We start from the raw sequence: 57,671 nt of genomic DNA, 5'->3' as shown, positions 1-57,671 counted from the left end.
CGGATGCAGACGCAGATACCGATGCAGATGCGGACGCAGATGCGGACGCGGATGCTGATACGGATGCGGACGCCGATGCCGATGCGGATACGGATGCCGACGCCGATACAGACGCAGATACAGACGCAGATGCCGATGCGGATACCGACGCGGACGCGGACGCCGATGCGGATGCAGATGCCGATGCGGATGCGGACGCAGATTCGGATGCCGACGCGGATACGGATACGGACGCTGATGCTGATTCTGACGCCGATGCCGATACGGATACCGACGCAGATGCAGACGCGGACACCGACGCTGATACGGATGCGGACGCGGATGCAGACGCGGATACAGATGCCGACACAGATTCGGATGCAGATACCGATACGGATGCGGACGCCGATGCAGATGCGGACACAGATTCGGATGCAGATACCGATGCGGATGCAGATGCAGATACTGATGCGGACGCCGATACCGATGCGGATGCCGATTCAGATACGGACGTCGATACTCATGATTCAGACGCAGATGCCGACTCTGACGCCGACGCCAACAAAAGTTCTGATGTGCATTTGACGGTGACCTTAACGCCGGGGGCTAATACGCCAGAGACGTCTGACGACAATATCCTTCACATCAATGGCGGCAGTGGGGATCCTAACGGTTACGACATCCAGAACGGCGTCATCGTTGCTATTGGCGATAACGTGCAGATCTGGCTTACGCCAGACAGCCCGGACGGTGCGATCCAGGGCGATCATGTCCCCGAATGCAGTAACCCCAATCAGATTCACTATTACGACAGTAACGGCAATGCCAATGCCAGCGGCAGTTCCGCGGGCAGTACGGATATTTTTGTCGTCGGCGATCATACCGGTGGGTACTATCAGCAAGGGGATTGGTCCAACGATCACTATGATTTCAGACCAGTGAATGGCATCACCGGCAATCAGGGCGTGCCAGAAGGTGAGACTGGCAAAGATTACATTTTTGTCACCGGCGACAGCGCGAACTATTCCGTTTCGGGCGTCGATCATCCGGCGAATCACCAGAACAATTCCATCGATAACTTGCAGGTCACCAACACGGAAAACGGCTCACACCCCTTCGGTAATGCCAACGGAATTGAAGGTGTTGTCTTTGGCGATGGCCCGTCGTCAACTCTGGGTGGCGATACCCATGTGACCACATCGGTCACGCTGAACCTGGACGTTAACCTCGAAAGCTCCGACAGCAACGATCATCTGACCTCATTGACGCTGAGCGGCCTGCCCGAAGGGGCCCAGTTCAGCGGCGATCACATGAGTGTGAGTTATGACGGTGAACACGGCACGTACACACTCACATTTGATGACAACACATCCCATTATGACGGGCAGATTTCGGTGATGTTGCCGGAGGGGCAAACGACAATTGGCGATGTCTCTATCGAGGTGAACTCCACCGCCGACGAACTCCACGATACGGACTTTACCTTGAATGGCGAAGAGGGGGGCCAGGTGGTAAGCGGTACGGAGACCACCAGCGCCGGGGAACATACGGCCGACAGCCCAGCCGATACCACACATATCGAAGCGACCAGCCTCGCCGTTGATGAAACTTCCCATGCGGATACGCAAAGTACCGATCACACTGCGGACAGCACTCAGCACGCTGCGGATCTCTCCGACGATCACACCACTGACGCGACCGGCGAAGAGAGCGCTAATTCCCTGTTGCTAGTGGAGGACGACGGCCTCCAGCTCGGCAATCTCGAACCGGGAAGCGCCGAGCAGCAGGGACAGTCGGTTGTTGCGAACGATGCCTCGCTGAACAATTTGCTGGGTGAAGAGAACGACAGCGAATCAGAGGAAAACAGCAGTAACGCTTCCCATCACGGCTCCGCAGCCCAACACGGCGGGGATCATCATGAGGGGAATCATTATGGTTGGGAGCATCAGGATGCAGATCGCCACGATGGAGATCATCAGGACGCTTCACACCATGACGCGGAACATGCCGATAGCGATGCATCCACCCCCAGCCTCAGCCATGACGAACCGGTCAATTTCAGCGACATCATTCAGGATGACGACGCTCATCAGGATCTCAGCAGCCTTGTTAAAGGCCACGCGCCGGATGCCGGGCATGCCGATCATGACGCCGGTAACGATCACCCCGCACCGGTGGAACCGCCGGATGGTGGAGAGGATCACGGCGCTGGCGAAGGTGGGCACGACGATATGGATCACTTAATTGCCAAACCCGATGCCGACTCTGGTGGCTAACCGAGCCGGTTTGTGTAGACGTCTGTATGCGTTACAGGCCACAGCAGGAGGCCAACATGTTATCTCGTAAGCCGCTGTTATGGGGGATTTCCCTCCCGCTGCTGCTGAGTACTGGCGCACACGCCACCACGCTTGAGCAGGCAGTGAAAGAGGCGATTCTCTGGCACCCGGAAGTCAGCGCGTCTATTAACCGACGTTATTCGGCGGATGAGGATCTGCGGGCGGCGAAAGGCGGATATTTGCCGTCGCTGGATGTCACGGCGGGAACCGGCTGGGAGCAATCGGATAACAGCACCACGCGTGCGGCCGGGGATCATCTGCGCAATTTACACCGCAGCGAATCGAGCATAACGGTGACGCAAAATCTGTTTAGCGGGTTTGCCACCCGCAACGAAGTAGCCCGCCAGACCGCGACGGTGAACTCCAGGGCCTGGACGGTGCTGGATACCAGCGAAAGCACCGCGCTGCAAGCGATCCAGTATTACCTCGATGTGCTGATGCGTCGGCAACTGGTCACGCTGGCGGAAGAGAACCTGAAAAACCACCAGCGGGTATTCGATCAGATTACGCTGCGCACGGAGCAGGGCGTAGGCCGCCAGGCCGATTATGAACAGGCGGAAGCCCGCCTGGCGCAGGCGCGAAACAACCTGCTGACCGAGCAAACCAACCTGGACGATTCGCTGGCGAACTACCAGAGCATGACCGGGAAAGAAGCCGATGATCTCACACTACCGGCGAAATTTAAGGTTCCCGCTTCGCTGGAAGAGGCCCGACAGTCGATGTTGAAAAACAGCCCGTTATTAAAACAAGCCGCTGCTGATGTCGAAGCGACGCGTCAGCAATATGAGGCGGCGAAGTCGCGGTTTTACCCCAGCGTAAGTGTGGAAGTGGGGCGCACCATGGATAACAACATTGACGGTACGCGCGGTCATAACCAGGAGTGGCAGGCCATGTTGCGCATGCGCTACAACCTCTACAACGGCGGCAGCGACAGTGCCACGCTCTCCTCTTACGCCTACAAAATGCGCGAAGCGCAGGATGTCAGAAATAACGCGTTACGCCAGTTAAACGAAGAGCTGCGCCTGGCCTGGAACGCGTTACAAAACGCCCAGAAACAGGTGCCTATTGCGAAAGATTATGCCGATCGCAGTGTGACGGTGCGCAGCGCTTATCAGGAGCAGTTCAGCCTGGGCGACCGCTCGTTGCTGGATATGCTGGACAGTGAAAATGAAGTCTTCACCGCGCAGCAGCGCTATGTGGAGATGCAGTTCACGGAGATGTTTTCGACGTATCGCATTAACGCGCGCACCGGCGAGTTGCTGAAAGCGCTTAATATCCAGCCGCCTTCTTCTGCACAGCCGCTGGATGACACATCCACATCGAAAGTGGAATTGCCTGAACTTAAATAGCATGTTCAGGCAGGGCAGAGGGTATTCCGGCCGACTGGCTGAAAAACGCCTCTGGGGTCTTCGCCATCGCGGTATTCCGCGAACCTGCAAGGTCAGATTATGACGTCGACGAATGATGACACTCAGGCGCTCCCGGTTTCCTCTAACGAGGAGGTAGCCAGAAGCGATCCCCGGCAGACGCATGATGATCCGCTGCTGGATTGCCTGATGATCGTGTGCAAATTGCATAATATCGCCACCACGCGCTACTCGCTGACATCCGGGCTGCCGCTGAAAAACCATTCACTGACGCTGAGCATTTTTCCGCGGGCGGCGCAGCGGGCGGGGTTGAAAGCCAGAACGCTCCAGCGCTCGCTTGAGACGATTTCGGCGATATCGCTGCCGGCGATAGTGCTGCTGGAAAACAACCAGGTTGCGGTACTGATTGGCTGGGACGGGCAGCAAGCGCGGTTATTGCCGAGTGAAACCGAAGGCGGGGAGATCACGCTGACGGGCGATGCGTTGGAGGCGCGTTATAGCGGCACGGCGATTTTTCTCCAGCGGGAGCATGAATTTGATACGCAGCCTACGGCTACGATCCCACGCACGCGCAACTGGTTTCAGGATACGCTGCGACTGTCGAAGTTCCTCTATGCCGATGCGATTATCGCCAGCCTGCTGGTCAATATCATTGCGCTGGCGGCACCGCTGTTTGTGATGAATGTGTATGACCGGGTGGTACCCAACCAGGCGACGGCCACGCTATGGGTGCTGGCGATTGGCATTACTATTGCTTATTTCTTTGATTTTATTCTGAAGACTCTGCGCGGCATGTGTCTGGATCTGGCCGGGAAAAAGACCGACTTGATTGTCTCCGCCGCGCTATTTGAACGTCTGCTGGGGATGAAAATGAAGCTGCGTCCCAGCCGCGTGGGCAGCTTTTCGCAGAACTTTCAGGAGTACCAGTCGGTGCGGGATTTCCTCTCGTCACTGACGCTGACCGGGCTGATTGATTTCCCTTTTACCCTGCTGATTATGCTGGTGATTGGCATTATCGGCGGCCCGCTGGTGTTTATTCCGTTAGTGTCTTACCCGATTGCGCTCATTGGTAACTGGTTGCTCCAGCGCCCGCTGATGTCACAGGTGCAGAAAACTTACCGCTTATCCAGCGAACGCCAGGCGATGCTGGTGGAGACGCTCACCGGGCTGGACGCCATTAAAGTGAATAACGCGCAGAGCGAGCGCCAGTACCAGTGGGAGCAGATTATTGGCCAGCTCAGCAAGCTGGAGATGAAAGTGAAATCGCTCTCTTTTGTGGCGGTGAATTTCACATCGTGGATCCAACAGGCGAGCGGCGTGGCGATCATTGTTGCCGGGGTTTACATCATTATCAGTGGCTCGCTCAGTATGGGCGGGCTGGTAGCCTGCTATTTGTTGCACCGGCGCGCCATGATGCCGGTGGGCCAACTCTGTAGCCTGATAACCCGTTACCAGCGGGCAAAAATGACCAAAGCCACCGTCGATCGCATGCTGGATCTGGAGCAGGAAATTCATGACGAGGACGTTCCGCTCAGGCGCGAGAAACTCTCCGGGGCGCTGGAGTTTCGTGATGTCACTTTTCGTTATCCGAACAATCAATACACCTCACTGAATAACGTTACGCTGACTATTAAACCGGGCGAAAAAATCGGCATTATCGGTCGCAGCGGTTCCGGTAAAAGCTCGCTGGCGAAGCTGCTGGTGGGATTTTATCAGCCGGATGCCGGTAGCGTGTTGATTGATGATATCGACTCCCGACAGATTGATGTCCACGATTTGCGCCATAACATTGGCTACGCGCCGCAGGATATCCACCTGTTTAGCGGCACGCTGCGGGAAAACCTGCTGTATGGCGCAAGTTATGTCGGCGAAGAGGCGATGCTGCGGGTGGCGATGATCACCGGCGTGCATGAGTTCGCCCGCCGCCACCCTTCCGGCTATAACATGCGCATTGGCGAGCGGGGGATGAACCTCTCCGGTGGTCAGCGTCAGGCGGTTACGCTCGCGCGGGCGCTGTTACTTGACCCGCCGATTTTGCTGATGGATGAACCTACAAGCTCGATGGATAACACCAGCGAGGAACTGATCAAAAAGGCGCTGATCCCGGTCGTCGCCAACAAGACGTTGCTGCTGGTGACACATCGTGCTTCGTTACTCTCCCTGGTTGAGCGTCTGATTATTCTCGATAACGGCAAAATCATCGCCGATGGCCCGAAAGAGAGCGTCATGAGCGCACTGAAAAAGGGGCAAATCCATGCAAATCGTTGACCTGCTTAGCCGCCTGATGAGCTGGCTGTTCGGTGATAAAAAAACGTCGCCGCTGGCCATCAATGAAGTGAATCAGGCGTTGCTTGATGACTCGCCGCGCGTTATCCGCATTACGCTGTGGGCGATTTTTATCTTTTTTATCCTGATGGTTGGTTGGGCGTCATTTGCCGATATTGATGAAGTGACGCGGGGCGAAGGCCGGGCTATTCCCTCTTCACGGTTGCAAAAAATTCAGAATCTGGAAGGGGGGATTGTCGCCCAGGTGTATGTTCACGAAGGCGAAGTGGTGAACGCTGGCGCGCCGCTGATTCGGCTCGACGATACCCGTTTTCGCTCTAACGCCGGGGAAACCCAGGCCGACCGTATGGCGTTACAGGCGCGTATTGAACGCTTAACGGCGCAGGTCAATGGCGCAACGACGCTGGAACTCTCGCCGGAGATAATCCAGCAAGCACCGGATATTGCCAAAGGTGAAATGGCGCTGTTCCTGAGCATTAACAGCAAGCTACAAAGCACGATTGCCGGGCTGAACGAGCAACTGGTGCAGAAAAAGCAGGAGCTTATCGACCTGCAAACCAAAGCGGCGCAGTACAAACAGAGCCTCGGGCTTTTGCAGCAGGAGATTAATCTCTCTGAGCCGCTGATCGCCAAAGGGGCGATTTCCCGGGTGGAAGTGCTGCGTTTACGGCGCACCGAAGTGGAGACGCGCGGGCAACTGGATTCAATGACGGTTGCTGTTCCTGGCGCTGTCGCGGCGGTGAACGAGATCACCAATAAAATTAACGAAACGCTGGACGGCAACCGCAGCGACGCCTTGACGCAACTCAACCAGGCGCGGACTGACCTGAGTAAAGCGGAAGCGACCGGTAAAGCGATTGCAGACCGGGTGAACCGTACAATGGTGACCTCGCCGGTCAGAGGGATTGTGCAGCAACTGATGGTGAACACCATTGGTGGGGTGATCCAACCTGGCAGCGATATGGTGGAAATTGTGCCGTTGGATGACCGGTTGCTGGTAGAAGCGAAAATTCGTCCGCAGGATATTGCCTTTTTACACCCAGGTCAGCAGGCGATTGTGAAGTTTTCCGCGTATGACTACACCATCTATGGCGGGCTGGCGGGCGAACTGGTGCAAATCAGCCCGGATACGGTAACCGACAAAGACGGCAACAGCTTTTACGTGATTCGTTTGCGTACGGATAAAAACCATCTCGGCTCGGATGATAAACCGCTGTTGATCATTCCAGGCATGGTGGCGTCGGTGGACATTATTACCGGCCAGCGCACTATCCTGCACTACTTGCTCAAACCAATATTGCGCGCCAAAGCGGAAGCGCTGCGTGAACGGTGATGGCGAAAGGGAGGCCTTTGCCGCCTCCCTTTGTGGTTAGCGGCGATAGCGCCGCAGCACCATCATCACCAGTGCCAGCGTGCTGAACGAAACCATATATAACGCCTGCGCTGCACCCCATTTTGCTGCCAGTAAGGCGGCAATCAGTGTCGCTACGGCGGCGCAGCACGATTGCCAGCGCCATACTTTTGCCGTGGCGGTGGAAACGGCATCGGCATGGAAATTGTGCAACAGGCCGAATGTCCCGACCGCAAAGACCATATTAGACGCCAGATGAGCGGCAAAGATGGTGAGCAGCGCGGTTTTGGGATAGGACGTTAAACCCGGCAGCACACAGTAAGCCGCCAGAAAAGCCAGTAAACAGCCGACCAGATACCTATTGTGGCTGGCATAGCGTTTGAGGTTATCGGCCTTTAGCAGCAGCGGGCCACAAAGCTGGCCCAGGCTGCGCGCAAAGATAAGCGGCAGCGCAAGGTCGCTGGCTTCCGTGGGACGCATTTGTTGTATCAGCGCCGGGAGCAGCGCCATTGCCGGCGCGCCAACGGTGGCAAGGGCAGGTAACAACAGCAAGCTGCGTTTTTGTATGACCGGTAAATGATGCCAGCGCAGCATCACCGTCTTTTCGGGGGGATCCTCATGGCTGACCGGCGGCAGGTAACGTGCCGTGGCGCATAGCAACACCGTAGAGAACACGAAGCTAATGGCATCGATGGACAGCAGCGTCATCGGTGATACCCGGTCAAAAAGGACCACGCCAGCGCCTGCGCCCAACAACACCTGAGAGGCGAAAATCACCGTTTCCATGCTGGTCGCCGCAGGCAGTTCGTTTGCGCTTAAACCTCGTTTAAAAACCAGACTCATGGCAGGCCAGGATAAGCCGGCGGCAAATGCTTCGATCGATTGCACAGCAAGCAGCGCGGGAATGCTGTGCGCCAACAAACCGTAGAGGGGCAAAAGCAGCCCGGCGAGGCCAATCAGCTCACACAGCAACAGTAAACGCAGCGGCGAAACACGCCGGCACCCGTATTCCCCTAATAAACTGCCAAAAAAACCGGGTAATGTAGCCAGCATATAGCTCAGCGTGAGCGTTGCCGGAGAGGCATGCCAGCGTAATAACTGACCAAGGATCAGGGTTTGCGTTAACCCATTGCCGATAGAAGAAAAAAGATAGGCACTACCAAACAAGCACAGCCAGCGGTGCTGGCGCAGCGCGCGCACCAGAACCATCAATAATGTGTTCATTGTCGACATTCTCACGTAAACAGAAAACCGCGTGCGGCATACAGCGCACGGTGCAAAGGTATGTTCACAAAGAAAATGTCGTTACATTGGCGAGCCTGATGAATTGCAGAGATCTGTAAACCTAGCATCACTTTTCGCGAAAGAGAAGGGGGCGGACACATCCATGTATCCGTTGATCTTCATCAGCTAAGCGATAAACAGGCTGAGCAGCAGAACCATACCTAAGCCGACCACCGAGTTTATTAACTCCAGCAGCCCCCAGGTTTTGAAGGTGTCTTTCATCGAAATGCCGAACGTCTCTTTAAATAGCAGGAAACCGCCGTCGTACATCAGTGTAATGGTGTTGCTGCCACAGGCAACGGCCAGGCACATCAGTGCCGGGTTGAGGTGAAACGCGTTGACCATCGGCGCAACGATACCCGCCGAGGTGATGGCCGCGACGGCGCCCTGTCCGGTGAGAATGCGGATTATCGCCGTGATTATCCACGCCACGATAAACGGCGACAGCGGGACGTGACTCATAATGTCCACGATATGGTTCCCCACACCGGAAACGACAATCACCTGTTTCAGAATGCCGCCGGCGCTGATAACAAACAGCACATTAGCGATTTTCGCAATCGCGTCGCTGGCGTAGTGGGTAACGCCTTCCGCTGACATCCCACGCTTGATGCCAAGAAACCAGATTGCCGCCAGCGTGGCTAACAGCATGCTGATTTCCGCGCTGCCAAAGAAGGTGCAGACTTTCACCAGCTCCGAGCCTGCGGGCATTAACCCTTTGATAACCGACGAGACAATCATTAGCACCGCTGGGATCAGCGGGATCAGAATGCTGATGCTGAACGGTGGCAAATCCTGCGCGGTTTTCTCTTCGACCGGTTTCAGTAGCGAATTCAACGGAATCGCGTTAATCCCCGACAGGTATTTGGGCAGCAGAATGCCCGCGCAAAACAGCGCCGGGATAATCACTAAAATGCCGTACAGATAGACCTGCACGATGTCGGCATTGAACGCACTGATGAGCGCTACCGGGCCGGGCTGCGGCGGGAAAAGGCTGTGTCCCATGGTCGCGCCAACCACGGTGGGCACCACTAATTTCATATACGGAATATTGGCTTTTTTAGCGATATTCAGCACCAGCGGCATGGCAATCAGAAATGCCACTTCATAAAACATGGCGATGCCAAAAATAACGCCGATAAACATCAGCCCGACAGAAAGAAAACGTGTTCCGCAGCGTTCAATGACACTATCTGCAATACGCTGGCTGGCGCCGGATTCTGTCATGAATTTACCAATGATAGCGCCAAATATAATAATCAATGCAAGATGGCCGAGAATACTTCCAAGACCGTCCTGAATAACGGTAACAATTTTATCCAGCGGAATACCTTCCATAATCGCAACAAATATCCCTGCGATCAGTAAGGCGAAAATATTGTGGAATTTATATTTCAGATTCATAACGACCAGGAGTGCAATACCAACCAGCACCCAAAATAGCGCTAACAGCGGGGACATAGAGAATACCTTAGAGATTTGCCTTAAATGAAAGCCGGCGGAGCCACCGGCCTGAATGACATTTGATTAATGTTGTTTTTCGAGCGCTTCCCACAAGCCGTGCAGGTAGGTGACGCCGAGGGCGCGGTCGTAAAGCCCGTAGCCCGGACGCCCGGTTTCGCCCCAGATAAAGCGCCCGTGGTCGGGGCGGATATAACCATCAAAGCCGTTATCGTAAAGTGATTTCATTATCTGGAACATATCCAGCGAGCCGTAGCGGGATAAATGCGCAGACTCATAAAAATCTTTATCTTTAATGAGCTTAATATTTCTTACGTGGGCAAAGTGAATGCGTTTGCGGCGGGTAAATTCCGCGAGGATTTGGTAGACATTATTATCCGGATCTTCAGCAATGGAACCGGTGCATAATGTAATACCATTGGCCTCTGAATCCACTGCATTACAAATCCAGTCGAGATCGTCGCGGTTTTTTACAATACGCGGCAGGCCAAAAATAGAGTACGGCGGATCGTCCGGATGAATGGCCATTTTTATGCCGACTTCTTCACACACTGGAATAATACGTTCAAGGAAATACACCAGGTTTTCGCGCAATTTCGCGTCGTCGACATCTTTATATTTGGCAAACAGCTCCTGCACTTTTGCCAGCCGTTCTGGCTCCCAGCCGGGCAGGGCGAAACCGTTGGAATTCTCCAGCACCTCTTTCACGACTTCATCGAGAGTTTTATCGATGCCTTTTTTCTCGAACGCCATGGTGAGTGAACCGTCTGGCAGAACATAGTTCATGTCGGTTTTCATCCAGTCGAAAACCGGCATGAAGTTATAGCAAATCACCTTCACGCCGACTTCCGCCAGGTTGCGAATAGTTTGCTGGTAGTTGGCAATTAACTGCTCGCGGCTGGGCAGGCCAATTTTGATATCATCGTGAATGTTAACGCTTTCAATGACTTCCATCTTTAAACCAGCCTGATGTACCTGATCGGCAAGCGCGCGGATTTTCTCTTTGGGCCACACGTCGCCAACCGGAACATCATAAAGCGCGCCAACGACACCTTCGACGCCGGGAACTTGCCGGATGTGCTCCAGCGGAATTTTGTCTTCAACTGGACCAAACCAGCGCATTGTCATTTGCATGCTCATTACCACCTTTAAACGTTTTGCTTAACTACCATACTAGTATTGATAATAGCCGGATGGTAAGCGCATTTGTGCGATCCACTTCACACAAACCCCTTTGCCGGGGGCGAAACCCTGAGAAGCAAACAGAACAGTACGTTAATCTGCTGATAACGTTTTACTGACAAATATTTTTAAAATAGTGCTTGCGCTGTCAAAGCAACCATGCGTTAATGCGTCGTCGGTTTGATAAATCATTATCTCCAGCAGTTCACTAAAGTCTTTCTCATCTCTAAGTACCTCCTTGCTACTTCTTTTTGGGTCTTCGCTTTACACTCTGATAAAAATAATGTCTCAGACCATTACTGCCGCATTCGGCGAACAAAAAGAAGGTAATAAGCATGTCTACTAAAATGAACGGTATCGTTAAATGGTTCAACGCTGAGAAAGGCTTCGGTTTCATTACTCCGAAAGATGGCAGCAAAGATGTATTCGTACATTTCTCCGCTATCCAGAGCAATGCATTCCGTACTCTTGAAGAAAATCAAGAGGTTGAGTTTACTATTGAGAACGGCCCGAAAGGTCCGGCTGCGGCCAACGTGGTTCCGCGCTAAGGATTTAGAATTATTAATCATATTCATTTTCGCTGCCCGTGCTGCCACGGATCGCAATACCGAATTTCCAGCTTTGATATAACTGAGAAAAATCCGGCAGGTGCCAAATGTATTTTTTGCAAATCAGCAATGACCACATTTGATAATATCGCCGCATTTGTTCAGGCCAGCCAGGCGCCACTGGAATTCCGTAAATAATAAAAAAACAGGTCAGTTTTCTGGCCTGTTTTTTTATGTCGAGCAATAAACTTCATTTTTTTCTGCAATATACAGAACCCGCGCCCGAATTACTCGTCCATTAACATAATCATTTTGATCGAACGGTTGCTGGTTAACTGCCAGGTCATCTGCCGGTAGTGCAGCTCGCCTTGTTGCGGATGATGAAAAACGCGCTCGCCACCCTCACGCACCACCACTTGCTGGCGCGACCAGAACGCGCGAAACAGTTCGCTATCATTACTCAGGCTCTGCACAAACTGGTTCAGCCCCTTGTCGTGCGGGTAGTGCATCGCGTCCGCGCGTAGCTCGGCGACAATCCGGCTGGCGCGCGTTTCCCAGTTGACAACCAGCGTTTGCGCCAGCGGGTGGCGAAACATAAAACTCATCATATTCGGTTGGGTATCATTATCCAGCCAGCCGCTGAACAATGTCTCAGCGGGTGTATTCCACGCCAGCATATTCCAGGTCAAATCCAGCAAATAGCAGGGGCAGGCCATCTGATTCACCGTGGCCAGCACAGCAGGTTCGACGGTAATGACGTGCTCTTCCTGCGGATCGTTTTGCAATGCCAGATGAAACAAATATTTGCGCTCTGCGGCGGTCATTTTTAACACGCTGGCGATATTCGACAGGGTTTGCGGCGAAACGACAATATCCCGCCCTTGTTCAATCCACGTATACCAGGTGGTGCTAATGCCGCTAAGTTGCGCCACTTCCTCCCGCCGCAATCCACGCGTGCGCCGCCGCCCTTGCGCCGGCAAGCCAATATCCGCAGGCGCGGTGTTTTCCCGCTGCGATCGCAAAAAAGCGCCAAGGGTTTTCGGCCCGGCAAATAAGGTACTTTCCATGGGTAGTACTCGTTAATACCAGTATAAGTACACATATTGTACCCCTATAAATGCGGTCGTATAGTCGCCAAAGAGCAACTTTTTGTCGTGCTAAAAAGGAAAAGAGAATGTCGGTTAATCATCATGAGTTAACAAAAAAGCAGTTTGGCGACCAGGCAGAGGCGTATCTGACAAGCCAGGTGCATGCGCAAGGCGCAGATTTAGTGCGGCTGGTCGAGTGGCTGAGTACTGATGCGCATGCCTCGGTGCTGGATTTAGGCTGCGGTGCCGGGCATGCCAGTTTTGCCGCCGCAGGCGTGGTGCGCGAGGTGACGGCGTATGACTTGTCGGAAAAAATGCTGGCGGTAGTGCGCCAGGCAGCGAGCGTTCGTCAATTACACAACATCACTACTGCCCACGGCGCGGCGGAAAAGCTGCCCTTTGCCGACAATACCTTTGACGCGGTGATCAGCCGCTACTCGGCGCATCACTGGCATGATGTCGCACTGGCGCTGCGCGAAGTTAAACGAGTGCTGAAACCTGGCGGGAAATTTATCCTGATGGATATCGCCTCGCCCGGCCGTCCGGTGCTGGATATCTGGCTGCAAACCATTGAAGTGCTGCGCGATCCGTCCCACGTACGTAACTACTCCCCGGCCGAGTGGCTGCAAATGACGCAGCAAAGCGGCATGCTGGTTGAGAAGATGGTTTCTGATCGGCTGGCGCTGGAATATCACTCCTGGGTGGAGCGCATGAACACGCCGGAGGTATTGCGTGCGGCGATCCGCTACCTGCAAAACCAAACCTCGGACGAGGTGAAAGCACACTTTCTTATTGGCGACGATGGCTCGTTTACGTCCGACACGCTGATGTTTCAGACGCGCGCGTAAGCAAAACCGGTGCGCCCACCACGCGGGGCGCACCGGTTTCTTAGCCAATCGCGTTACCGATCACGTCACGAATGCGTTGGGCAATGTAGCCGACATGGGTTTCCAGCGCGAAATGCCCGGTATCAAGCAGCTCGACCACCGCATTTGGGTTATCGCGTTTATAAGCGTGCGCGCCTGGCGGGATAAAAAACGGATCGTGCTCGCCCCAGATAATCAGCGCGGGTGGCTGGTGGGTGCGGAAAAAGGCCTGAAACTCCGGGTAGCGCTTCAGGTTGTTGGCGTAATCGAGAAACAGATCCAGCTGGATCGCTTTATTTCCGGGACGCTCCATCAGTAATGTATCCAGTTGATAACCTTCCGGGGCGACAGTTTCAGGATCGCGCACACCGTGCAGGTACTGCCATTTTGTCCCTTCCAGATTGAGGATCGCATCGTTAACGACCTGCCGATTTTCCGCGGTCGGCGCCTGCCAGTAAGCCTGAACCGGCGCCCATGCGTCGCCTAAACCCTCCAGATACGCATTGCCATTTTGCGAAATAAACCCGCTTACCCGTTGCGGGTAATGCAGCGCCAGCCGCAATCCGGTCGGCGCACCGTAATCAAAAACATACATGGCAAAACGTTGCAGATTCAGCGCATCGACAAAAGCAATCAGCGTGTTTGCCAGCCCATCAAAGCTATAGCGGTAATCGCGCTCAGCGGGGACTTCGGTAAAGCCGAAGCCGGGCAGATCCGGGGCGATAAGGTGAAACTTATCTGCCAGTAGCGGGATCAGTTCGCGAAACTGATGCGAAGAGCTGGGAAAACCGTGCAGCAGCAGTAATACCGGGTTTTCCGGGTTACCGGCTTCACGGTAAAACACCTTCACGCCATCGGCGTCTGCATACTGATAGCGAACCGGGAAATGCGTATTGGCAGTCATATCGTCACCTCTTTTGAAACCGTTAAAAATTAATTTATAGGGTTACTTCGAAGCTGAGTATGGCGAAATAATGTAACTGTGTAAAATGTATTTTATCGGTTACAATGGGCGAGTGAATGAAAAACAGGGGAGAACAACGATGACAGCAGCCACGTTACCCGGCGCGGAAGGCCCGTGGTTTATTGCCGAAGATCAGGCGCTGGATTTTATCAACACGCTGGCGATGGCGGAAAAATCGCCGCATGACTTTTGGCAGTCCGATGACGATGTGCGCCAGTGGCTACAGCATGTCGGTTTGCAGGTTAACGCGATGGCAAAGCCGGGAGAGTTGCTGGCTGAAGCGCGCAGGTTGCGTGCGTTGATTCGCCAGCTTGTCGAAGAGAAAAAGCACGGGCAGGAACTGTCGCTGGATGAGCTGAACGGCTGGCTGGCGCAGGCGCAAAGCCACTTACGCCTCGTGGTCGATGAGCAAGGCGCGCTGCAAACGCAGCGCGTTTATTTGCTTGATACGCCGCAGCAAGCGCTGGCACCGGTTGCCGAGCAGGCAGCAGCATTACTGGCAAACGGGCAGTTTGACTATATCCGCCAGTGTGAGCATCCGGATTGCACATTGTGGTTTTACGATAAGACCAAAGCGCATCGCCGCCGCTGGTGCAGCATGGCGCTGTGCGGCAACCGGGCAAAGGTAGCCCGATTCCGCGCCAAAAGTAATTAATTCGGGAGCCAACCAGGAATAAGCCACGGTGATGTAACTGTTTTTGCGCAATAGTCCTCGTGCAGTCACCGCCGCAACGCCGAAAATCAACGGCGTCGATATTTAGTATCTCACCGCCACCAACGCCAGTGACGCGACGATCGTTAGCGGTTTGCCGGAATTGGCCGCGCAAAATGTCACTTTGCGGCACAGCAATATCGCCGCCAACTACGGTATGTGAACCGACAGGGGAAAGCAGTACATATCGAGGCGCAGCACGGGGTTGTACTGGAACAGGCTCGCAGATGGCGTAGAAACGTAATTGAGAAAATGCCCGGCATGCCAGCGCTGCCGGGCAAATTACTGGCCTAGCGCGGGATAATGTTTTCCGCTTTCAGGCGGTCAAACAGCGCGGTAAAGGAATCCAGCGTGCTGCGATAACCGGTAAAGCCGGCTTTGCGGCTCTTGCTCATGTCGGCGAAGGCTTCCATCGGGCGACCGAGGTCGGCATCCGTATGCCACCAGGAGGCCAGTTTACCGATGTCTGATTCTGCCAGTTGATACTTGTCCGCGATCTCTGTCCACGCGGCTTGTGCCTCTTGCATGCGCCCTTCCAGCGGCATCATGCTCGCCGGGAAGGCGGCCGCTTCAATGCCGAAATAAGCCGCCAGCCGCGGCCATAACCAGTTCCAGCGGAACACATCGCCATTCACCGCATTAAAATCTTCGTTCGCGCCACCGTCGCTCACCGCCGCCCAGCTCAGCTGCTCTGCCAGTAAACCGGCGTCGGTCACATCGGAGACACCGTTCCACTGCTCAGGTGAGCCGGGGAAGATAAACGGCCACCCTTTTTCGCGGCACAACGTGGCGTAAACCGCCAGCGTCTGCCCCATGTTCATGGCGTTACCGAGCGCATACCCGATGATGCTGTGCGGGCGATGTACGCTCCAGCGGTAACCGTATTTTTTCGCTCCGGCGAACACTTCATCTTCCTGGGCATAGTAGAAGTTATCCACGTCCTGGCGACCCTGTTCTTCGCGAAAAGGCGTGACCGGCACATTGCCTTTGCCGTAGGCTTCGAACGGGCCCAGATAGTGTTTCATGCCGGTGACCAGCGCGACATGCGCCCCGGCCAGGCGCTCGCCCAGCGCATCAATGACGTTTTTCACCATCGCGCCATTAACGCGAATATTGGCTTTTTCATTCTCCTGGCGCGCCCAGACGCTAAAGAATAGCGCATCGGGTTTCTCGTTTTTCAGCGCCTCGTTGACTGCCGCCGTGTCGGTTAAATCTGCCGTCAGGCTGGTGCAGCCCGCCGGAACCGCGCCGCGCCCGCGTGATAAACCAGTAACTTGCCAGCCGTCTGCCAGCAGTTTCTCTGCCAGCGCCCGGCCAATCACGCCGCTGATGCCGACAATTAATGCTTTTTTCTGCATGAGATGTTCCTCTGGGTTTTGTCTACCTCACAGGCTAATAGAGAATTAATTTCTTATCTCTGGTATTAATTCACACCATTCGCAACTTAAATTCACTAATGCCATGAGCGATCAACGTCTGAAAGATATCGTCCCCTTCGTTGCCAGCGTTGAAGAGGGGAGTTTTACCGCAGCGGCGGAACGCCTGCATCTGACCGGATCGGCGGTGAGTAAAAGCGTTGCCCGTCTGGAAGCGCGGTTGGGTTCGCGTTTACTGGAGCGCACCACGCGTCGCCTTGAAGTCACCGATGCCGGGAACGCGTATTACCAGACCTGCATTCGTATCCTGGAGGAACTGGCGGAAGCCGAATCGGTGCTGGCGGCACATCGCACCATTCCGTCCGGGCGGTTGCGCCTCGCCGTGCCAAACACCTACGGGCGGCTGGGCGTGATGCCTCTGCTGATCCCGTTTTGTCAGCAACATCCGGAAATTGATCTTAGCCTGACTTTCTCCGATCGTTTTGTGGATCTGTTCGATGAGGGGATCGACGTTGCTGTACGCATCGGGCAGACCGTCGATCTACCCGCATCGCTGGGGTGCCGGCAAATTGGTCGTGAAAAGATGGTGTTTTGCGCCGCGCCCGATTACCTGCAACGCGCCGGGACGCCACAACATGAGGCGGAGCTGATGCAGCACCGGGCCATTCTTTATGAACGAGTGGATGGCAGCACCAAGCCGTGGTTATTTACCACCGCCGACGGGCACCCGGAGTGGCGCAGCGTGCCATATCGCATGGCGCTCGGCGATGTCGATGCGCAGGTGCAGGCACTTTGCGCCGGATTAGGTGTCGGGCAGATGCCGACCTGGCTGGTGCATGAGCATGTGCAGCGCGGCGAGTTGCAGGTGATTATGCCGCAATACCAGCCGCAGGGGCTGGCGCTCACACTGGTGTGGCCGCGCCGCAAACAGCTATTACCAAAAGTGGACGCGTTACTGATGGCGCTCGGCGCGCTGGAGATCTCTCCGCCGCTTGCCGCACCAGCACTTGACCAATGACAAGGCGGGTGGGTAGGGACTCTCTTTATAATCAGCCCCGTTTCCCTTCTCACTGGTGTGATTTATGGCTTACCAACTCAACCTCAACTGGCCGGAATTTCTTGAAAAATACTGGCAAAAGAAACCTGTTGTCCTGAAACGCGCGTTCCCGGATTTTGTCGACCCGATTACGCCAGACGAACTGGCGGGGCTGGCGATGGAGCCGGAAGTCGACAGCCGCATTGTCAGCCATGTGAATGGTCAGTGGCAGGCGTGGAATGGCCCGTTTGAGTCGTTTGATCATTTAGGCGAAAAAGACTGGTCGCTGCTGGCGCAGGCAGTCAACCACTGGCATATGCCATCAGCCGAACTGGTAAAACAGTTTCGCGTGCTGCCGGAGTGGCGTTTTGACGACCTGATGATTTCCTATTCCGTGCCGGGTGGCGGCGTTGGCCCGCATATCGACCAGTACGACGTGTTTATTATTCAGGGGATGGGCAGCCGTCGCTGGCGGGTGGGCGATAAACTGCCGATGCGCCAGTTCTGCCCGCATCCGGCGCTGCTGCATGTTGATCCGTTCCCGCCGATCATTGATGAAGATCTGGAGCCGGGCGACATCCTCTATATTCCGCCAGGATTCCCGCACGATGGTTTTACTCACCAGGAAGCGTTCAACTACTCCATTGGTTTCCGTGGGCCGAATGGCCGCGATCTGATCAGCAGTTTTGCTGACTACGCGCTGGAAAACGATCTCGGGAACGAGCACTACAGCGACCCGGATTTAACCTGCCGCGAACATCCGGGCCGGGTAGAAGCGTACGAGCTGGAGCGCGTGCGCAATATGATGATCGAGTTGGTTAGCCAGCCGGAGCATTTCAAACAGTGGTTTGGTAGCTTTATTTCCACGCCGCGCCACGAACTGGATGTCGCACCGGAGCCGGACGATTACCGCGTTGAGGAAATTGTCGATGCGCTAAAAGAGGGGCAGGTGCTGACGCGTCTTAGCGGTTTGCGTGTGCTAAACGTTGACGGCAGCGTCTTTATCAACAGCGAATATCTGGACACGGCCGATGCGCAAGCCGCCGATGCGCTGTGCCGCTACACCATTATCGGCCGCAATGAGTTGGGCAACGCGCTGGATAACCCGGCTTTTGCACAAGAGCTGACCGATCTGGTCAATCAGGGTTACTGGTACTTCGACGAGTAAATTTTACTCGTGTTTCCAGCAAGAAAGTGACTGAGCATTTATGGTGTTCAGTCACTTCAAATCCCGTCAAAAATAAAATCCATCGCGTTGCGGATCACGTCGCGCTGCGCGCGCATACTGCAAACCTCTTCACCCAAAATCGCCAGGCTGACGCCTGCAAGATCGTGGGTCAGTAGCAAATACGAGTTCCCTTCGATCTCCAGTACCGGGTTTAACCGCTCAACCCGGCGGCGATCTTTGTAATCCGCCAGTGGGCAGAGCGGGATCATCACCCGCGAGTTCATGCTACCGATAATATCGCTCTGTACATCCAGCAGAAACGGGAAATCCCGGCTGTTACTTTTGTTCCGATAAACCGAATATTGCATGGATTAAAACTTCCTGTGTTCATCCGAGAAGTGGCCGCGTTCGGCAATAAATTCATTTAGATCGGCAATGGCGGCGGCATTTTCGCGCTTCCAGCGCTCAGCTGCCAGATTGCGCAGTTCACCTTGCAAGGCGGTCGCAAGTGTTTGCGAAAGGTTGATGCCTTCTTTGCGCGCTTGTTCCAGTAGCTCGCGCTCGACGGTCACGCTGACATTTTGCTTGTTTCGCTGTTTAGGTGCAGTAGCAGGCATGACGTCCCCCTCCTGTGTATAGATGTGTGTAGTATACGCAGGTGTTTGCATGCCATCTAGCCAAAATTTGTACAATACCAATACGTGGCGGAGAAAAAGAATTGCCCGCTCAGCGGGCAATATCTTTATCAATATCGTTATCTCGCGACGATAAAGCGCTTATCGTCGTCGATATAGCTCTTTTCATCAGCGGCAGCGATAATCGAACCAAAATTCATTTCTGCGCGTAGCTTCCAGCTTTCCGGGATCTGCCACGCGGCGCGAACATCGAGATCAATTAACGGGTTATAGTGCTGCAGATTCGCGCCAATGCTCTTTTCCGCCAGCGCCAGCCACACCGCGTACTGGGCGATACCGCTGCTCTGTTCTGACCAGACGGGGAAATTATCGGCATACGCAATGTACTGACGTTGCATGTGAGTGACCACTTCCTGATCTTCAAAAAACAGCACGGAACCGGCCGCAGCGGCAAACCCGTCGAGTTTATCGGCAGTGGCGTGAAAGCTCTCCGCCGGGATCACTTTGCGCAGTTGATCGCGCACCATCTCCCAGAAACGATCGTGCTCTTTACCGAGCAGGATCAGCGCGCGCGAACTCTGCGAGTTAAACGCCGACGGCGCCTGGCGGATGGCCTCTTTAATGATGTCAACCACCTCATCTTCGGCGATGGGCAAATCTTTGCCGAGGGTATAAATGGTTCTGCGCGCTTTGGCGAGCGAGAGGAAGTCGTCCACCGCAACGTGAGCAATCCTCGGTTTTAACTCCGCTTCCAGCAATGCCTGAGGCTTGATGGCAGGTGGTGCGTCATCGGTGCGGGCGAGCGTTGATTTTAATATTTGCTGAAACGGATCCATCAGGTGCGGCTCCTGTCATGAGCGTCAGTGGGGTTCAAAGTGTCATTATCAGAGCATAGGCCAGAGCATTTCCATCCTTCAAATAGATGAAAGAAAGCGTGGTATTTGGCGCAAAAAAAGATGTGTCACGGCATCCATATCGTGATGATGTGAAAAAGGGCAAGGCTGTTGAGATAATCCTGAACCTCGCATTTCTGCATTATGTGATAGATTTTCATCTTGCAGGCGGAATAAGCTCAATAATATTCAACAATAACCTGAGCAAGGCGGCGTTTAATTTATAAAATAAATGAAAAATGGATATTTAGATCGATGGCATCAATAATTGATCATGAATTAACCTTTTGCTTTATATGATTTTTTTAACGTTTTAAGACGAACCGCATAGCTAATTTTCCTGTTATTCTCTATTTTAAATAATATTCCTAAAGTATTTTCCAGACTGGTCGATGAATAGAGTTTCGCCAGGCATCGAGGAAAAAAATGAAAATTCAATCATTCGGTCAGGACCTGCCTTTGCCCCCGGATCCACAGGCGGTGCAAAATATCCCGATCCCGCCTTTTGTCGAGACCATTGCGGTGCGTTTATCCTGGGCCTCATCTGTTGCTGAATCGGAAACGTATCGCTTGCTCGCTGCACCTTATTATCACGGCGCAGTGACCACGGAAAACAGAGAACAGTTACTTGCACGCTTTCCTTTTATGGCAGAACTGAATGCGCCTGCGCCGATTGCCGACTATACAATCATGCTGGTCAGCCTGTGGCTGGCTATTGAAGAGATGTATCACCGGGGCAAGTTATTGCCGGACGAGATTATGCAGGGGCTAATGGCAAAAACGACAACCACGCATGGTGCGTGATTGTCGCGAAAATTAAAAAGGCCGGGCGGCGACTATTCCACAACCGCGCGGTTAAGTTCACGCCATAACGTTGTAATCGAGAAGGTAACGTTCCATATAGCGGGCAATGACGTTGCGCAGAATTTCATATTTCTTGCGCATCGGATCGCTGCGATGGAAAATCAGCACCACTTTACGTTTTGGCTCCGGGCTCACGCAGCGAATATAACGAATATTCTCGTTGCCGCCCTGCTGCGTGGAAAGCAGCGGAAAGAAAGAGACGCCGCGATTAAACGCCACACCGCGTCGCAGGGTTTCCAGATGCATGGCGACAAAGCGTGAATCCGGCTCCAGCTCAAATTGATAGCAGTAACGCAGTACCTGGCTGTGCAGGCAATTGCCGTCATCCACCATCAAAATCTTATTATTCTTCAGATGTCCCATATCGATTTCGCTCATTCGCGAATAGGGGTGCTGATGGCTTACGCCCAGCACCAGCGGTTCGTCAAACAGCGGCAGCTCGACATATTTGCTGGTGTCTTTATTGGACGTCATGATCGCGCATTTAATGGCGTCCGACTCCAGCATATGCAGCAACTGGTTGGTTTGCGCTTCGTGAATTTCCAGTTCGATTTCCGGGAAATTTTCGCGGCACACCGTATTGAGATGGGAAAAAATATAGGGCGCGAGCGTCGGAATAATACCGACATCCAGCGTCTGCATCAGGTTCTGATAATGGCTGCTGCTGGCCATATTTTTCAGCGCTTCAATTTCGCGCAGCACCACCTGGGTTTGCTCAACCAGTCGCAACCCGGTTTGTGTGAAACGGATCTTACGCGTGGTACGTTCCAGTAACTGCAAACCCAGCTCATTTTCCAGTTTGCGTAACTGGGCGCTGAGCGTTGGCTGGCTGACATTACAGGCCTCGGCAGCGCGCTGAAAATGGCGATGTTTCGCCAGCGCGACAAGGTACTCAAGATTACGGATGTTCATTGTGTTCCCCGGGGCGCAAGTTTCCGTTCTGCTGAGAACCCGCCTGTAACAACATGCTGTGCAAATGACGTGTGATTGTTTTCAACTCAGTCATCAGGTTTTCCCCCTCATGTTTGCACATGAGATTTGATGGTTTTTATTATTCATTTCGCGCTTGAAGCTTCCTGCCTGACTCCTGCGCAATCCCGCGCCGGCACTGCTGCTTTACCACTATTTCGTTTTTAATGAGACGGCAAAAAGCGACAACATATGCAACACGGACAAATAATAACCTTCGCCCGATCGTACAGATGTATCCATTTGCTGATAGTCGCCCATCGTTAAATCACGCACTGCCAGCATGCCGCCGGACATCGCGTAACTTGCCCGTTCGTCGCCGGAGACACTCACCCACGCAGGCGTGGTGCTGCGGGCATAATTCGCCCAATAATGACGGAAATTCTCCATCGAATGCGTTTGCGTATCGCTGAGGCTTAAATACAGCGGAATGCGAATCGCGTCATAACTAAATCGCGCCGGCCAGTTTTCGGCAGGCATGACTTCACCACTATTCTTAATAAAAATCCAGTCGCTGGGCAGCTGCGGCTTACCGAAGCGCGCTTTATTGAGCAATTCGAGACTCGACTTTTTTAACTTAAGCCAAATCTCATTATGCCGCTGCTGCCAGAAGCTCTCCCACGCCGGAAAAATAAAATAAGAGGGGTTAACAATGTAGCCGTCGTTTTTGGTAAAACCGCTCAGCCCCGGCAACATAAGCAAGCGGGAATCTTGCTCAATGATCAGGCAATTTATCAACGCATCCTGAATATTATCCGAAGCCGTCAGGTAACTCTGATCGTGCCACTTATTACCGGCCAGCAATAAGGCCCAGGCAATCAGCGTATCGCCGTCGCTGGCATTATTCTCATCAGTCACTTTCTGCGCCTTCGGATCGTAACGCCAGGCAAACAGCCACAGCGACGGGCGTAATAAGGTGTTGCGCGTCCAGCGCCACACTTTTTCAAACGTGGCGGGATCATCGTTTATTACCGCCAGTAACATGCCATATCCCTGACCTTCCGAATGGCTGATATCGCCGTTTTCATGGTCAACAATGCGGCCATCCTGGCTCAGGTAATTCTGCTTAAATAGCACCCAGTTACTGTCCTGGCTGTGGGCTGAAAAAGCGGTCATGGCCAGCGACAGTAACAAACACGGCATGAGCCAGGTGGTTCTTAACATGAGATTTCCTGTGGTAGAGATAGGGCAGTTACCTGCCCAGGCGTTACACCGCTTCAGCGATACGTTCTACGACCTCAGCCACCGGCTTGATCGCCAGTTCATGCTGCAGCCAGTGGCGGAAAGCCGGGCCGGTCGCGCCGTGGCGCAGGCCGTACTCCACAAACGCTTTCATATAGCCAATTTTGTCGCCGCAGTCGTGTGACTTGCCGGTCAGGGCATAGGCTTCAACCGGCTCGCGGGCCAGCAACATAGCGATAGCATCGGTCAGTTGAATTTCGCCGCCCGCGCCAACCGGCGTTTTATGCAGCAGCGGCCAAATCGCTTTCGACAACACATAGCGACCCACCACCGCCATATCGGATGGCGCTTCATCGACCGGCGGTTTTTCCACCATGCCCTGTACCTGGCCGAAACCACCGGCGGGCAGGTTTTCACCGCCGCAATCCACCACGCCATAACGTGAAACGTCGTCGTGATTAACCTGCTCGATCATTAACTGGCTGGCGCCGGTGGTGGTAAAGCGGTTGATCATCGCCGCCAGGTTGTCCTGCGCCATATCACACTGGCTATCGTCGATCAGCACATCCGGCAGCACGACGACAAAATCGTTATCGCCAATCAGCGGCTCAGCGCACAGCACCGCGTGACCAAGGCCTTTCGAGTGGCCCTGGCGCACATGCATAATGTTCATCCCTGCCGGGCAGATGGTGCGCACTTCTTCCAGCAGCTGGTTTTTTACGCGCGATTCCAGCAGCGACTCCAGCTCAAAAGAGGTGTCGAAGTGGTTTTCAATGGCGTTTTTAGACGAGTGCGTCACCAGCACGATCTCGCGGATCCCGCAGGCGTAGCACTCCTGCACGATGTACTGGATAAGCGGCTTATCGACGATGGGTAACATCTCTTTCGGAATAGCCTTGGTTGCCGGAAGCATACGCGTGCCGAGGCCTGCCACTGGGATTACAGCCTTTAACATAGTAATTTCCTTTTTTTTTATTGCTGTTTAAATATCAACACACAACGGTGTTAATGATGCCACCCGATTCATTAATGCCCGGAACCTGGTAGTTAATATAATTATCACCGCCTCGCGCCTTCACTTTATAAAGGGCGGTATCGGCGGCTTTTAAAATGGAAGAAAAATTCGGCCCATGTTCGGGATAACTGGCGACGCCAATACTGACCGATAATTCCACCGTCTGTTGCAGGTATTGCAAATACATCGGCTGGCGGGTGGCTTCGACAATTAATTGCAACACGCCACGCCCGGCAGGTTCGTCGACACCTTCAATGTACGTCAGCGCAAATTCATCGCCGCCAAGCCTGCCAAGCAGCGTGCCGCGAGAAATACACTGTTTCACCCGGCTGATAAAACAGCGCAGCACCTCGTCACCGGCGGCGTGACCCAGGTCGTCGTTAATGTTTTTAAAATTATCGAGATCGAGGATCGCCACCACAATCTGCGCGCCGCGCGCATTGGCGGCACGGATTTTCTTACGGCTGCGAATATAGTAGCCCTGGCGATTCAGCGTTTTGGTTAATGCATCGTTGTGAGCACGAAAATGTAATTTCTCGCGAATCGCCATATGCCGGGTAATATCAAAGCCCAACAAAATAAACGCGAATATTTCACCTCGCTCATCTCGCTTAGGCATTAAGCGGGTGTCGAGCCAGACAATTTCACCGCTCTTTTTACGCTGGGATATTTCTCCCTGCCAATTATCGCCGGTGGTTTTGGCGATATTTATCGCCGCCGCCAGCGACATTTCCGCTTCGTCGTCCGCGGTCTGAAACAGCACCTGGCCTGTCACTTCATCCGGCGTAAAGCCGGTGAGCTGATAAAAGAACGGGCTGGCGTGAATCAGCCGCCCGGCGGTGTCGAGCACCAGCGAAACAAAGGCATTATCCTCCATATAATTAACGGCTTCGATTTCAAGTTTCCTGCCTGAAACCATAATTTCATTCACCATGATGATCACCTGATCGTTGATATAGAGTTTTCATGCCTTTGTGTACTTATTCGCCGATGGCGTAGCGGAAAATCAGTACATCTTCCGTGGCGTTGTCTTTCCAGCGTACCGGAACCTGGTTGCCCGCCCCCTGCGATACCAGCCACTGGGAGTAAGCCCCTTCCAGCACATACGCACTGGCACGGCGCCAGCCCGCTTCATCGCGGTACTCCGGCGCGTGCGGCCAGGCGCAGTGCAGCAGGATCAGCTCGCGCTGCGCCGGTGCCATTTTCACAAAACCCCAGTTGAACAGTTCCAGCACCCGGTTGATGCTGGCTTCCAGTTCGCTCACCGTGGTGGCGTTATCAATGGGATACCACTGAGCCATCATCTGGCCGATGCGTCTCAGGGCGTCGGGATCTTTATCGCCACGGCCTTCGGTGTATTCGTTAAAAAACAGATACACCAGGTCATGCCAGCCAGCCTGATAATTGCGTTGTAAATAAGTGTCCTGATTGCTAAACATCATCTGTCCCACGGGTTATTTATCTTGATCGACGTAATATTTGAAATAAAACAACGCTTTACCTTCGTTATAACTGCCGAAGGTGTCATAGCCTAAGTTCGCACCCAGAGCCAGGTTGTCGCTGAGGTGGTAGCGCGCATCCACGCCCAACGTGTAGCCAATGCCGTTTTTCGAGGTGGCTTTGTAAACCGCATCCACATCGTCATCGTCGCTGGCGTAGCTGTTTAACTGCGACTGCAGGCTGCTGTGGCCGGGGAAATAGTCGCTCTTACTCTGTTTGTAGGACTGGTAACCCACCGCGCCGTTGAGCGTCAGGTCCCAGTCGTTAAGATGGCGCGTCAGCGTGACCGGCAGCGAAACCGCCATAAAATCCTGCGGGCTGAAATAACCGCCCTGGCCGAGCGTGTAGTAACTGAGGTTACGGTCAAAGTTCATGTAGTTGACGTTAACCCCGACTTTCAGTTCGCTGTCGGCGGTTTTCCACGGCCGTAAATAGCTGCCCGCCTGCGCGCTCACCGCGTGGTTGGTCGGTACGTTGGTGCCAACATAGGTGTCGAAACCTAATTTGCTGTAAAGCCCGATTAACTCGTTATCCCAGGCGAATTGCGCCGACACGCCATTGCGGGTAATGCCGCCCCAACTCTCACCGGTGCTTTTATCCTTCACGCCGACATAAGAGAGCAGGCTGTCGGTCACCGCGCGGCGCTCTGCTTTCAGGTTCAGCGAGCTGTTTTGCGTCAGTTTCGGGTTCCACTCCACGCCGCCCACCAGCCGGGTGAACTCGCCGCCGGTCGGCGTGCTGCCGATATCCAGCTTATAGCTGTCGCCGCTCATGCTGAGGCTGGCGGCAACGCCGTTCGCCTGCTGGCTGCCCTGCGAAGCGGCATTCGTCGAGCTGGTGGTGGTTGAGGTGCTTGCCGCCGCTTGCGCCAGTTTTTCCGCATGCTCCAGCGCCCCGGAACCAAAGCGGTTCGCCGTTTCGCCGGACATCTCTCCCGCATTGAGCGATACCGGTGTGACATTCAGGCTCAGGCGCGTGGCGTCGCCAATGGCACCGGAGAGGATCATCGGTGCCTGCACTTCATCCAGCGCGCCAAGGCCGGATTCCCCATTACGGCTACGCAGCGAGACGCCCGCGCTGGTCCACGTGGCGCTCTTTTCCTGCAAATCGCGCATCATGCTGTTGATGCCGCTCATTGCCGTTAACTGCGCCTGGCGCGTCGGCGAGGGTAGGGACATCACGGCGCTGAGTTCGTCGTTGTCGTTCTCATCCCCCTGTTGCAGACGCCACTGGGCAGTGCGCAACAGCGACATGGCGCGCTGGTTTTCACCGTTAGCGGCGGCGACACGCGCCGCCAGCAGCATGTAATCGGCATCCTGGCTTGGCTCAAGCGTGGAGAACGCCCGCCGCGCCGCATCGTTATCGCCACGCGCCAGCGCCAGGTTTACCAGCCCGGTCAGCGCCTGTTTATCGCGCGGGGATTTGCGCAGCACGTACTGGTAGATCTCCGTGGCTTTGTCATCCATGTGATCGGCCTGGTAAATGCGTCCAACCGCCAGCAGTAAATCCGTATTGGTCGGGTTGCGTTGCAGCTCCGGCATGAGCAGATTCCACGCTTTGCCAATTTGTCCTTTTTCCCGCAGGCGGTCGGCGCGGGCAATCAGGCTGCCGGTACGGATATCGTTCATCTCCTGCTGGCTGGTGCCGTTTTGCAGCGCCGGGGCGTTGAGAATGCTCTCCGCTTCGGCGAACTGACCGGCCTGATTGAGCACGCGGATCTGCCCGGCGTAATCGACCACCGAACCGTGCAGCCCCTGTGCCTGGTTTTCCCGCACTACTTGCAGCGCGCCGCTGCTGTCACCACTTTGCATTAACAGTTCTGCCAGACGGCCAACATCGACCGGGCTTTGCGGCGGGTTACGTTGCAGCGCCAGCAGCGAGTTACGCGCGGCAGCAGCATTACCGAGCCGTAAATAGTTACGGGCAATATCCAATTGCTGGTTGGTTTGCACGCGCGTGCTGAGCGCTGTCATATCGGCGCTGTAGCTGCTGCGCGGTACGCGGGCGAGCAGGCTTTGCGCGCGTGACCAGTCGTTCTCTTCGGCGGCGAAAACCGCGGCGGCATACAGCGCCTCTTTGCTGGTGTTATTGCGAGTGGTAACGGCGACCATTACCGTCGCGGCTTGCTGTTTCTGTCCGGCTTTGCGTAAAGCGCGCGCATAGTCGAGTTGCAGCCAGACGTTTTGCGGATATTTACCGGACGCCGACTGTAAAATTTGCATCGCGCGTGAGCTGTTGCCCGCCTCCAGTGCCGACTGCGCGGCTTTGCGTTCGCCATCGCCGTTATCGCCGACGGCGGCAAAGCGGGTGCGCAGACTGGCGGGCAAGGTACGCAGCATGGCGTCCGCTTCGCTTTGCTTGTTTTGCTGCTTTAACACCCACCACAGGCCGGTGCGGATATCGGTGTTTTGTGGGCGTTCAGCCAGCAGCTTGCGATAAATCTCTTCTGCTTGCGGCAATTTTCCTTGGCGGCGCAGGATGTCGGCGCGCAGCATCTCCGCCGCCAGTTGTTGGCTGTCGTCATTAGTGCTGCTGCCCTCAAGGCTTGCCAGCGCTTGATCGTAGCTGCCTTTCTGGCTCAGGCTGCGCGCCTGGCCGAGCGCGCCGTAAAAGCGAGCGTTATCGGCATCTTTCGCCCACTGCGCGCTGTTCGGGTTAGTGGTGTCCTCCTGGGCGGCGCGGCGCAGGAATTTTTCCGCATCACTGAAATTATTCTGTCGCAGCGCGACGTAACCCATCCCGGCCAGCGCGTTGCCGTTGTTGGCGCGGGTTTGTAGCGCTTCGGCAAACTTATCTTTCGCGCCACCCAAATCGCCGCCGTTTAACGCATCAAACCCGGCTTTGGTGGCATCGCCCTCCACGCTTTTGCGGTAGTGATCCATCGGCGCGCTATCTTCCGGGTGGCGCTGCGCATAGGCGGTGTAGACCGGGAGATCGCTCGCTTTGGCGTCGAGCCACAGCAGCGCTTGTTGCAGCGCTTTGTCGGCGTTTTTATCGTCCGGCGCAAGGCGGCTCAACTGTGCGATCCCTTCCCGGCGCGTTGGCTCCTGGTAGGTGAGCGCCATCGCCAGCGCCTGTCTGGTCGGCACATCATCCGGCATCACGCTGGCGCGCTGGCGCATCGCGGCAACCGCTTCTGACCAACTGGCGCTGTCGCCTGCCATCGTCTGGTAATACTCCAGCGCCACATCGTCCGGCGGCGGGTTACCGTTAAACAGCGCGCGCCAGGAGGCAATCGCCTCTTTAATCTGCCCACGGCTTGCCAGCTGGCGGGCCGCAGTGAGCTTATCCTGCGGGATATTACGCAGCGTGCTGGCGCTGTTCAGCGCGTTGAGGCGCGGATCTTGCGGCGAAAGCCCGGCGATTTTTTTCCGCCAGATTTCCGACTGCTGAACATTGCCTTGCTGCAACGAGTAGAGCGCCAGCAGATACATGGCGTCGATATTTTTGTCATCCGCCGCCAGCACTTTTTGCAGCGCGTCGATGGCCATTTCGTCGTGGGCTTTGCTGTGCCAGTAACTGGCCTGCGCCAGCAGTTTTTTCACCGCCGTGTCATTGGCGTTCGCATCCGTGCTTTCCGCCGCTGCCGCCGGGTGACAAGCTCCCAGCAGGCAGAGCAGATAAAAGGCGTGCGTCAGTGGTTTACGCGTATTCATTTCTTCGTCTTATCCTGCAAGCGTTGGTGGGCATGGCGCTGTAACGCGTTAAACAACATCGGACCGGTGACGGCGGCAATCAGGCAGGCAAGGATGACCAGCCAGAAAATATGCTCGCTGGCAAACCACAAAATTTTCATATAGCCCGGCAGGTTGCCGCTGGTGAACTGCTCGCCCACGCGCCAGCTTCGCACGTCGCCCGCATTGCTGATGGCGGTGAAGTCCCCGCCGGCATTGGCGAGAAATGCCGGTTTGCTCATGTCCGCTGGCAGTAAGGCCAGTTGCTGGTTGTCCGTGCCGGTGGCAATAACGACGACGCGTTGTGCGTTCCACGGCGAGCGCAGGCTTAGCAGGCCACGCCACTGGTTGGTATCAAGCAGGTATTCGGCGGCGTCCATGTCCGTGCGTGGCTGGTCGCCGCTAAGCAGTGACAGCACCCGGTTGACCACGCTGGCGGTCATCACTTCGAGCGTGTTTTCGTTGAGCGTAAACGCGCTGTTTTGCAGCAGGGGCGCGAGCAGCTCTCGGTTGCTCAGGCTGCCAATCGCCAGAATGTCGCTGTCAGCAAGCTGCGCTTGTGCCTCTTCCTGCCCCGGCATGCCGGTGAACAGGTGCAGGTAATTGACGCTTACGCCGGTATCGCGCCCGGCTTGCGCCATCAGATTTAGCAGCAGCGAGATATCCTCGGCGGACGGGCGTGCCGGCATCAGCACCGTGGTATGTGCCAGGTCGGCATGGCGAGTGAACGGGAACATAGCGCTGCTAAACCAGGCCAGATTGGGCAGCTTGCCAAAGTGCCAGGCGCGGCTGAAATCGAGTGTCGAGTCGCCGTCAATGCGGCTTTGAATGTTCTCATCCGCCAGCGCGTTACACGGGGCATTTTTCTGCGCCTGCAAGCCAAACCAGAAGCCAAGCTGGTTGTTGCCGAGGATCGCCCGTGGGTCAATGTTTACCACCGCGCTTTGCTGGCGGTGCGACAGACCGAATGTCGCCAGCACTGGCGCCAGTAACCCCTCTTTGCTCACCGGCAGGCGTTTTAAAAACTCGCCGTTCAGGCTGACATTGAGGAACGATGCCTGATCGTCGAGCCAGTTTTTCTGCGCAAAGCTGTAGTTCAGATGCAGGGGAACGGCAGAACCGTCCCATAAGAACAGATCCGGCGCGGTGCGAAACGGCAACTGATTCTCGCCGTGCCAGACGCCGTGCGCCACCAGCGCGCCTTCATCGCTGAGCAAAGAGCGTATGGCCACCGGACGTTCGGTATTGATCCAGCGCGGAGCATCCCAGGCCGCGCGTTGCGCCACTTTCAGAGGCGGCACATCCAGCGTGTCGCTGTCCGGCAGCCCCGGTATGTTCAGCCGCCAGGCGGCCTGGCGCAGTTGCATGTCGTTATGACCGCTTACGATCAACAGCTTGTATGCCGGGTTTTGCGGGTTGTCGATAACCTGCAATGCCGCGCCGTTGCTCTGCGGAATGCTAACGCCACCGATGGTCTGGCCGGGTTTGCCAATCAGGATGCCATTGCCCGCAGGCAGGGTGTCGTACTGCACCTCAAAGCGGCTGGGTTTGCCATTACTCAATGCGCCAAACTGCGAGGCGACAATTGCCGACGCGGTGAGCACATCCGCATCCGGCGAGGCCGGATAAGCAATGCTAATCGTCTGGTCTTTGGTCTGCTTCACATCGAAGAACGGGCGCGGGAATGTTCCGAGAGTTTTGCGCACGTTCAGCCATAATCCCTGGTAATTCAACGACGATTCCGGCTGCAACGTCACGTTGTAATCGGCGGGCAGCGCGCGCTGACAGCTCCAGACATTATTAATAATGTCGTCACCGGTTTTTAGCTGGAAGCTGAGGTTGTTGCTGGACGCAATCATTGACGCGGGCACATCAAGGCTCCAGGCTCCTTTATCCTGCTGCAACTGATCGAGCGGAATCGCGCCCAGCGGCTGGCCGTTGAGCATCAGTTGCAGGTTTTCACCGCTCACATCGCTGCGGTTAACCTGCACATTCAAATTGATATGCGCGTTGGTTACCACCAGATCGCCCGGCAGGTTGAACGACACGCCGTTTTGTAACTGCTGGCCGCTGAGGGTTAAACCGCCGGTTGCGCCCATATCGCCAAAGCTGAGCGTGCTGGCAATATCCTGGTTGCTGCTGCCCGCAACGGGTGCAGGTTGCGGCTGCGGTTTTGCGCCTTGCAGCGTGACCGGCAGCGGTAATTCCGGCAGCGCGTCGTTCTGGGCTGTAAAGGCGCAGATCGGGCTGAAGCCGCCCACCAGTAAGGCGGTCAAAGTGAAGGGGTTAAAGCGCATTGTTAACCTCTTCCTGTTTTTTCGCCACGGCGGACATCTGGCTGTTAAAGCCACTCACGGTTTTTTTGCGGCCGAAGAACAGCTCATACACGCACTGCAAAATCCCCATAAACGACACCAGCGGGCGGTCTGGCGCATGCGGCGGGCGATACCAGGCATCGGCGCGGGAGAGCACCACGCGCACCAGCTTACGGCGTTCGCTCAGCGCCACGGTGTCGAACTCAAGACGGAGATCGCCTACGCCAGTCCCGGCGGCGCGAATTGGCACATGGGCGATTTCACCGCCCAGCCCCAGCTCGATTTGTACCGGGGTTTTGTGGCTCATATCTTCGCCTTTCACCAGCGCCACGCGCGCGCCGCCCATCGAGATGTCAAAGGTGCGGGTCTGCATTTTTGAACCGTCAGAGAACAGCACGGTGACCGGCAAGCGGGCGTAAATACGAATGGTTTTGCGGATCTGTTTGGTCTCTTTCGCCACTGCAATGGAGGCCAGCAAAATAATGGTACTGAACGTGCCCCAGGCGATGTTGAACAGGATTACGCGCGGATCGATACCGGCGTAATCATGCATAAAGTAGCGTACGCCAACCCAGATCATGCTGCCCACCATCAGCAGGGTGGTGATGATCAAGGGGCGTACCGTGTGGGCATCGAAATAATCGCGGTCGGTCAGGTCGCCTTTATCGGTGACGTTAAACTTGCCCAGACGCGGTGAAATCAGGCTGAGTAGCGTCGGCAGAATCAGGTGGTACGCCATCACCGTTTCATAAATTTCGCCCCAGAACGCGTAGCGGTAGCGCCCGGTAATGCGCGAGTTGACCATTGTCGACAGCACCAGATGTGGCAATACATAGGCGAAAATCAGCGTTGCCGACGACGAAATAATGTTCAGATTGAATAACATAAACACCAGCGGCGAGGTCAGGAACACCACACGCGGCAGGCCATACTGGAAGTGCAGCATGGCGTTGAGATAGCAGATGCGCTGCGTTAGCTTCAGGCCACGGCCTAACAGCGGGTTGTCGATACGGAAAATCTGCGTCATGCCGCGCGCCCAGCGAATACGCTGGTTAACGTGCAGCGCCAGACGTTCGGTTGCCAGTCCCGCCGCCAGCGGAATATCCAGAAACGCGGTGTTCCAGCCGCGACGCTGTAATTTCAGCGCGGTGTGCGCATCTTCAGTCACGGTTTCCACGGCAAAGCCGCCAACTTCATTGAGCGCGCTACGGCGGATCACCGCGCAGGAGCCGCAGAAGAACGTGGCGTTCCAGTTGTCATTGCCCTGCTGCACCGGGCCGTAGAACAATGCCCCTTCGTGCGGAACGCGCTTTGCCGCCGTCAGGTTGCGCTCAAACGGATCGAGCGAATAGAAGTGGTGCGGCGTCTGGATCAGCGCCAGTTTATCGTCACGGAAAAACTCGCCAATCGTGGCTTGCAGGAACACGCGCGTTGCCACGTGGTCGCAGTCGAACACGCAGATAAGCTCGCCGTGGGTGATGGTCATCGCGTGGTTGAGATTACCGGCTTTCGCGTGGCTGTTATCCGGGCGGGTAATATAGCCAACGCCCGCTTCAGCGGCGAAATCACGGAATTCGTCGCGCTTTCCATCGTCAAGAATATACACCTTCACTTTATCTTGCGGATATTCGATACACTGCGCCGCCAGAACCGTATCGCGAACGACCTCAAGGCTTTCATTATAAGAGGGGACATAAATATCGACGGTCGGCCAGGTTGATTTATCGGCCGGTAAAGGCGCAATCGGGCGTTCTAATGGCCACGCCATTTGAATATAACCCAGCAGTAAAATCGTCCATGAGTAAATTTCCGCAGCAAACAGTAAACTGCCGAGCAGCATCTCTACCGTCGAATCAAAATGCAGCGTGGTCGTGGCGCGCCACCAAATATAACGTGTCGACATCAATACGGAGAGGGAAAGCATTGCCAGTACGGCTTTTTTGCTTTTTACTCTTCCCAGGATAAATACCACTGCCATCACGCTAAGGCCAAAAAGGTATTGTTTATCGCTGCTCATGGGAGTAATCACTACCAGCAGCGATAATAACAGCAGCATCAGCGTGAAAATAATTCCGATGATTTTTTTCATGTTGTTATCATCTTGCACAGAAAAGAATAAAGGCATACCGGCGCGACAATGTCTTCCGGTTACCAGTTAAAATTCATGACGAGACGGATTTATCCGGCCAGTTAAAAATCGCTACTGTTTACCGGGCCGCAGGCCATGAAAAATCGTGCGTTATTATTACCAGGTGAAGATCTCACATGGTTGAGCAGTATTATTTGCCAATAACGGAAAATAACATATCCAGCCGAACTGGATTGCGCTCGCGAACGTCCATCTCCGCCGGGCGGTGAAGGGCGGCCACGCTCTGCAAAATACCGTTAGCGGAGGCGCTAAACGCGTCAGGGGCGGGCACCGGTACCGGTTTATTTTTAGGCCAGGAAAGGGTGTTAGCCGGGATGTCCACAGGTGCGCTGGCCTGGTTAGCCTCCTTGTGGCTCGCCGGCGTTGCCGCAAGCGTAGCGCCCTGCATGTCGTCATTAACCCCGGATGTGGCTGCTGTTGTGGTTACTGCTTGCATTGTTGCACCATCTTCATCACTCATTTCCTGGAAAGAAACACCGGACATCTTCAGTTTTTCAGCCAAAGAACCTAAATCATCATACATAGTATTTGCCTGACTCCGATGTGTTGAATATGCGCTAATATAAGCACGTGGTTGTTGTTTTCTCTTTTATTCGCTAACAGGGTTTCGCGTTAAAACGGGCGGTGTGTCGTTAATATTAGTTTCCGTATCCCGCTTTAAATGAGAATTTCCTTATATACTGTCGGTGGCGGTCAGTTAAGGTCAAGTGACGTTATCGATAAATAGCCAGTCACTTATTAAATGCATCTATGAATGCAACGTTTATTTATTGCCGTGCATTGCGTCGGGGCCGCTAAATACGCGGGATGGCGAGGGAAAAGAGGAAAATATTATCGCTGTGCGTTATGTCAGTATTTTTATTAATGAGCACGTATAATTAAAATCTCCATAATTACTCCACAATTCTTCGTTTTTTGATCGTTTTTAATTAATCGGCATCTGCTGAGGTTTCTTTAACGATAAATAACTGTTTATTTATTGAGGTTCTCTATAAATGATGTAGCTGCATAATATTACGGCTGGGTGATATTGAACCTGTTATTACTTTCAATTAGGATGTTGCCGAACTCTTCTTTAAGAAAAAAGATTATGCATTCTGAAAATGATATTTTCGGCTCTGAGAATATGCTTGCCGCACTCGAAAATGTTCACGATGCTGTCGTACTGCTGGACAGTACGGAAACCGTGTTTTTCTTTAATCGCGCGGCAGAGAAATTATGGGGTTACCCACGTATTTCAGTGCTGGGCTGCAAAGCCTCGACCATTCCGTTATTTGGCGCGCTGGATATGCTGCCCGGCGAAATGGAAAGTGAACGCGCGCTGACGGTGATTTCGTCTACCGGGGAAGAAACCTCGCTGGCGGCGACCATCAGTTATGAAGGTGCAAGAGGCGACCGTGCGCCTTGCCGCGTCGTGGTACATATCGATCAGGAGCGCGTGACTAAGCTTTCCACGTTTGATCGTTTAACCGGGCTGCCCAATCGCAGCGCGCTGCATCACTATATTGATCAGATGATCGCAGGCGACATTCATCAGCGCGCCGCGTTTTTCTTTCTCGATCTCGACCATTTTAAAGATGTGAATGATGCGCTTGGTTACGCCGCCGGGGACAACGTGCTGGTGGCGATAGCGCAGCGTCTGCTGAGTGAATTTTCACGTCAGGGCTTTGTCAGCCACGCCGATAGCGACGCCTTTGTGCTGGTGATCCCGGACTGTGATTACACGCGTGCCACCAGCATTGCGCAGAAGATCCAGGCGCTGTTCCGTATGCCATTCAATGTCGCCGATCTGGCGCTGAATGTGACGGTCAGTACCGGCATCAGCGTCTACCCGGATCACGGTGTCTCGCGCGATGGCCTGCTTAAACATGCCAACCACGCCTCGCATCTGGCGAAAGCGGCGGCCTCCGGCGGTTATCTGTTTTTCAGCCCGGAGATGAACCAGGTCGATCAGGAACGTTTAAAACTGGCGGCGGCGTTAAAGCTCGCTATCGCCAGTAACCTGCTGCATTTGCACTATCAACCGCAAATATGGCTGAAGAATGGCGAGCTTTATGGGGTTGAAGCTCTGGCGCGCTGGACAGATCCGGTTCTTGGCGATATTCCCCCCGGAAAATTTATCGCCCTGGCCGAGGAGACCGGCGAGATTGAGGCCATTGGCCGCTGGACGCTCCATGAAGCTTGCCGCCAGATGGCGGAGTGGCGCAGCAACGGCATTCACGTGCCGGTGGTGTCGGTAAATCTTTCACCGATTAACTTCTATAACAGTAGTCTGCCGCACTATATCAATTATCTGTTGCGCCAGTACCGGATCCCGGCCAGCAGCCTGACCATTGAGATCACCGAAGGGGTGATGATGGATAAGCGCCCGGAAACGATGGAAGTGATTTGCGCGGTGCGCGAGCTGGGCGTTGGCCTGTCGATGGATGATTTTGGTACCGGCTTCTCCTGCCTGTCGCGCCTGGCACATCTGCCAATGACTGAGCTGAAAATCGATCAAAGTTTTATGCGCGATCTCAGCGAAGGCAGCAAAATGAAAGCCATTGCCACCACGGTGGTGAAAATCGGCCAAAGCCTGCACCAGACGGTGGTAGCCGAAGGGGTGGAGACCGAACAGCAGCGTAATCAGCTACGGGATTTGCAGTGCGATATCGCCCAGGGATATCTCTATTCACGGGCGTTAAATGCCTCGGCGTTGGCCGGGTGGTTACAAAGCCGACATGCAGCGCAATAATAAAAGAAGTGAGTTTGCAAGGTAGCAGCAGTGGCCCAGGCCCGCAAGGAGTGGCGAGCCGGAATATATCCCCCGTTATCGGGGGATTATTTTATTGTTTTAATACCCATCTCGTCGATTCAGCTAAAAAACTTCAATACCAGCAGAAATAAGCAAAAGAATAACATTCCCCACGACATCTGGCGGTGCGCCTGACGCGCCGGGTTGGTGCTGGTGGTTTTATTTTTGCTGCTATCGCTATTCATTGTTTTTATAACCCTGCGCTGATAACAAACCCATGCCAGGCCTTGCGGCGCGGCGTATGTGATGAGAGATGTGTTGTGACTGTGCCGCCGAAATTAATGCGGCAACGTTATTTTTATTTTATAGATAATATTAATTAATTCGTCTTTATATATAGTTATTGTCTTGAGTGAAAAATATCAATGGCAATAATCGGTGAGGAGAAAATATATTAACCGGAAAATTTAAAAAATCCAGGAGTAATTTACCTTAAGGTGAATTAATTGATTTAAATAGATACGCTCTATAATTTCTTATTGTCATTAAGGTGACGATAAATAAATCGCAGGTTCTGGCCTCATTGTCGCGAGATAAAAAAATAAGCCGCATGAAAAAGTCTGACGAAATCGTGTACAGTGTGGCTATCATTACTTCTGGTGATTGAAAACAGGGTAATCAGGCGCAAAACCGACATCTCCGAAGCAGAGATGTTGCAGAAAAAAACGCCCAAAGTAAGTATAAATCTTATTCACTTTCATTGGGTTAAGGCGCAGCTTAGCAAAACAGATAGATATATTTTTGTGGTGAATATTTCTTGCCTTCACCACGCTGACCAGGCAAGTTGTTGCGCGCATAGCGGGCCATGCGGAACAGAAACCATGAATAATGACAAAAAACGGCTGGATCACCGGGAAGAAGATGTAAAACATCTCTTCGAATTGCTGCACAACAATTCTGACTGGGTGTGGGAAGTCGACGCTCAAGGACGCTATACGTGGTCTTCCGACGTCGTAACGGAATTGCTCGGCGTACCGCCTGACCAGGTGGTTGGCAAAACCCCTTTTGATTTTATGCCGCCGGGCGAAGCGGAACGCGTGGCGGGCGCGTTTGGTGCCATTGTGGCGCAGAAGCGTGCGTTTTCTGGCCTGGTCAACCGCAATCAACGCGCCGATGGCAGCATCGTGGTGCTGGAAACCAGCGGCATCCCGCTGTTTGATGAGCAGGGTGAGTTGCGCGGTTATCGCGGTATTGATCGCAACATCTCCAACCTGGGCGAACGGGTGCTGCAACTGGAGACCATTTACGAAACCACGCCGGTAGCGCTGTGCATGATTGACCGCCACGGGCGTCTGGTGATGTCCAACAAGGCGATGGCGAAATTACTGGGTGAGGCGCTGGAAACAGAGGATCACTTTCAGCGTTTGATGCCTGATTACTGGCCTTTTTTCCTGACGGATTTCGCGCTGGCGGATAAGGGCGAGGCGCTGCCGTCACGCGAGTTGGGCTGGCGCGATCGCTGTTACGATATTCAGGCGGTACCGGTACATGACGCCATGGAGATGGTGGTGGGGTTGTCGGTCACGTGGGTCGATATCACTGAACGTCGCCAGGCGGAGCACAAGCTCGCCAGCGCGAATAAAATATTACAACAGTACGCGCAACACGATCACCTGACCGGGTTGTTTAACCGCCGCTATATGGATGAGTGCCTGCTGAGCGAGATCTCTCGCGCCTTGCAGGATGATTTCCCGCTGTCGGTCTGTCTGGCGGATATTGATTATTTTAAAAACTACAACGATACCCAGGGGCATCAGGCCGGGGACGATTGTCTGCGCCTGGTGGCCCGTACGCTCACCGCGTCCCCCCTGCGCAGCGGCGATAACGTCAGCCGTTACGGTGGCGAAGAGTTTCTGATTATTCTGCCGGGGACGAACCTGATGCAGGCGATGAATGTTGCCGAAGATGTGCGTGGCAATATCAACGCACTTAGTGTGCCGCACGCGGCCAGCCCGACCGGTTTTTTGACCATCAGCATCGGCGTGGCGACATTGCAGGCCGGGCAAGTGCACTTTGAAGGTAAACCACTGCATATGATTGCCAGTGGTCTTATTCACCGGGCCGATACGGCGCTGTATGCCGCGAAAAAACAGGGCCGCAACCAGGTGGTGTCGGCGTGGGACAGCCCGTTAACGTCGCAGGGAGCCTGATGGCTCCCCGGTTCAGGTGATTACGCCAGCGCGTTTTTCCAGTCAGCAATCAGATCCTGTTCATCTTCAATACCCACCGACAGGCGGATCAACTGCGGTGTGATGCCGTTTGCCAGACGCTGTTCAAGCGGAATTGACGCGTGAGTCATGCTAAACGGCTGGCTGACCAGGCTCTCCACACCGCCAAGGCTTTCCGCCAGCGTAAACAGTTTTAGCTTATTGATAATCTCTGTCGCCCGCGCGTCATCGCCTTTGATGACTACCGAAATCATGCCGCCCGGCAGCGCCATCTGCTTGCGCGCCAGCTGATAATGCGGGTGCGATTCCAGCCACGGGAACCACACTTTCTCCACCTGCGGTTGCTGTTCCAGCCAGCGGGCGAGGGCCAGCGCGTTGCTGCTGTGGCGCTCCACGCGCAGGGAAAGCGTGCGAATGCCGCGCAAGGTGAGGAAACTACTGAACGGATCGAGCACCCCGCCGACGGCATTTTGCAGATAACCGAGTTTTTCGGCCAGCGCCGGGTTATCGCCGACCACGGCCAAACCGGCAACTACATCCGAGTGCCCGTTCAGGTATTTGGTGGCCGAATGCACCACGATATCAAACCCTAACTCCAGCGGGCGGTGGATAACCGGCGACGCGAAGGTGTTATCCGCCACGCTGAGAATATTGTGACGTTTGGCGATGGCGGCAATCGCCGCCAGATCCGCCAGCTTCAGCAACGGGTTGGTTGGCGTTTCCACCCAGATCATCCGTGTGTCGGGGCGAATGGCGGCTTCGAGGCCAGCGAGATCGTCCGGTTTTACCCAGCTCACCTGTAATCCGGCGCTGCGGCGACGCACATTTTCAATCAGGCGGTAGGTGCCGCCGTAAACGTCATCAATCGCCACCAGATGGCTGTCTTTATCCAGCAGCTCCAGTACCGTGGAGATGCTGGCGAGCCCGGAAGCAAATGCGTAACCGCGCGTGCCGCCTTCCAGTTCGGCAATCGCCGTTTCCAGCGCGTGGCGTGTCGGGTTGCCGCTGCGCGAATATTCGTAGCCGGTGTGTTGGCCCGGCGCAGGCTGTGCGAAAGTGGAGGTGGCGTAAATCGGCGGCATCACCGCGCCGTGTTGGTCGTTGAATGCGCCGCTGTGGACGCTCTGCGTTGCCAGTGTTTTCATTTTATTTCCCTTATTGTTCAAGACGGTTGCGCCAGGTGGTCAGCACATCGCTGCGGGTTATCAGGCCAACAAAGTGGCCGTTGTCGGCGATCACCGCTACCAGGCCGCGATCGAAAATGGCGTACAGCGCGCTTTCCGGCGCGTGTTTATCGAGGATTTCCACGTTGCGGGTCATCGCCGCTTTTACCGGCAACGCGAAACGCGCACTGTCGCCGCGCACGTGGCTTATCAGATCCCATTCGTCAACAATCCCCACTACCTGGCCGTTTTCCAGCACCGGCAGTTGCGAAATATCGTACAGACGCATGCGCGCCAGCACGGCGGCGAGGCTATCCTCTGGCGCAGCGGTGACGGTGGCCCCTTCGTCGTGGCGCAGGGCGATAAAATCCGTGAGATCGCCACTGGAAGGGCGGCTCAGCAAACCTTGCTGGCGCATCCAGTCGTCGTTGAACATTTTCGACAGATATTTGTTGCCGCTATCGCAGGCGAAGGTCACCACGCGTTTTGGCGTGGTTTGCGCCTGGCAGTAACGCAGGGCGGCGCTGAGCAGCGTTCCGGTGGACGATCCCGCCAGGATGCCTTCCTGTTGCAGCAGTTCTCTGGCGGTGGCGAAGGCTTCGCGATCGGTCACGCGGAAGGCTTTGCGCACGCCGTCGATGTGCGCCAGCGGCGGAATAAAATCCTCACCAATGCCTTCAACCAGCCAGGAACCTGGCGTGCTGTAACGACCATGTTCCACCTGATCGGCGAGGATCGAACCGGCCGGATCGGCCAGCACAAATTCGGTGTGCGGCGAGTGTTCAGCAAACCAGGCTTGCAGCCCGCCAAGCGTGCCGCCGGAGCCCACGCCTACGACGATGGCGTCGATTTTGCCGTCCAGTTGTTTAAAGAGTTCCGGCGCGGTCGTCGATGCATGCGCCAGCGGGTTGGCGTCGTTATTGAACTGGTCGATATAAAACGCGCCCGGCGTCTCTTGCGCCAGGCGGCGCGCGTAATCCTGATAGTAAGCCGGATGGCCTTTGTTCACGTCTGAACGGGTGAGTACCACTTTTGCGCCCAGTGCGCGCAGGTGGAAAATCTTCTCGCGGCTCATTTTGTCCGGCACCACCAGCACCAGTGAATAACCCTTTTGCGCAGCGATTAGCGCCAATCCCAGCCCGGTGTTACCGGCAGTGGCTTCAATAATTGTCCCGCCAGGGGCGAGTAAACCGAGGCGTTCGGCTTCGTTAATCATCGACAGCGCGACCCGGTCTTTAATTGAACCACCAGGGTTCTGGTTTTCCAGTTTGAGAAATAATTCGCATGGCCCGCTCGCCAGTTTATGTAACTGCAACAGCGGTGTTTGACCGATCAATTCGGTTACTGAATGGAACACTGACATTGTAGATTCACCCGTAAACATTCGTGATGTGCGGATGATAGGTCTGTCATTTTGCCTGTTTAAAGAACCTTTATTCGGCGTTTAGAACGAATGGAAATATAAAACGCTGTTTAGCCGTCAGGATGGCGAGCCATGCAGTCGTCTGGATGGATTGATTGCCAGAAAAGCGGGTTTTTGCGCTGATTTCACGCACTTTTCCCCTCAGGTTGGTCGCAGTTATGCAATTTCCGGCAATGTAATGCGAAATAAAGTCTTATCGTCAAAACCCCTGTTCCGCCGCTGTTAGCGTGTTTAGTTATAAGTAATGTCTATTTGGTTATTTGAATTATAACTGCGGCTGATTATTATCGTCTGGACATCCATACCGCTAAACTGCCATACGGAAACACCAACGCATGATCGTCCTCAGGAATATCTCCAAGATTTTCGACCAGGGAAAGGCATCGATTACCGCCGTCGACAGCGTCAATCTGACGGTTGAGCAGGGGCAGATTTACGGCATTATCGGCTACAGCGGCGCCGGGAAAAGTACGCTGATTCGCTTGCTGAATGGGCTGGAAAAACCCACTTCCGGCAGTGTCGTCATTAATAGCCAGGACATCGCCGCCGCGCGCGGGGAAACGTTGCGCCAGGCGCGGCTGAAGATCAGCATGGTTTTTCAGCACTTCAATTTATTGTGGTCGCGCACGGTGAGCGAAAACATTGCGTTTTCGATGCAAATTGCCGGTGCGCCAAAAGCGCAGATTAACGCCCGCGTGGCGGAACTGATTGAGCTGGTCGGGCTGAAAGGGCGCGAAAAGGCTTACCCGTCGCAGCTTAGCGGCGGGCAGAAACAGCGTGTTGGCATTGCCCGCGCGCTGGCGAATAACCCGGATGTGCTGCTGTGCGATGAAGCCACCTCGGCGCTGGATCCGCAAACCACCGATCAGATCCTCGATTTGCTGCTCGATATTAACCGCCGTTTCAAACTGACCATTGTGTTGATCACCCATGAAATGCATGTGGTGCGCAAGATTTGCGACCGCGTGGCGGTGATGGAGAACGGCAAAGTGGTGGAAGAGGGCGATGTGCTGAGCGTCTTTACCCATCCGCAGCAGCCGATCACCAAACAGTTTGTGCGCCAGGTGAGCCAGTATAAAGAAGAAGAGGCGTTCAACCCGGAGCTGAACAGCGAGCTGGACGGCACGGTGATCAAGCTGACCTTTACCGGCCACAGCACGCACCAGCCGATCGTCGGCGAACTGACGTTGCGCTATGGCCTGCCGTTTAACATTTTGCACGGCAAGATGTCGCAAACCGCGCACGGCGTATTTGGACAATTATGGGTGAACGTGAAGGCGACCCCGGAACAACTGAACAATATCCTTGCAGACCTGAGCAAAACGGATATTGAAAGCGAGGTCGTGACACATGGCTGACTCCCTCTTTCCGCACCTGAAATGGGCGCAACTCTGGGCGGCGACGCAAGAGACACTGTATATGACAGCGCTGTCGGGCGCGGCGACTTTTGTACTGGGGATTGTGCTCGGTCTGGCGCTGTTTCTCACCGCGCGCGGCGGCCTGTTCCAGAACCGTACGTTGTACAGCGTGATTTCGATTGTGGTGAACGTCTTCCGTTCTATTCCGTTCATCATTTTGATTGTGCTGCTGATCCCGTTTACCAAAACCCTCGTTGGCACCATTCTTGGCGCGAACGCCGCGCTGCCTGCGCTTATCGTCGGTGCCGCGCCGTTTTATGCGCGGCTGGTCGAGATTGCGCTGCGCGAAGTGGATAAAGGGGTGATTGAGGCGACGCGTTCGATGGGCGCGCGGTTGAGCACACTGGTATTTCGGGTGTTACTGCCCGAGTCATCACCAGCGCTGGTGTCCGGCATTACCGTGACGCTGATTGCGCTGGTGAGCTACAGCGCCATGGCCGGGGTTATCGGCGCTGGCGGGTTGGGCAATCTTGCTTATCTGGAAGGATTCCAGCGGAACCATAACGACGTCACGCTGGTGGCGACGGTGACCATTCTTATCATCGTCTTCATCATCCAGTTCTGCGGCGACGTGATTACTTCTCTGTTAGATAAACGATAATTATTGGAAACCAACATCATGAAAAAAACACTGACACTGATTGCCGCAGCCACCCTCAGCGTGCTGAGCTTCTCCTCCTGGGCCGATACGCTGACCGTTGGCGCGTCAAACGTGCCGCACGCCGAAATCCTTGAGCAGGCGAAACCGATTCTGGCGAAACAGGGAATTGATCTGGAAATTAAACCATTCCAGGACTACATCCTGCCGAACACGGCGCTGGCCAGCCGTGAACTGGATGCGAACTACTTCCAGCACATTCCGTACCTGAATAGCGTTATCAAAGATCACGCGGGCGACAAAACCTATGATTTCGTCAGCGCAGGCGCCATTCATATTGAGCCGATTGGTATTTACTCCAAAAAATACAAATCGCTGAAAGATCTGCCGCAGGGCGGCAAAATCATCATGCGTGACGCGGTATCCGAAGAGGGGCGCATTCTCTCTATTTTCGAAAAAGAGGGCGTCATCAAACTGAAACCGGGCATCGACAAAGTGACGGCGCGTATCGATGACATCATTGATAACCCGAAAAAACTGCAGTTCCTGCCGAACGTAGAAGCGGCACTGCTGCCGCAGATGTACAACAATAATGAAGGCGATGCCGTGGTGATCAACGCCAACTATGCGATTGATGCCGGTCTGGATCCGGTTCACGATCCGATCGCGGTGGAAAGCGGTGAAAACAACCCGTATGCCAATATCATCACCGTACACCGTGGCGACGAGAAGAAAAAAGATATCGTGGCGCTGGTGAACGTGCTGCACTCCAAAGAGATTCAGGACTGGATCCGCACCAAATATAAAGGCGCGGTGATCCCGGTTAATAACTGATTCTCCCCTTCTGCGCGGCCTTGCTGGCCGCGCAATTCTCTGCTGCGTTCCCGCCTGTGACTTTCGCTGTGACTAATCTCACCAATTTTAAACAATCAAGTTAATACTTGTTAACAATGCACTACTATTGCCGGGTTGAACAACTGCGGGGGTAGAGATGAAAGATGTCGTGATAGTCGGCGCGGTTCGCACGCCTATCGGCTGTTTTCAGGGCGCGTTGTCACGCCTCTCTGCCGTTGAGTTGGGCAGCCAGGTGGTGCGCGCATTGATTGAACGTAGCGGCGTGCAGCCACAAGATATCGACGAAGTGATTTTAGGCCAGGTGCTGACAGCAGGCGCCGGGCAAAACCCTGCGCGGCAGTCGGCGATCAAAGGCGGCCTGCCGAATACGGTTTCGGCAATCACCATTAATGACGTCTGCGGCTCCGGGCTGAAAGCCCTGCACCTGGCCTCTCAGGCGATCCAGTGTGGCGAAGCCGATGTGGTGATCGCCGGTGGGCAGGAGAATATGAGCCGTGCGCCGCATGTGCTGACCGACAGCCGCACCGGTGCGCAGCTCGGCAACAGCCAGCTTATTGATAGCCTGGTGCATGACGGGTTGTGGGATGCCTTCAATGATTACCATATGGGCGTAACGGCGGAAAACCTGGCGCGTGAATATGGCATCAGCCGCGAGCGTCAGGATGAATGGGCGTTAAGCTCGCAGCACAAAGCGCGCGTCGCTATCGATTCCGGGCGTTTTCGCGATGAAATTGTGCCGGTAAGCGCGGTGGATGCAACCGGTCAGACGCAGGTGATTGATACCGATGAACAACCGCGCACCGACCCGAGCGCGGAAGCGCTGGCGAAACTCGCCCCCGCTTTTGAACAAAGCGGCTCCGTCACCGCCGGTAACGCCTCGCCGATCAATGACGGTGCGGCGGCGGTACTGGTAATGAGCGAAGCAAAAGCGCAGGCGCTGAATTTACCGGTGCTGGCGCGCATCCGCGCGTTTGCCAGCGTCGGCGTCGACCCGGCGTTAATGGGCATTGCGCCGGTTTATGCCATGCGCCGCTGCCTTGAGCGCGCGGGCTGGCAACTTGATGATGTCGATCTGATTGAAGCGAACGAAGCCTATGCGGCGCAGGCGTTGTCGGTCGGTAAAATCCTTGAATGGGATGAGAAGCGCGTGAATGTCAACGGCGGGGCGATAGCGTTGGGCCATCCGATTGGCGCTTCCGGCTGCCGTATTCTGGTTTCGCTGGTGCATGAAATGCAAAAACGTCAGGCTCGTAAAGGGCTGGCAACCTTATGCATCGGTGGCGGCCAGGGTGTAGCGTTAGCAATCGAATGCGATTAATCTCACTTTAAGTTAAATAAAGCCTTCCACCCGGAAGGCTTTATTGTTTGTGACTAACATCGCAGCCGCCGTTTCAATTAAATTAAAACTTCAATGCCTCGCTCTAATAATTATTCCGCGCTATTAAAAAACACTTCTGCAACAACCTGATTTACTATTATTTCCTCCGTTACAATTTGAAATGCAAGCGATAAGCCTGCTTATTATTTGCTGATTGATTTTGTAGATTACTGTTTTAGTTTGTGTTTTTTATTTGTATTTAACTTTGTAAGCTAACAGTTAATAGAAAATTGGTGTGATCTTTATCATATTAATTCGCCGGTAAAGGGAAAATATATTGATATTCATCACGCCGTTATACATAGTTCCGTTCCATACAAATATTTACGATCGCGATCACTAAAATAAAGTTATCAAAAAAATAAAATAGAATTCCATAAAAATGGAACATAATTTTAATTATTGAGGTAATCTCATGTTTAAGAAAACTCTGGCTCTTGCTTCACTCCTTGGCGCTTCCTTTGCTTCACAAGCCGTCACCGTGGATTTACGTCACGAATACATTGACAGCGGTTCCAACGCCGATCGCGTAGCGGTTTCTCACCGCTTCGACAATGGCGTAGGTTTCGGTGTTGAAGCGAAATGGAAATCTGGCGGCGATGATGCCGACAAACCGTTAACGGAAATCGTGGGTAACGGTCACGAAGAGTCCATTAACTGGCGCTGGGCTGCGACCAAGAATTTTGCGTTAACACCAGGCTTTAATATCGAAAGTAAAGATACCAACTCCATCTATAAACCGTATCTTCACGTGCAATACAGCTTTGATAACGGCGTTTATATTGCAGGCCGTTATCGTTATGAATACACACGTAACCCGGATTCAAGCACCGTTGATAATAAGGTCAACAAATTTGATACCTGGGTAGGCTGGGCGATGGGTGACTACCGCATTGAGCTGAACTATGTTTACGCGAAGAGCACCGAAGATGTTATTCGTGAAAACAACAAAACCTATTCCAACGAATATAACGCCAAAGTGGCGTACAAACTGGATAAAAACTGGTCTCCGTATGTGGAAGTGGGCAACGTAGGTGTGAAAAGCACTGACGAACGCCAGACCCGTTTCCGCCTCGGTGTAGCTTACTCTTTCTGATTGTCTGAACTACCTGTATTACCCTCACAAAAACCCCGGAGCCATTGGCCGGGGTTTTTTATCTTTATGCCCGTCATATTCACCGCAATCACTTACTTCAGTTAGCTCCCGGGAACTCGCTGCGTTGCCGCCTTCCTGTGACTCGCATTATTCAGGGCAGACCTGAGTAAATGCAAAAAGCACTGTTCAAAAGTCCAAAGACGTAAGTAATGAATCTGCAGCTAATAGTAAGAGAGCCAACAAACCCATGTGACTGGGGCGAGTAAGGCAGCCAGCACACCAGTGGCTGAAAGTATTACGGACATGGGCGGCACAAAAAAAAGCCCCCCAGGAGGAGGGCAAGGCCAGTTACAGAAACACTAACTCAAAGTTTATGCTTGCAACATTACGCGTTGCTCAGGAAGTTTCGCGATATAAAGCGCCGGTTTGCCGTCTTTATCGGAACTAAACAGAATCGCACTGTCGTCTGGTGTGAACGACGGATGCGGATGCGTTACCTGGCGGCTGTTGGCAACCGTTGCCCAGGAGGTATCGTGGCGCGCCACGCGGAAATAGGCTTTTTTCGCCACGTCGAAAACATACAAATACGGATCGTTATCAATGGTGTAACCGCTGGTATCTTTCACATCCACCGGCGTGCCGGAACCATCGCCGACCAGTAAGGTGCCGTCAAAGTTGCTCATCAGGTGAGAGCACGCTGGCATTGGCATTACCGCGTCGTTCACGCCGGTATCCGGGTTAAAGCTGTAAATCATGCGTCCCTGTTTACCTTTCAGGTAAGAGACGTACACCAGCGCGGAGCCGTTCGGCACCCAGAATTCGTGAGTGCAGCTTTCACCTTCGGCGTGATCTTTGACTTTGCGCACATGGCTGCCGTCTTCATTGACCAGCCACATCCGCGCATCCACCAGGTCGTGCGGGCCTTCGTGGCAAAACGCCACGGTGTTATCGTCGAACGGGCGGTAAATCGGGTGACCCAGCCAGTTCTTCTCTTCATGGATCACGCTGCTCTCGCCGCTTTGCAGATCCACGCGCAACAAACGGCAGTGCGGGCCTTTATGGAAGAAGTCGTGGAACAGTTTCCAGTCATTGAGCGGCGTCCAGTCGCTGGCGGCGATCTCAATCCCAACCAGTTTGCTGCAATCGCTGTTTGCCACCCAGGTGCCGTAGCCGACCCACTCGTCTGGTACGCGATAAATTTCGCGCTCGGCGAGCGTTTGCAAATTCACTTCCCGCAGGGTGCGATCGTTCTTCACATAATATAAAGCGCTGTCATCCGGCGAGAGGAAACCGCCAAAGGTGTTATCACCCGCGCCTTCCGTTAACTGCACGGCTTCGGCTTTCGCGATATCCAGCAGGTAATAATTCCAGTGGCCATCAAATTCACCGGCAAATAACAGGTGGCTGCCATCGTTGAAAAAACACTTCTGATAGAAGTAGTTCCGGTGACAGGTCACTTCCGGTGGTGTTAAGCGGGTGATTTCCGCGCCGGTATCCGGATCGCGGCTGATTGCGTAATTGAGTTTTACCCGCATGCCTTTCGCCATATTTCACTCCTTTAGATGGTCCGGTGGGAAAGTTGCGCCCCAATGATGACCACAGATGATTACAAGTTTAAAAATAGAGTGTTAATTTATCAAAACATCGTTTCAATATGTGTGATTGCTGACGCACTTTATAAGAAAACAACGTCGGCGAGCCGGATTAACGCGAGGTGAAAAAGCGTTTGCGGCAGCGGGCTTTGATTTTACACACAAAAATTGCTGATTAGCCGTCAAAACTCAAAGACGGTCTTAACTTATTGTTTGCTATGCTTTATTTAAAACTATTCTCATAGCCTGACCGGTCATGACGCGCTGTCAACGCCAAACAATCGTGATCGCACTTACAGATTTAATAATAAGTAGCAGAAAAATTGAAACGTTGTTTTATTCAAGATTGAAAACATGTTTTAGCCGGGATAAGATGCGCCTAATGAAGAAACGGAACACTGTTTCTGCGTTTCGTTGAGTGACGTTTCGGTCAAAATTTACTTCGGAGGTTATTGTGGAAGTCAGACAAAGCATCCACAGTGCGCATGCGAAAACGCTGGATACCCAGGGCCTGCGCAATGAGTTTTTAGTCGAAAAAGTATTCGCTGATGACGAATACACCATGGTTTACAGCCATATCGACCGCATTATTGTCGGCGGTATTAAACCGGTGAAGAAAACCGTTTCTGTCGGTGGCGAAGTGGGTAAACAGCTTGGTGTGAGCTATTTCCTTGAGCGCCGCGAACTGGGCGTGATTAATATCGGCGGTCCGGGCACCATCACCGTGGACGGTCAGTGTTATGAAATTGGTCATCGCGATGCGCTATATGTTGGAAAAGGCGCCAGAGAGGTGGTTTTTGCCAGCATAGATAGCGCGAAACCGGCCAAGTTTTACTACAACTGCGCACCCGCACACACCACCTTCCCAACGAAAAAAGTGACGCCAGCCGATGTCGCACCAGTGACGCTTGGCGATCCGCTGACCAGTAACCGTCGCACCATTAACAAATATTTCGTGCCGGACGTGCTGGAAACCTGCCAGTTAAGCATGGGGCTGACCGAGCTTGCGCCGGGCAACCTGTGGAACACTATGCCGTGTCATACCCATGAGCGCCGCATGGAAGTGTACTTCTATTTCAATATGGAAGAAGACGCCTGCGTATTCCATATGATGGGGCAGCCGCAGGAAACGCGTCACATTGTGATGCATAACGAGCAGGCGGTCATTTCTCCCAGCTGGTCAATCCATTCAGGCGTTGGTACGCGTGCGTATACCTTCATCTGGGGGATGGTGGGTGAGAACCAGGTCTTTGATGACATGGATCACGTCGCTGTAAAAGATCTGCGCTAATAGCGGGCAGCATAAAACCATGCCTGTCCAACACAGGCGCTGATAGATTAAGGAATAAACATGATTCTGGATGCATTTTCTCTTCAAGGTAAGGTTGCGGTAGTCAGCGGTTGCGACACCGGTCTGGGCCAGGGTATGGCGCTGGGCCTGGCGGAAGCGGGCTGTGATATCGTCGGTATCAATATTGTTGAACCAACAGAAACCATCGAGCGTGTGACCGCGCTGGGCCGTCGTTTTCTTAGCCTGACTGCCGATCTGCGTCAGATCGATGGCATTCCGGCGCTGCTGGAGCGCGCGGTTGCTGAGTTCGGCAAAATCGACATTCTGGTAAACAACGCCGGTTTGATCCGCCGCGAAGACGCGATCAACTTCAGCGAGAAAGACTGGGACGACGTGATGAACCTGAACATCAAGAGCGTATTCTTTATGTCCCAGGCGGCGGCAAAACACTTCATCGCGCAGGGTAATGGCGGCAAGATCATCAACATCGCGTCCATGCTCTCTTTCCAGGGCGGCATCCGCGTACCGTCTTACACCGCGTCAAAAAGCGGCGTCATGGGCGTGACGCGTCTGCTGGCGAACGAGTGGGCGAAACACAATATCAACGTCAACGCTATCGCGCCGGGTTATATGGCGACCAACAACACTCAGCAACTGCGTGCCGACGAGCAGCGTAGCGCCGAGATCCTCGATCGCATCCCGGCGGGCCGCTGGGGGCTGCCGAGCGATCTGATGGGGCCAGTTGTGTTCCTGTCATCGAAAGCGTCTGACTACATCAACGGCTACACCATTGCGGTGGACGGCGGCTGGCTGGCGCGTTAATTCGCCTCGCATTGCCTGCATACGAAACCTGCCCACGGGCAGGTTTTTTTATACCTGCGTATTAATTGTCCATATCTGCTGAATAGAAAAATCCATATCTCTTTGTCTTAATTCGCAGGCTATTGATTAAATATCTTTTAAAATAAACAGGTTAAAATTAGTTTAGTGCTTAAACTATATTTTCAAAATTGTAAACTCCATCACAAAACACTATGCCACAGCGTATTTATCCATATCTTCGCGTTTTCAGCACTGACGCTTTGACTCGCCGCTGACTTACTTTCATAGGACGTCTTATTCTGTGTAGGCAGGAAAAAATGACTTCTATCAGTAATGATTCCGTAGCTTTACCGCGCGCCCTGCGTGATACCCGGCGTATGAATCTGTTTGTCTCGGTGTCGGCAGCGGTTGCCGGGCTGTTGTTTGGTCTCGATATTGGGGTGATTTCCGGCGCGCTGCCGTTTATCACCGACCATTTCACCTTATCCAGCCGTTTGCAGGAGTGGGTGGTGAGCAGCATGATGCTGGGCGCGGCGCTGGGTGCGCTGTTTAACGGCTGGCTCTCTTTCCGCCTTGGGCGCAAATACAGCTTAATGGTGGGCGCGGTGTTGTTTGTCGCCGGCTCGCTCGGTTCCGCGTTTGCCGCCAGCGTGGAAGTGCTGCTGCTTTCCCGCGTGCTGCTCGGGGTTGCGGTCGGCATTGCGTCTTACACCGCGCCGCTGTACCTCTCTGAAATGGCGAGCGAAAACGTGCGCGGCAAGATGATAAGCATGTACCAGTTAATGGTCACGCTGGGCATTGTGCTGGCGTTCCTGTCGGATACTGCGTTTAGCTACAGCGGCAACTGGCGGGCGATGCTCGGTGTGCTGGCGCTGCCAGCGGTGTTGCTGATTGTTCTGGTGGTTTTTCTGCCTAATAGCCCGCGCTGGCTGGCGCAAAAAGGGCGGCATATTGAAGCGGAAGAGGTGTTGCGTATGCTGCGCGATACCTCGGAAAAAGCGCGCGAAGAACTTAATGAAATCCGCGAAAGCCTGAAACTGAAACAGGGCGGTTTTCAGCTTTTTAAAGCTAACCGCAACGTGCGCCGCGCCGTTTTCCTCGGCATGTTATTGCAGGCGATGCAGCAGTTCACCGGCATGAATATCATCATGTATTACGCGCCGCGCATCTTCAAAATGGCCGGGTTTACCACCACCGAACAACAAATGATCGCCACGCTGGTGGTGGGGCTGACCTTTATGTTTGCCACCTTTATCGCGGTGTTTACCGTAGATAAAGCCGGGCGCAAACCAGCGCTGAAAATTGGTTTCAGCGTGATGGCAATTGGCACCTTGATCCTTGGCTACTGCCTGATGCAGTTTGATAACGGCACTGCGTCGAGCGGGTTATCCTGGCTTTCCGTTAGTATGACGATGATCTGTATTGCCGGGTATGCAATGAGCGCTGCGCCGGTAGTGTGGATCTTGTGTTCTGAGATCCAGCCGCTGAAATGCCGTGACTTCGGTATCACCTGCTCGACCACCACTAACTGGGTGTCGAACATGATTATCGGCGCGACTTTCCTGACCTTACTGGACGCGATTGGCGCGGCAGGCACTTTCTGGCTCTATACCGCGCTGAATCTGGCGTTTGTCGGCGTCACTTTCTGGCTGATCCCGGAAACCAAAAACGTCACGCTGGAACATATCGAGCGCCGTCTGATGTCGGGTGAAAAACTGCGTAATATCGGTATGTAACAACATCCCTCTCCCTGGCGGGAGAGGGCAAAATTACACCCGCGCCAGGTAGAGCGCGGGCATGCCTTCGGCATCGGAGGTGTAGAGTACCCACTGGTTATCTGGCGAGAAAGACGGGTGCGGATGCGTGACCTGGCGGTCGCCATCCAGCACTTTCCAGCTACTGTTATGCTGGCAAATCGCTTTCTGTTCGCCGCTTTTGATATCAAATACCCAGATAAACGGATCGTTAAGGTGGATGTCGCCGGTGTGATGCGGCGCGCCATCACCGACCACCAGGCTGCCGTCTTGATTACTCATCAGGTGCGAGCAGGGCGGGATCGCCATCAACTGCTGGTTTTCCAGCGTGTTCGGATCCGCGCTGTAGAGATACCGGCGCGGATCGTTTTCCTGGTGCGCTACGTAATAGAGCGCGGAGCCGTCCGGCACCCAGAATTCATGGGTAAAACTTTCGCCCGGCTTGTGCTGGCGCACTTTGCGTAAATTGCTGCCATCTTCGTTAATCAGCCACATACGCGCATCAATGACATCGCGCGGGCCTTCGTGGCAAAACGCCACGGTGTTATCGTCAAACGGGCGATAAATCGGGTGACCAAGCCAGCGTTTTTCCTGCAACAGGGTCTCACGTTTACCGCTTTGCAGATCAATGCGGATCAGGCGACATTCGGGGTTGGTGAAGTAGAAGTCGCGGAATTTCTGCCAGTCGGTGAGCGGCTGCCAGTCACTTTTCTTGATTTCGATACCAACCAGTTTTGTGCAACCAGAGTTGGCGACCCAGGTGCCGTAAGCCACCCATTCATCGTCGACTTCGTAGACGATATGCTCTTCGAGCGTCTGCAAATCCACGCGGCGCAGTTCGCGGGTGTTTTTCACATACCACAGCGCACTATCATCGGCGGATAAAAAACCGCCAAACGTGTTGTCTCCCGCGCCTTCGGTGAGCTGTGTCGCTTCGCGGTTAGCGAGATCCAGTAAGTAGTAATTCCAGTGGCCTTCAAACGCGCCGCCGAAAATCAGTTTCTCGCCGTCGCGGGTAAAGCATTTTTGATAGAAGTAGTTACGGTGACAAATAATATGCGGCGGCGTCAGCCGGATAACTTCATGTCCGGTTTTGTCGTCTTTCTGGCTACGGAAGGTGAGAGAGACTTTTTTCCCCTTTGCCATTACCTGCTCCTTAGATAAAAAAATACCCTGCCGCGAACGGGCAGGGTATGTCATTGCGGTAAAACCTTAGCGCATGGCGCGTTTCAGAATACGTTCAGCCTGACGCTGGAAGTCGGCTGCGGTTTCTTCAACGGATTTCTGACCATAGTCGATGTACTGAATTGCGGTACCGAACTGGGCAACAATCTGCGGATCGTCAAAGTAAGGCGATACCGAGAGTTTGGTCGGCAGAGACTGCGCCAGACGCAGACCCGCAACCGCCGGATCGGCCTCTTTGATCGCGCCATTGGCGGTCAGCGTTTGCACCGCGGCTTTGCTCAGCGGCACGCCGCGCTCCAGACCCAGCGTTTCCGCGCCTTCTTTGCTGTTCAGCAAGAAGTTGATCACCTGGGCCGCCTCTTTCGGATGCTTGGTGGATTTACCAATCGACAGCATTTGCGCCGGTTTGAAGAACAGGCCCGCGTCTTTCGCGCCCGGCAGCATCGGGTAGTCACCCAGCACCAGTTTGGCAGGCGGCTTCAGGTTGTCGGAGTATTTGGTGATGGTGGAGTTCCACATGTAAGTACCGGCCCATTCACCTTCGATCCACGGCTTCATTTCATACATGTTGCTCTTACCGAATGACGCGTAGTACTTAGCGTCCGGCATCACGTGGCTATCGACCAGTTTTTTATACATCTGGAAGAATTCGACCCACTGCTCGCTGGTGTAGCTGAATTTCTTCGCTTTTTCATCCACAGCAGGAATGTTGTATTTCTGCACCATGTAGGAGTTCAGCAGCGCCAGCGTATCCTGGTGCTCCAGCACGACCGGGTAGTACTGTTTGCCGAGCTTGCTTTCAAAGGTTTTGCCCGCAGCTAACAGCTCATCCCAGGTTTTCGGGAAGGCGACGCCCGCTTTTTTCCACTGCTCTTCGTTGAAGTAGAACACGCGCGCGGTGACGGAGATTGGAATGCCGTTCAGCTTGCCGTCAACGGTGGTGGATTGCAGCTCTTTGGCATCGAACTGGCTTAAATCGATAATGTCTTTCATCTGGTTCAGATCGTAAAAACCGTCGCCATTTTTGGAGAAAATCGGCAGCCAGTTCCAGTTGGTCTGCATCACGTCCGGCTCGGTGCCGCCCGCGATTTGCGTTGTCAGACGGGAGAGGTGGCCGTCCCAACCGGTGTATTCGGATTTAACGGTAATGTCCGGATGCTGTTTATGAAACTCTTCCAGCGCTTTTAAGGTGACCTGATGACGACCGTTGCCCCCCCACCAGGACATACGCAGATCAACATTATCAGCGGCGGTTGCGGGTACAGCGCACATGCCCAGAGTTGCGGAGATGATGGCGCCGGTAAGCACTTTTTTCATTTTTATACTCCAACGTTTAGTTAAATTTCATTCTTCAGGCTGCCCCTTTGATGGCTGCGTTGATGTCTGCCGACGACTTACTTGCGTAAGCGCCGGGAGACACCGACTTGCCACCTCGGGGCATCGCGAATGATTTCGTCGTTATAAGGAAATGTTCTGTTCAGTTTTCGCGTCAAAAATATGACACTTATTCATATCAAACTTAAAGTACACCTTCCGGTGAAGCCCCTTTGCAATCATTGGCTTAGCTTCATCAGAAGGGATTCGGGCGGTCAGTTCGTAGTCGCCAACTTTCAGGTAAACAAAGAACTCGTGACCCATGTTTTCGACGCGCACCAGCTCACCGGAGCCGCAATCGTCGCTGTAAGGCTCATCTGAAACGGAGACAAACTCCGGGCGCACGCCAAAGAACACCTCTTTGTCGGCGTAATCGGCGACTTTCTCCTGCTGATAAGCGTTCAGCGCCAGCGTTTCATGACCAACGGTGATGTGCAGTTGGTCGGCTTTTTTTACAATTTTCGCCGGTTTGATGTTCATCTCCGGCGCGCCGATAAAGCCCGCCACGAACATGTTTTTCGGGAAGTGGTAGAGGTTGTCCGGGGTATCCACCTGCATGATATGGCCGAGTTTCATCACGCAGATACGGTCGCCCATGGTCATTGCTTCAGTCTGATCGTGCGTGACGTAAACGGTGGTCGCCGGTTTACCGGATTTCTTTAACTGCTTGTGCAGGTCGGAAATACGGATACGCATTGAGGCGCGCAGCTTGGCGTCCAGGTTCGACAGCGGTTCGTCAAACAGGAACACATCTGGCTTTTTCACAATCGCGCGGCCCACCGCCACGCGCTGCGCCTGACCACCAGAAAGCTGGCGCGGCAGGCGGTCCATCAGCTCTTCCAGTTCGAGGATCTTCGCCGCTTCATCGACCTGTTTGTTGATCTCCTCTTTCGGCATCTTGCTGAGCTTGAGGCCGAACGCGAGGTTTTCACGCACCGTCATGTGCGGGTAGAGCGCGTAGTTCTGGAACACCATCGCGATACCGCGTGATTTTGGCGCGAGGTTGTTGACGATCTTCTCGCCGATGCGCACTTCGCCGCCGCTGATGGTCTCCAGACCTGCCAGCATACGCAGCGTGGTGGATTTGGCGCAGCCGCTTGGGCCGACAATCACCATAAATTCGCCATCGGCAATTTTCAGGTCGATACCATGTACCGCTTTGAAGCCGTTGGAGTAAACCTTTTCCAGTTTGTTGAAAATAACTTCAGCCATGATACTTCCCTCTTAACCTTTAATTCCGCTGCTGGTCACGCCCTGTACGAAGTAGCGCTGTGCCAGGAAGAAGACAATGATGGACGGCAGAATGGAGATACTCGCCATTGCCAGAATTTCGTTCCACGGCGCACCTTCGGTGACGTCGATGGACATTTTCAGCGCCAGTGCGATCGGGTATTTATCCACGCTGTAGACATAAATCAGCGGCCCGATAAAGTCGTTCATTGACCACATGAACTGGAACAGCGCCACGGAGATAATCGCCGGTTTCAGGATTGGCACCACCACGTACCACAGCACCTGCCAGGAGTTACAGCCGTCGATTTGCGCCGCTTCTTCCATGTCGCGCGGTACGCCGCGTAAAAACTGAATCAACATAAAGACGAAGAAACCGTGTGTCGCAAACGCCGTTGGCAGATACAGCGGCATGTAGCTGTTGAGCATGCCCATTTCACGGAACATCAGGTATTGCGGGATCAGCAGCACGGTGCTTGGCAGCAGCATGGTGGCGATAAGCGTACCGAACCAGAAGTTCTTCCACGGGATCTCAAAGCGGGCAAAGCCGTAAGCCACAATGGTGGAAGAGATAATGGTCAGGATCACTTTCGGGATCACATACTTAAAGGTGTTCAGCATGTAATGGCCGAAGGTGTATTCGGTGCCGGTTTTCCAGCCGTTGATAAAGCCGTCCCAGGTGGCGTGGGTCGGCCACAGCCCCAGCGTGGTGAAGATCTCGTGGTTCGGTTTGAACGACGCCGAGAACATCCACGCCAGCGGGTAGAGCATTAACAGGCCGACAAAGAGCAGGATCGTATAGCGGATCCATGCGCTGATTTTCTCGCGGCGCAGCGTGCGCGCCACTTCACGTTCGGCTTCTTTCATGCCCGGCGTGAGATGTTGGATATCAGCCATTTTTGCCTCCCTTATCGGCAGAGTAGAACACCCAGTATTTCGAAGACTTAAAGGCGATGGAGGCAAAGACTGCCACCACCAGGAACAGCACCCAGGCCAGCGCCGCACCGTAGCCCATGTCGAAATACTTGAAGGCGGTGTCGTAGATGTAGAGCGAGAACAGATAGGTGTAATAGGTCGGGCCGCCGCCGGTAATGACATACGGGCCGGTAAATTCCTGGAACGCCTGGGTGGTCTGCATGATGAAGTTGAAGAAAATAACCGGCGTAATCAGCGGCACGGTGACTTTCATAAACATCTGCCATTTGCTGGCGCCATCGATCATCGCCGCTTCATACTGGGATTGCGGCACGTTTTGCAGCGCAGCGAGGAAGATGACCATCGCGGAGCCGAACTGCCAGACGCGCAGCAGGGTGACGGACATCAGCGCCAG

General features: G+C 54.1%; 48 protein-coding genes (2 of these 48 running past the window's edge). 21 read left to right on the top strand and 27 right to left on the bottom strand.

The annotated features are described in order from the left end of the window. The 4 genes from M8Q36_RS01600 to M8Q36_RS01585 form a co-directional block, all read left to right on the top strand. Window positions 1-2,255 carry the end of a hypothetical protein gene (locus M8Q36_RS01600; protein ID WP_249879812.1) on the top strand. 3,151 nt of this gene lie to the left of the window's left edge, so only the last 2,255 of its 5,406 coding nucleotides appear in the window; its start codon lies off the left edge, out of view; it ends in the stop codon at window positions 2,253-2,255. 56 nt (window positions 2,256-2,311) lie between these two features. After that, complete coding sequence (locus M8Q36_RS01595; RefSeq protein ID WP_249879811.1) at window positions 2,312-3,664, top strand: TolC family outer membrane protein; 1,353 nt, start codon at window positions 2,312-2,314, stop codon at window positions 3,662-3,664. Window positions 3,665-3,763: 99 nt separating this feature from the next. Beyond that, window positions 3,764-5,950 (top strand): type I secretion system permease/ATPase, encoded by a 2,187-nt coding sequence (locus tag M8Q36_RS01590; protein ID WP_283945928.1) that lies wholly within the window; start codon window positions 3,764-3,766, stop codon window positions 5,948-5,950. Further along, window positions 5,937-7,301, top strand: coding sequence for an HlyD family type I secretion periplasmic adaptor subunit (locus M8Q36_RS01585; protein ID WP_502825463.1), 1,365 nt, complete (start codon window positions 5,937-5,939; stop codon window positions 7,299-7,301). The genes M8Q36_RS01590 and M8Q36_RS01585 overlap by 14 nt, the downstream gene beginning before the upstream one ends. A gap of 36 nt (window positions 7,302-7,337) precedes the next feature. Here M8Q36_RS01585 and M8Q36_RS01580 read toward each other — a convergent pair whose 3' ends face one another. The 3 genes from M8Q36_RS01580 to uxuA form a co-directional block, all read right to left on the bottom strand. Further along, a complete protein-coding gene (locus M8Q36_RS01580; RefSeq protein WP_249879810.1) occupies window positions 7,338-8,543 on the bottom strand; it encodes an MFS transporter in 1,206 nt (401 codons plus the stop codon). Window positions 8,544-8,729: 186 nt separating this feature from the next. Next, the gene (locus M8Q36_RS01575; protein WP_249879809.1) at window positions 8,730-10,064 is read right to left on the bottom strand and encodes a gluconate:H+ symporter; all 1,335 of its coding nucleotides are present in this window, start codon (window positions 10,062-10,064) and stop codon (window positions 8,730-8,732) included. A gap of 66 nt (window positions 10,065-10,130) precedes the next feature. Then, window positions 10,131-11,198 (bottom strand): mannonate dehydratase, encoded by a 1,068-nt coding sequence (gene uxuA / locus M8Q36_RS01570; RefSeq protein WP_249879808.1) that lies wholly within the window; start codon window positions 11,196-11,198, stop codon window positions 10,131-10,133. A gap of 383 nt (window positions 11,199-11,581) precedes the next feature. Here uxuA and cspE point away from each other — a divergent pair, with 383 nt between their 5' ends. Both cspE and ymcF read left to right on the top strand, forming a co-directional pair. Further along, window positions 11,582-11,794 (top strand): transcription antiterminator/RNA stability regulator CspE, encoded by a 213-nt coding sequence (cspE, locus tag M8Q36_RS01565; RefSeq protein ID WP_017457639.1) that lies wholly within the window; start codon window positions 11,582-11,584, stop codon window positions 11,792-11,794. A 9-nt stretch (window positions 11,795-11,803) separates the two neighbouring features. Further along, window positions 11,804-11,992, top strand: coding sequence for a cold shock small protein YmcF (gene ymcF / locus M8Q36_RS01560; protein ID WP_249882705.1), 189 nt, complete (start codon window positions 11,804-11,806; stop codon window positions 11,990-11,992). Window positions 11,993-12,081: 89 nt separating this feature from the next. On the opposite strand, the gene M8Q36_RS01555 is transcribed toward ymcF, so the two are convergent. Continuing rightward, window positions 12,082-12,861 carry a helix-turn-helix transcriptional regulator gene (locus tag M8Q36_RS01555; RefSeq protein ID WP_249879807.1) on the bottom strand — a complete coding sequence of 260 codons (780 nt, stop codon included), beginning with the start codon at window positions 12,859-12,861 and terminating at the stop codon, window positions 12,082-12,084. Window positions 12,862-12,968: 107 nt separating this feature from the next. Here M8Q36_RS01555 and M8Q36_RS01550 point away from each other — a divergent pair, with 107 nt between their 5' ends. Further along, the gene (locus M8Q36_RS01550) at window positions 12,969-13,730 is read left to right on the top strand and encodes a class I SAM-dependent methyltransferase (protein WP_249879806.1); all 762 of its coding nucleotides are present in this window, start codon (window positions 12,969-12,971) and stop codon (window positions 13,728-13,730) included. 40 nt (window positions 13,731-13,770) lie between these two features. On the opposite strand, the gene M8Q36_RS01545 is transcribed toward M8Q36_RS01550, so the two are convergent. Beyond that, the gene (locus M8Q36_RS01545; RefSeq protein WP_249879805.1) at window positions 13,771-14,652 is read right to left on the bottom strand and encodes an alpha/beta fold hydrolase; all 882 of its coding nucleotides are present in this window, start codon (window positions 14,650-14,652) and stop codon (window positions 13,771-13,773) included. A 139-nt stretch (window positions 14,653-14,791) separates the two neighbouring features. On the opposite strand from M8Q36_RS01545, the gene M8Q36_RS01540 reads away from it, so the two are divergent. After that, window positions 14,792-15,367 carry a CGNR zinc finger domain-containing protein gene (locus M8Q36_RS01540; RefSeq protein WP_249879804.1) on the top strand — a complete coding sequence of 192 codons (576 nt, stop codon included), beginning with the start codon at window positions 14,792-14,794 and terminating at the stop codon, window positions 15,365-15,367. A gap of 347 nt (window positions 15,368-15,714) precedes the next feature. On the opposite strand, the gene M8Q36_RS01535 is transcribed toward M8Q36_RS01540, so the two are convergent. After that, on the bottom strand, window positions 15,715-16,782 hold the full coding sequence (locus M8Q36_RS01535) for an SDR family oxidoreductase (RefSeq protein WP_249879803.1): 1,068 nt from the start codon (window positions 16,780-16,782) through the stop codon (window positions 15,715-15,717). A 103-nt stretch (window positions 16,783-16,885) separates the two neighbouring features. Between M8Q36_RS01535 and M8Q36_RS01530 the strand changes: the two genes are divergently transcribed. Together M8Q36_RS01530 and M8Q36_RS01525 are read left to right on the top strand one after the other, a co-directional pair. Further along, the gene (locus tag M8Q36_RS01530; RefSeq protein WP_249879802.1) at window positions 16,886-17,818 is read left to right on the top strand and encodes a LysR family transcriptional regulator; all 933 of its coding nucleotides are present in this window, start codon (window positions 16,886-16,888) and stop codon (window positions 17,816-17,818) included. A gap of 64 nt (window positions 17,819-17,882) precedes the next feature. Next, a complete protein-coding gene (locus M8Q36_RS01525) occupies window positions 17,883-19,004 on the top strand; it encodes a ribosomal protein uL16 3-hydroxylase (protein WP_249879801.1) in 1,122 nt (373 codons plus the stop codon). Window positions 19,005-19,060: 56 nt separating this feature from the next. Here M8Q36_RS01525 and M8Q36_RS01520 read toward each other — a convergent pair whose 3' ends face one another. From M8Q36_RS01520 to M8Q36_RS01510, 3 genes are all read right to left on the bottom strand, one after another. Then, the gene (locus tag M8Q36_RS01520) at window positions 19,061-19,372 is read right to left on the bottom strand and encodes a CcdB family protein (RefSeq protein ID WP_249879800.1); all 312 of its coding nucleotides are present in this window, start codon (window positions 19,370-19,372) and stop codon (window positions 19,061-19,063) included. Between the two features lie 3 nt (window positions 19,373-19,375). Further along, entirely contained in the window at window positions 19,376-19,621 is a 246-nt protein-coding gene (locus M8Q36_RS01515; protein WP_020455098.1) for a type II toxin-antitoxin system CcdA family antitoxin, read from the bottom strand. 137 nt (window positions 19,622-19,758) lie between these two features. Beyond that, complete coding sequence (locus M8Q36_RS01510) at window positions 19,759-20,475, bottom strand: nitroreductase family protein (RefSeq protein WP_249879799.1); 717 nt, start codon at window positions 20,473-20,475, stop codon at window positions 19,759-19,761. 483 nt (window positions 20,476-20,958) lie between these two features. On the opposite strand from M8Q36_RS01510, the gene M8Q36_RS01505 reads away from it, so the two are divergent. Beyond that, window positions 20,959-21,336, top strand: coding sequence for a hypothetical protein (locus tag M8Q36_RS01505; protein ID WP_249879798.1), 378 nt, complete (start codon window positions 20,959-20,961; stop codon window positions 21,334-21,336). A 57-nt stretch (window positions 21,337-21,393) separates the two neighbouring features. Here M8Q36_RS01505 and oxyR read toward each other — a convergent pair whose 3' ends face one another. The 9 genes from oxyR to M8Q36_RS01460 form a co-directional block, all read right to left on the bottom strand. Then, window positions 21,394-22,308 (bottom strand): DNA-binding transcriptional regulator OxyR, encoded by a 915-nt coding sequence (gene oxyR, locus M8Q36_RS01500; RefSeq protein ID WP_249879797.1) that lies wholly within the window; start codon window positions 22,306-22,308, stop codon window positions 21,394-21,396. Window positions 22,309-22,518: 210 nt separating this feature from the next. Beyond that, on the bottom strand, window positions 22,519-23,529 hold the full coding sequence (locus M8Q36_RS01495) for a family 8 glycosyl hydrolase (protein WP_249879796.1): 1,011 nt from the start codon (window positions 23,527-23,529) through the stop codon (window positions 22,519-22,521). Window positions 23,530-23,572: 43 nt separating this feature from the next. Further along, window positions 23,573-24,502: a UTP--glucose-1-phosphate uridylyltransferase GalU gene (galU, locus tag M8Q36_RS01490; RefSeq protein WP_283945927.1), complete on the bottom strand. Its 930-nt coding sequence runs from the start codon at window positions 24,500-24,502 to the stop codon at window positions 23,573-23,575. Window positions 24,503-24,536: 34 nt separating this feature from the next. Further along, window positions 24,537-25,496, bottom strand: coding sequence for a sensor domain-containing diguanylate cyclase (locus tag M8Q36_RS01485; RefSeq protein ID WP_249879795.1), 960 nt, complete (start codon window positions 25,494-25,496; stop codon window positions 24,537-24,539). 46 nt (window positions 25,497-25,542) lie between these two features. After that, entirely contained in the window at window positions 25,543-26,004 is a 462-nt protein-coding gene (gene bcsD / locus M8Q36_RS01480) for a cellulose biosynthesis protein BcsD (protein WP_044489478.1), read from the bottom strand. A gap of 12 nt (window positions 26,005-26,016) precedes the next feature. Further along, the gene (locus tag M8Q36_RS01475) at window positions 26,017-29,718 is read right to left on the bottom strand and encodes a cellulose biosynthesis protein BcsC (RefSeq protein ID WP_249879794.1); all 3,702 of its coding nucleotides are present in this window, start codon (window positions 29,716-29,718) and stop codon (window positions 26,017-26,019) included. Then, window positions 29,715-32,033, bottom strand: coding sequence for a cellulose biosynthesis cyclic di-GMP-binding regulatory protein BcsB (bcsB, locus tag M8Q36_RS01470; RefSeq protein ID WP_249879793.1), 2,319 nt, complete (start codon window positions 32,031-32,033; stop codon window positions 29,715-29,717). Before bcsB ends, M8Q36_RS01475 begins: the two co-directional genes overlap by 4 nt. Then, on the bottom strand, window positions 32,023-34,140 hold the full coding sequence (gene bcsA / locus M8Q36_RS01465) for a UDP-forming cellulose synthase catalytic subunit (protein ID WP_249879792.1): 2,118 nt from the start codon (window positions 34,138-34,140) through the stop codon (window positions 32,023-32,025). Before bcsA ends, bcsB begins: the two co-directional genes overlap by 11 nt. Window positions 34,141-34,330: 190 nt before the next feature. Continuing rightward, complete coding sequence (locus M8Q36_RS01460; protein ID WP_249879791.1) at window positions 34,331-34,723, bottom strand: hypothetical protein; 393 nt, start codon at window positions 34,721-34,723, stop codon at window positions 34,331-34,333. 567 nt (window positions 34,724-35,290) lie between these two features. Between M8Q36_RS01460 and M8Q36_RS01455 the strand changes: the two genes are divergently transcribed. Continuing rightward, complete coding sequence (locus M8Q36_RS01455) at window positions 35,291-36,934, top strand: sensor domain-containing protein (protein WP_249879790.1); 1,644 nt, start codon at window positions 35,291-35,293, stop codon at window positions 36,932-36,934. A 119-nt stretch (window positions 36,935-37,053) separates the two neighbouring features. Here M8Q36_RS01455 and M8Q36_RS25450 read toward each other — a convergent pair whose 3' ends face one another. Beyond that, window positions 37,054-37,179 carry a hypothetical protein gene (locus tag M8Q36_RS25450; protein ID WP_283945926.1) on the bottom strand — a complete coding sequence of 42 codons (126 nt, stop codon included), beginning with the start codon at window positions 37,177-37,179 and terminating at the stop codon, window positions 37,054-37,056. Between the two features lie 636 nt (window positions 37,180-37,815). Here M8Q36_RS25450 and M8Q36_RS01450 point away from each other — a divergent pair. Then, window positions 37,816-39,144, top strand: a complete 1,329-nt coding sequence (locus M8Q36_RS01450) for a sensor domain-containing diguanylate cyclase (protein WP_249879789.1) — start codon at window positions 37,816-37,818, stop codon at window positions 39,142-39,144. Between the two features lie 20 nt (window positions 39,145-39,164). On the opposite strand, the gene M8Q36_RS01445 is transcribed toward M8Q36_RS01450, so the two are convergent. Then, entirely contained in the window at window positions 39,165-40,307 is a 1,143-nt protein-coding gene (locus tag M8Q36_RS01445; protein ID WP_249879788.1) for a trans-sulfuration enzyme family protein, read from the bottom strand. 10 nt (window positions 40,308-40,317) lie between these two features. Then, complete coding sequence (locus M8Q36_RS01440) at window positions 40,318-41,688, bottom strand: pyridoxal-phosphate dependent enzyme (RefSeq protein ID WP_249879787.1); 1,371 nt, start codon at window positions 41,686-41,688, stop codon at window positions 40,318-40,320. A 395-nt stretch (window positions 41,689-42,083) separates the two neighbouring features. Here M8Q36_RS01440 and M8Q36_RS01435 point away from each other — a divergent pair, with 395 nt between their 5' ends. The 5 genes from M8Q36_RS01435 (at window position 42,084) to M8Q36_RS01415 (ending at window position 47,093) form a co-directional block, all read left to right on the top strand. Next, window positions 42,084-43,106 carry a methionine ABC transporter ATP-binding protein gene (locus M8Q36_RS01435; protein WP_249879786.1) on the top strand — a complete coding sequence of 341 codons (1,023 nt, stop codon included), beginning with the start codon at window positions 42,084-42,086 and terminating at the stop codon, window positions 43,104-43,106. Further along, window positions 43,099-43,767 carry a methionine ABC transporter permease gene (locus M8Q36_RS01430; RefSeq protein ID WP_131408407.1) on the top strand — a complete coding sequence of 223 codons (669 nt, stop codon included), beginning with the start codon at window positions 43,099-43,101 and terminating at the stop codon, window positions 43,765-43,767. Before M8Q36_RS01435 ends, M8Q36_RS01430 begins: the two co-directional genes overlap by 8 nt. A gap of 18 nt (window positions 43,768-43,785) precedes the next feature. Beyond that, window positions 43,786-44,598 (top strand): MetQ/NlpA family ABC transporter substrate-binding protein, encoded by an 813-nt coding sequence (locus M8Q36_RS01425; protein WP_249879785.1) that lies wholly within the window; start codon window positions 43,786-43,788, stop codon window positions 44,596-44,598. A gap of 157 nt (window positions 44,599-44,755) precedes the next feature. Next, window positions 44,756-45,937 carry an acetyl-CoA C-acetyltransferase gene (locus M8Q36_RS01420; RefSeq protein ID WP_249879784.1) on the top strand — a complete coding sequence of 394 codons (1,182 nt, stop codon included), beginning with the start codon at window positions 44,756-44,758 and terminating at the stop codon, window positions 45,935-45,937. A gap of 475 nt (window positions 45,938-46,412) precedes the next feature. Continuing rightward, entirely contained in the window at window positions 46,413-47,093 is a 681-nt protein-coding gene (locus M8Q36_RS01415) for an oligogalacturonate-specific porin KdgM family protein (RefSeq protein WP_200552429.1), read from the top strand. Between the two features lie 371 nt (window positions 47,094-47,464). Here the strand turns inward: M8Q36_RS01415 and M8Q36_RS01410 are convergent, their stop codons facing one another. Further along, the gene (locus M8Q36_RS01410) at window positions 47,465-48,640 is read right to left on the bottom strand and encodes an oligogalacturonate lyase family protein (protein ID WP_200552430.1); all 1,176 of its coding nucleotides are present in this window, start codon (window positions 48,638-48,640) and stop codon (window positions 47,465-47,467) included. Window positions 48,641-49,139: 499 nt separating this feature from the next. Here M8Q36_RS01410 and kduI point away from each other — a divergent pair, with 499 nt between their 5' ends. The 3 genes from kduI to araE all read left to right on the top strand — a co-directional run bounded on the left by kduI (window position 49,140) and on the right by araE (window position 52,534). Beyond that, complete coding sequence (gene kduI, locus M8Q36_RS01405) at window positions 49,140-49,976, top strand: 5-dehydro-4-deoxy-D-glucuronate isomerase (protein WP_249879783.1); 837 nt, start codon at window positions 49,140-49,142, stop codon at window positions 49,974-49,976. A gap of 60 nt (window positions 49,977-50,036) precedes the next feature. Further along, window positions 50,037-50,798: a 2-dehydro-3-deoxy-D-gluconate 5-dehydrogenase KduD gene (gene kduD, locus M8Q36_RS01400; RefSeq protein ID WP_086873579.1), complete on the top strand. Its 762-nt coding sequence runs from the start codon at window positions 50,037-50,039 to the stop codon at window positions 50,796-50,798. A 317-nt stretch (window positions 50,799-51,115) separates the two neighbouring features. Then, window positions 51,116-52,534, top strand: coding sequence for an arabinose-proton symporter AraE (araE, locus tag M8Q36_RS01395; RefSeq protein WP_249879782.1), 1,419 nt, complete (start codon window positions 51,116-51,118; stop codon window positions 52,532-52,534). A gap of 33 nt (window positions 52,535-52,567) precedes the next feature. On the opposite strand, the gene M8Q36_RS01390 is transcribed toward araE, so the two are convergent. The 5 genes from M8Q36_RS01390 to M8Q36_RS01370 form a co-directional block, all read right to left on the bottom strand. Beyond that, window positions 52,568-53,698, bottom strand: a complete 1,131-nt coding sequence (locus M8Q36_RS01390) for an oligogalacturonate lyase family protein (protein ID WP_249879781.1) — start codon at window positions 53,696-53,698, stop codon at window positions 52,568-52,570. Window positions 53,699-53,764: 66 nt separating this feature from the next. Continuing rightward, the gene (locus M8Q36_RS01385) at window positions 53,765-55,054 is read right to left on the bottom strand and encodes an ABC transporter substrate-binding protein (RefSeq protein WP_249879780.1); all 1,290 of its coding nucleotides are present in this window, start codon (window positions 55,052-55,054) and stop codon (window positions 53,765-53,767) included. Between the two features lie 141 nt (window positions 55,055-55,195). After that, on the bottom strand, window positions 55,196-56,323 hold the full coding sequence (locus tag M8Q36_RS01380) for an ABC transporter ATP-binding protein (protein ID WP_020455071.1): 1,128 nt from the start codon (window positions 56,321-56,323) through the stop codon (window positions 55,196-55,198). A 12-nt stretch (window positions 56,324-56,335) separates the two neighbouring features. Continuing rightward, complete coding sequence (locus M8Q36_RS01375; protein ID WP_017457666.1) at window positions 56,336-57,238, bottom strand: carbohydrate ABC transporter permease; 903 nt, start codon at window positions 57,236-57,238, stop codon at window positions 56,336-56,338. Next, on the bottom strand, window positions 57,231-57,671 hold the final stretch of the coding sequence (locus M8Q36_RS01370) for a carbohydrate ABC transporter permease (protein WP_025263850.1). The gene runs 450 nt beyond the window's last position; only the last 441 of its 891 coding nucleotides appear in the window; its start codon lies beyond the right edge, outside the window — the gene reads right to left on this strand; the stop codon is at window positions 57,231-57,233. The genes M8Q36_RS01375 and M8Q36_RS01370 overlap by 8 nt, the downstream gene beginning before the upstream one ends.

The sequence above is a fragment of the Kosakonia sp. R1.Fl genome (assembly GCF_023516815.1).
GTDB lineage: Bacteria > Pseudomonadota > Gammaproteobacteria > Enterobacterales > Enterobacteriaceae > Kosakonia.
Note: the sequence above shows the minus strand (reverse complement) of the source record. Positions and strands in the feature narration are given on the sequence as shown.

Coding starts and splice junctions, on each gene's coding strand:
- M8Q36_RS01455 (WP_249879790.1), top strand. CDS start 35,291: ATGCATTCTGAAAATGATATTTTCGGCTCTGAGAATATGCTTGCCGCA.
- oxyR (WP_249879797.1), bottom strand. CDS start 22,308: ATGAACATCCGTAATCTTGAGTACCTTGTCGCGCTGGCGAAACATCGC.
- M8Q36_RS01460 (WP_249879791.1), bottom strand. CDS start 34,723: ATGTATGATGATTTAGGTTCTTTGGCTGAAAAACTGAAGATGTCCGGT.
- M8Q36_RS01545 (WP_249879805.1), bottom strand. CDS start 14,652: ATGACTGCCAATACGCATTTCCCGGTTCGCTATCAGTATGCAGACGCC.
- M8Q36_RS01390 (WP_249879781.1), bottom strand. CDS start 53,698: ATGGCAAAGGGGAAAAAAGTCTCTCTCACCTTCCGTAGCCAGAAAGAC.
- M8Q36_RS01380 (WP_020455071.1), bottom strand. CDS start 56,323: ATGGCTGAAGTTATTTTCAACAAACTGGAAAAGGTTTACTCCAACGGC.
- araE (WP_249879782.1), top strand. CDS start 51,116: ATGACTTCTATCAGTAATGATTCCGTAGCTTTACCGCGCGCCCTGCGT.
- bcsD (WP_044489478.1), bottom strand. CDS start 26,004: ATGATGTTTAGCAATCAGGACACTTATTTACAACGCAATTATCAGGCT.
- M8Q36_RS01440 (WP_249879787.1), bottom strand. CDS start 41,688: ATGTCAGTGTTCCATTCAGTAACCGAATTGATCGGTCAAACACCGCTG.
- M8Q36_RS01505 (WP_249879798.1), top strand. CDS start 20,959: ATGAAAATTCAATCATTCGGTCAGGACCTGCCTTTGCCCCCGGATCCA.
- uxuA (WP_249879808.1), bottom strand. CDS start 11,198: ATGCAAATGACAATGCGCTGGTTTGGTCCAGTTGAAGACAAAATTCCG.
- kduD (WP_086873579.1), top strand. CDS start 50,037: ATGATTCTGGATGCATTTTCTCTTCAAGGTAAGGTTGCGGTAGTCAGC.
- M8Q36_RS01495 (WP_249879796.1), bottom strand. CDS start 23,529: ATGTTAAGAACCACCTGGCTCATGCCGTGTTTGTTACTGTCGCTGGCC.
- M8Q36_RS01590 (WP_283945928.1), top strand. CDS start 3,764: ATGACGTCGACGAATGATGACACTCAGGCGCTCCCGGTTTCCTCTAAC.
- M8Q36_RS25450 (WP_283945926.1), bottom strand. CDS start 37,179: ATGAATAGCGATAGCAGCAAAAATAAAACCACCAGCACCAACCCGGCG.
- bcsB (WP_249879793.1), bottom strand. CDS start 32,033: ATGCGCTTTAACCCCTTCACTTTGACCGCCTTACTGGTGGGCGGCTTC.
- cspE (WP_017457639.1), top strand. CDS start 11,582: ATGTCTACTAAAATGAACGGTATCGTTAAATGGTTCAACGCTGAGAAA.
- bcsA (WP_249879792.1), bottom strand. CDS start 34,140: ATGAAAAAAATCATCGGAATTATTTTCACGCTGATGCTGCTGTTATTA.
- M8Q36_RS01415 (WP_200552429.1), top strand. CDS start 46,413: ATGTTTAAGAAAACTCTGGCTCTTGCTTCACTCCTTGGCGCTTCCTTT.
- galU (WP_283945927.1), bottom strand. CDS start 24,502: ATGTTAAAGGCTGTAATCCCAGTGGCAGGCCTCGGCACGCGTATGCTT.
- M8Q36_RS01475 (WP_249879794.1), bottom strand. CDS start 29,718: ATGAATACGCGTAAACCACTGACGCACGCCTTTTATCTGCTCTGCCTG.
- M8Q36_RS01550 (WP_249879806.1), top strand. CDS start 12,969: ATGTCGGTTAATCATCATGAGTTAACAAAAAAGCAGTTTGGCGACCAG.
- M8Q36_RS01425 (WP_249879785.1), top strand. CDS start 43,786: ATGAAAAAAACACTGACACTGATTGCCGCAGCCACCCTCAGCGTGCTG.
- M8Q36_RS01420 (WP_249879784.1), top strand. CDS start 44,756: ATGAAAGATGTCGTGATAGTCGGCGCGGTTCGCACGCCTATCGGCTGT.
- M8Q36_RS01510 (WP_249879799.1), bottom strand. CDS start 20,475: ATGGATCCGTTTCAGCAAATATTAAAATCAACGCTCGCCCGCACCGAT.
- M8Q36_RS01450 (WP_249879789.1), top strand. CDS start 37,816: ATGAATAATGACAAAAAACGGCTGGATCACCGGGAAGAAGATGTAAAA.
- M8Q36_RS01555 (WP_249879807.1), bottom strand. CDS start 12,861: ATGGAAAGTACCTTATTTGCCGGGCCGAAAACCCTTGGCGCTTTTTTG.
- M8Q36_RS01375 (WP_017457666.1), bottom strand. CDS start 57,238: ATGGCTGATATCCAACATCTCACGCCGGGCATGAAAGAAGCCGAACGT.
- M8Q36_RS01535 (WP_249879803.1), bottom strand. CDS start 16,782: ATGCAGAAAAAAGCATTAATTGTCGGCATCAGCGGCGTGATTGGCCGG.
- M8Q36_RS01485 (WP_249879795.1), bottom strand. CDS start 25,496: ATGGTGAATGAAATTATGGTTTCAGGCAGGAAACTTGAAATCGAAGCC.
- M8Q36_RS01445 (WP_249879788.1), bottom strand. CDS start 40,307: ATGAAAACACTGGCAACGCAGAGCGTCCACAGCGGCGCATTCAACGAC.
- M8Q36_RS01410 (WP_200552430.1), bottom strand. CDS start 48,640: ATGGCGAAAGGCATGCGGGTAAAACTCAATTACGCAATCAGCCGCGAT.
- M8Q36_RS01540 (WP_249879804.1), top strand. CDS start 14,792: ATGACAGCAGCCACGTTACCCGGCGCGGAAGGCCCGTGGTTTATTGCC.
- M8Q36_RS01435 (WP_249879786.1), top strand. CDS start 42,084: ATGATCGTCCTCAGGAATATCTCCAAGATTTTCGACCAGGGAAAGGCA.
- M8Q36_RS01585 (WP_502825463.1), top strand. CDS start 5,937: ATGCAAATCGTTGACCTGCTTAGCCGCCTGATGAGCTGGCTGTTCGGT.
- M8Q36_RS01525 (WP_249879801.1), top strand. CDS start 17,883: ATGGCTTACCAACTCAACCTCAACTGGCCGGAATTTCTTGAAAAATAC.
- M8Q36_RS01430 (WP_131408407.1), top strand. CDS start 43,099: ATGGCTGACTCCCTCTTTCCGCACCTGAAATGGGCGCAACTCTGGGCG.
- M8Q36_RS01575 (WP_249879809.1), bottom strand. CDS start 10,064: ATGTCCCCGCTGTTAGCGCTATTTTGGGTGCTGGTTGGTATTGCACTC.
- M8Q36_RS01595 (WP_249879811.1), top strand. CDS start 2,312: ATGTTATCTCGTAAGCCGCTGTTATGGGGGATTTCCCTCCCGCTGCTG.
- M8Q36_RS01515 (WP_020455098.1), bottom strand. CDS start 19,621: ATGCCTGCTACTGCACCTAAACAGCGAAACAAGCAAAATGTCAGCGTG.
- M8Q36_RS01530 (WP_249879802.1), top strand. CDS start 16,886: ATGAGCGATCAACGTCTGAAAGATATCGTCCCCTTCGTTGCCAGCGTT.
- M8Q36_RS01580 (WP_249879810.1), bottom strand. CDS start 8,543: ATGAACACATTATTGATGGTTCTGGTGCGCGCGCTGCGCCAGCACCGC.
- M8Q36_RS01385 (WP_249879780.1), bottom strand. CDS start 55,054: ATGAAAAAAGTGCTTACCGGCGCCATCATCTCCGCAACTCTGGGCATG.
- M8Q36_RS01520 (WP_249879800.1), bottom strand. CDS start 19,372: ATGCAATATTCGGTTTATCGGAACAAAAGTAACAGCCGGGATTTCCCG.